The organism is Asanoa ferruginea, from assembly GCF_003387075.1.
Lineage (GTDB): Bacteria > Actinomycetota > Actinomycetes > Mycobacteriales > Micromonosporaceae > Asanoa > Asanoa ferruginea.
The window spans coordinates 782,469-837,632 of the sequence record NZ_QUMQ01000001.1 but is presented as its reverse complement, the minus strand read 5'-3'; the positions used below and the strand labels follow the sequence as shown (position 1 = coordinate 837,632).

51 protein-coding genes (2 of these 51 running past the window's edge) are annotated in these 55,164 nt (G+C 70.8%); 19 read left to right on the top strand and 32 right to left on the bottom strand.

The features are described from left to right. Positions 1–167, bottom strand: partial view of a PH domain-containing protein gene (locus DFJ67_RS04180; RefSeq protein ID WP_116066658.1) — the 5' portion only. The gene continues 325 nt to the left of window position 1, outside the view; the window shows 167 of its 492 coding nt (coding positions 1–167); its start codon is at positions 165–167; the stop codon falls past the left edge of the window. Positions 168–283: 116 nt separating this feature from the next. On the opposite strand from DFJ67_RS04180, the gene DFJ67_RS04175 reads away from it, so the two are divergent. From DFJ67_RS04175 to DFJ67_RS04165, 3 genes are read left to right on the top strand one after another with little or no spacing between them, the layout of a single operon-like run. Continuing rightward, positions 284–1,546 (top strand): sensor histidine kinase, encoded by a 1,263-nt coding sequence (locus tag DFJ67_RS04175; RefSeq protein WP_116066657.1) that lies wholly within the window; start codon positions 284–286, stop codon positions 1,544–1,546. Beyond that, complete coding sequence (locus tag DFJ67_RS04170; protein ID WP_116075601.1) at positions 1,543–2,202, top strand: response regulator transcription factor; 660 nt, start codon at positions 1,543–1,545, stop codon at positions 2,200–2,202. Before DFJ67_RS04175 ends, DFJ67_RS04170 begins: the two co-directional genes overlap by 4 nt. Positions 2,203–2,211: 9 nt before the next feature. Continuing rightward, positions 2,212–3,000 carry an inositol monophosphatase family protein gene (locus DFJ67_RS04165; RefSeq protein WP_116066656.1) on the top strand — a complete coding sequence of 263 codons (789 nt, stop codon included), beginning with the start codon at positions 2,212–2,214 and terminating at the stop codon, positions 2,998–3,000. Here the strand turns inward: DFJ67_RS04165 and DFJ67_RS04160 are convergent. Continuing rightward, positions 2,997–3,434 (bottom strand): GNAT family N-acetyltransferase, encoded by a 438-nt coding sequence (locus tag DFJ67_RS04160; protein WP_116066655.1) that lies wholly within the window; start codon positions 3,432–3,434, stop codon positions 2,997–2,999. The genes DFJ67_RS04165 and DFJ67_RS04160 overlap by 4 nt on opposite strands. Positions 3,435–3,491: 57 nt before the next feature. On the opposite strand from DFJ67_RS04160, the gene DFJ67_RS04155 reads away from it, so the two are divergent. After that, positions 3,492–4,397 (top strand): GNAT family N-acetyltransferase, encoded by a 906-nt coding sequence (locus DFJ67_RS04155; protein WP_116066654.1) that lies wholly within the window; start codon positions 3,492–3,494, stop codon positions 4,395–4,397. 103 nt (positions 4,398–4,500) lie between these two features. Next, a complete protein-coding gene (locus tag DFJ67_RS04150) occupies positions 4,501–5,598 on the top strand; it encodes a hypothetical protein (protein ID WP_116066653.1) in 1,098 nt (365 codons plus the stop codon). Here the strand turns inward: DFJ67_RS04150 and DFJ67_RS04145 are convergent. The 7 genes from DFJ67_RS04145 to DFJ67_RS04115 all read right to left on the bottom strand — a co-directional run bounded on the left by DFJ67_RS04145 (position 5,588) and on the right by DFJ67_RS04115 (position 12,581). Beyond that, positions 5,588–6,526: a DUF2332 domain-containing protein gene (locus DFJ67_RS04145; RefSeq protein WP_116066652.1), complete on the bottom strand. Its 939-nt coding sequence runs from the start codon at positions 6,524–6,526 to the stop codon at positions 5,588–5,590. The two genes, DFJ67_RS04150 and DFJ67_RS04145, sit on opposite strands and share 11 nt — an antisense overlap. Positions 6,527–6,545: 19 nt before the next feature. After that, the gene (locus DFJ67_RS04140) at positions 6,546–7,700 is read right to left on the bottom strand and encodes a family 16 glycosylhydrolase (RefSeq protein WP_116066651.1); all 1,155 of its coding nucleotides are present in this window, start codon (positions 7,698–7,700) and stop codon (positions 6,546–6,548) included. Between the two features lie 72 nt (positions 7,701–7,772). Beyond that, entirely contained in the window at positions 7,773–8,582 is an 810-nt protein-coding gene (locus tag DFJ67_RS04135; RefSeq protein WP_116066650.1) for a carbohydrate ABC transporter permease, read from the bottom strand. Next, positions 8,579–9,493, bottom strand: coding sequence for a carbohydrate ABC transporter permease (locus tag DFJ67_RS04130; protein WP_116066649.1), 915 nt, complete (start codon positions 9,491–9,493; stop codon positions 8,579–8,581). The genes DFJ67_RS04135 and DFJ67_RS04130 overlap by 4 nt, the downstream gene beginning before the upstream one ends. Before the next feature lie 2 nt (positions 9,494–9,495). Further along, the gene (gene ngcE, locus DFJ67_RS04125) at positions 9,496–10,911 is read right to left on the bottom strand and encodes an N-acetylglucosamine/diacetylchitobiose ABC transporter substrate-binding protein (RefSeq protein ID WP_116066648.1); all 1,416 of its coding nucleotides are present in this window, start codon (positions 10,909–10,911) and stop codon (positions 9,496–9,498) included. A 21-nt stretch (positions 10,912–10,932) separates the two neighbouring features. Further along, positions 10,933–11,688: a sugar isomerase domain-containing protein gene (locus tag DFJ67_RS04120; RefSeq protein ID WP_116066647.1), complete on the bottom strand. Its 756-nt coding sequence runs from the start codon at positions 11,686–11,688 to the stop codon at positions 10,933–10,935. Beyond that, positions 11,685–12,581 carry a MurR/RpiR family transcriptional regulator gene (locus tag DFJ67_RS04115; RefSeq protein WP_116066646.1) on the bottom strand — a complete coding sequence of 299 codons (897 nt, stop codon included), beginning with the start codon at positions 12,579–12,581 and terminating at the stop codon, positions 11,685–11,687. Before DFJ67_RS04115 ends, DFJ67_RS04120 begins: the two co-directional genes overlap by 4 nt. Before the next feature lie 131 nt (positions 12,582–12,712). On the opposite strand from DFJ67_RS04115, the gene DFJ67_RS04110 reads away from it, so the two are divergent. Further along, positions 12,713–13,615, top strand: a complete 903-nt coding sequence (locus DFJ67_RS04110) for a BadF/BadG/BcrA/BcrD ATPase family protein (protein ID WP_170215739.1) — start codon at positions 12,713–12,715, stop codon at positions 13,613–13,615. Positions 13,616–13,784: 169 nt separating this feature from the next. Here the strand turns inward: DFJ67_RS04110 and DFJ67_RS04105 are convergent, their stop codons facing one another. The 3 genes from DFJ67_RS04105 to DFJ67_RS04095 form a co-directional block, all read right to left on the bottom strand. Then, a complete protein-coding gene (locus DFJ67_RS04105; RefSeq protein ID WP_116066644.1) occupies positions 13,785–14,273 on the bottom strand; it encodes a hypothetical protein in 489 nt (162 codons plus the stop codon). Further along, the gene (locus tag DFJ67_RS04100; RefSeq protein WP_116066643.1) at positions 14,270–18,250 is read right to left on the bottom strand and encodes a NocE; all 3,981 of its coding nucleotides are present in this window, start codon (positions 18,248–18,250) and stop codon (positions 14,270–14,272) included. The genes DFJ67_RS04105 and DFJ67_RS04100 overlap by 4 nt, the downstream gene beginning before the upstream one ends. A gap of 80 nt (positions 18,251–18,330) precedes the next feature. After that, positions 18,331–20,784: a GcvT family protein gene (locus DFJ67_RS04095; protein WP_203783015.1), complete on the bottom strand. Its 2,454-nt coding sequence runs from the start codon at positions 20,782–20,784 to the stop codon at positions 18,331–18,333. A 61-nt stretch (positions 20,785–20,845) separates the two neighbouring features. Between DFJ67_RS04095 and DFJ67_RS04090 the strand changes: the two genes are divergently transcribed. After that, positions 20,846–21,646 carry a TrmH family RNA methyltransferase gene (locus DFJ67_RS04090; RefSeq protein ID WP_116066641.1) on the top strand — a complete coding sequence of 267 codons (801 nt, stop codon included), beginning with the start codon at positions 20,846–20,848 and terminating at the stop codon, positions 21,644–21,646. On the opposite strand, the gene DFJ67_RS04085 is transcribed toward DFJ67_RS04090, so the two are convergent. Continuing rightward, positions 21,643–22,395, bottom strand: a complete 753-nt coding sequence (locus tag DFJ67_RS04085; RefSeq protein WP_116066640.1) for a class I SAM-dependent methyltransferase — start codon at positions 22,393–22,395, stop codon at positions 21,643–21,645. The two genes, DFJ67_RS04090 and DFJ67_RS04085, sit on opposite strands and share 4 nt — an antisense overlap. A gap of 71 nt (positions 22,396–22,466) precedes the next feature. On the opposite strand from DFJ67_RS04085, the gene DFJ67_RS04080 reads away from it, so the two are divergent. Further along, positions 22,467–23,861 carry a sigma 54-interacting transcriptional regulator gene (locus tag DFJ67_RS04080; protein ID WP_239096937.1) on the top strand — a complete coding sequence of 465 codons (1,395 nt, stop codon included), beginning with the start codon at positions 22,467–22,469 and terminating at the stop codon, positions 23,859–23,861. Next, on the top strand, positions 23,858–25,810 hold the full coding sequence (locus DFJ67_RS04075) for a VWA domain-containing protein (RefSeq protein ID WP_116066638.1): 1,953 nt from the start codon (positions 23,858–23,860) through the stop codon (positions 25,808–25,810). The genes DFJ67_RS04080 and DFJ67_RS04075 overlap by 4 nt, the downstream gene beginning before the upstream one ends. 189 nt (positions 25,811–25,999) lie before the next feature. Here DFJ67_RS04075 and DFJ67_RS04065 read toward each other — a convergent pair whose 3' ends face one another. Both DFJ67_RS04065 and DFJ67_RS04060 read right to left on the bottom strand, forming a co-directional pair. Further along, positions 26,000–26,503: a hypothetical protein gene (locus tag DFJ67_RS04065; protein WP_116066636.1), complete on the bottom strand. Its 504-nt coding sequence runs from the start codon at positions 26,501–26,503 to the stop codon at positions 26,000–26,002. 15 nt (positions 26,504–26,518) lie between these two features. Next, the gene (locus DFJ67_RS04060) at positions 26,519–27,523 is read right to left on the bottom strand and encodes a GlxA family transcriptional regulator (protein ID WP_116066635.1); all 1,005 of its coding nucleotides are present in this window, start codon (positions 27,521–27,523) and stop codon (positions 26,519–26,521) included. A 53-nt stretch (positions 27,524–27,576) separates the two neighbouring features. On the opposite strand from DFJ67_RS04060, the gene DFJ67_RS04055 reads away from it, so the two are divergent. Then, positions 27,577–28,866: an MFS transporter gene (locus DFJ67_RS04055; RefSeq protein WP_239096938.1), complete on the top strand. Its 1,290-nt coding sequence runs from the start codon at positions 27,577–27,579 to the stop codon at positions 28,864–28,866. Here the strand turns inward: DFJ67_RS04055 and DFJ67_RS04050 are convergent. Beyond that, positions 28,832–29,056, bottom strand: a complete 225-nt coding sequence (locus DFJ67_RS04050; protein WP_147315410.1) for a hypothetical protein — start codon at positions 29,054–29,056, stop codon at positions 28,832–28,834. The genes DFJ67_RS04055 and DFJ67_RS04050 overlap by 35 nt on opposite strands. A gap of 209 nt (positions 29,057–29,265) precedes the next feature. Here DFJ67_RS04050 and DFJ67_RS04045 point away from each other — a divergent pair, with 209 nt between their 5' ends. Together DFJ67_RS04045 and DFJ67_RS04040 are read left to right on the top strand one after the other, a co-directional pair. Next, on the top strand, positions 29,266–30,150 hold the full coding sequence (locus tag DFJ67_RS04045) for a helix-turn-helix domain-containing protein (protein WP_116066632.1): 885 nt from the start codon (positions 29,266–29,268) through the stop codon (positions 30,148–30,150). After that, positions 30,147–30,347: a DUF397 domain-containing protein gene (locus tag DFJ67_RS04040; protein WP_116066631.1), complete on the top strand. Its 201-nt coding sequence runs from the start codon at positions 30,147–30,149 to the stop codon at positions 30,345–30,347. The genes DFJ67_RS04045 and DFJ67_RS04040 overlap by 4 nt, the downstream gene beginning before the upstream one ends. A 67-nt stretch (positions 30,348–30,414) precedes the next feature. Here DFJ67_RS04040 and DFJ67_RS04035 read toward each other — a convergent pair whose 3' ends face one another. Together DFJ67_RS04035 and DFJ67_RS04030 are read right to left on the bottom strand one after the other, a co-directional pair. Beyond that, the gene (locus DFJ67_RS04035) at positions 30,415–31,581 is read right to left on the bottom strand and encodes a hypothetical protein (protein WP_116066630.1); all 1,167 of its coding nucleotides are present in this window, start codon (positions 31,579–31,581) and stop codon (positions 30,415–30,417) included. 107 nt (positions 31,582–31,688) lie between these two features. Then, positions 31,689–32,984, bottom strand: coding sequence for an outer membrane protein assembly factor BamB family protein (locus DFJ67_RS04030; protein ID WP_116066629.1), 1,296 nt, complete (start codon positions 32,982–32,984; stop codon positions 31,689–31,691). A gap of 248 nt (positions 32,985–33,232) precedes the next feature. On the opposite strand from DFJ67_RS04030, the gene DFJ67_RS04025 reads away from it, so the two are divergent. Then, positions 33,233–33,628 carry a cupin domain-containing protein gene (locus DFJ67_RS04025; RefSeq protein ID WP_116066628.1) on the top strand — a complete coding sequence of 132 codons (396 nt, stop codon included), beginning with the start codon at positions 33,233–33,235 and terminating at the stop codon, positions 33,626–33,628. A 439-nt stretch (positions 33,629–34,067) separates the two neighbouring features. Here DFJ67_RS04025 and DFJ67_RS04020 read toward each other — a convergent pair whose 3' ends face one another. Further along, complete coding sequence (locus DFJ67_RS04020; protein ID WP_116066627.1) at positions 34,068–35,129, bottom strand: DNA polymerase ligase N-terminal domain-containing protein; 1,062 nt, start codon at positions 35,127–35,129, stop codon at positions 34,068–34,070. Positions 35,130–35,260: 131 nt separating this feature from the next. On the opposite strand from DFJ67_RS04020, the gene DFJ67_RS04015 reads away from it, so the two are divergent. Then, positions 35,261–35,995 (top strand): aldo/keto reductase, encoded by a 735-nt coding sequence (locus tag DFJ67_RS04015; protein WP_116075599.1) that lies wholly within the window; start codon positions 35,261–35,263, stop codon positions 35,993–35,995. Between the two features lie 22 nt (positions 35,996–36,017). On the opposite strand, the gene DFJ67_RS04010 is transcribed toward DFJ67_RS04015, so the two are convergent. Next, positions 36,018–37,238, bottom strand: a complete 1,221-nt coding sequence (locus DFJ67_RS04010) for an FAD-dependent monooxygenase (protein ID WP_170215738.1) — start codon at positions 37,236–37,238, stop codon at positions 36,018–36,020. Between the two features lie 128 nt (positions 37,239–37,366). On the opposite strand from DFJ67_RS04010, the gene DFJ67_RS04005 reads away from it, so the two are divergent. Then, complete coding sequence (locus DFJ67_RS04005) at positions 37,367–38,383, top strand: GntR family transcriptional regulator (RefSeq protein ID WP_116066625.1); 1,017 nt, start codon at positions 37,367–37,369, stop codon at positions 38,381–38,383. Beyond that, on the top strand, positions 38,355–38,771 hold the full coding sequence (locus DFJ67_RS04000; RefSeq protein ID WP_116066624.1) for a DUF5655 domain-containing protein: 417 nt from the start codon (positions 38,355–38,357) through the stop codon (positions 38,769–38,771). Before DFJ67_RS04005 ends, DFJ67_RS04000 begins: the two co-directional genes overlap by 29 nt. A 159-nt stretch (positions 38,772–38,930) precedes the next feature. On the opposite strand, the gene DFJ67_RS03995 is transcribed toward DFJ67_RS04000, so the two are convergent. Continuing rightward, a complete protein-coding gene (locus DFJ67_RS03995) occupies positions 38,931–40,313 on the bottom strand; it encodes a GH12 family glycosyl hydrolase domain-containing protein (protein WP_116066623.1) in 1,383 nt (460 codons plus the stop codon). A 146-nt stretch (positions 40,314–40,459) separates the two neighbouring features. On the opposite strand from DFJ67_RS03995, the gene DFJ67_RS03990 reads away from it, so the two are divergent. Continuing rightward, positions 40,460–41,569: an FAD-dependent monooxygenase gene (locus DFJ67_RS03990; protein WP_116066622.1), complete on the top strand. Its 1,110-nt coding sequence runs from the start codon at positions 40,460–40,462 to the stop codon at positions 41,567–41,569. 552 nt (positions 41,570–42,121) lie between these two features. Beyond that, positions 42,122–43,870, top strand: a complete 1,749-nt coding sequence (gene ctaD / locus DFJ67_RS03980; RefSeq protein ID WP_116075597.1) for an aa3-type cytochrome oxidase subunit I — start codon at positions 42,122–42,124, stop codon at positions 43,868–43,870. Positions 43,871–43,917: 47 nt separating this feature from the next. Here ctaD and DFJ67_RS03975 read toward each other — a convergent pair whose 3' ends face one another. Then, positions 43,918–44,439 carry a hypothetical protein gene (locus DFJ67_RS03975; protein WP_116066620.1) on the bottom strand — a complete coding sequence of 174 codons (522 nt, stop codon included), beginning with the start codon at positions 44,437–44,439 and terminating at the stop codon, positions 43,918–43,920. 91 nt (positions 44,440–44,530) lie between these two features. Here DFJ67_RS03975 and DFJ67_RS03970 point away from each other — a divergent pair, with 91 nt between their 5' ends. Beyond that, the gene (locus DFJ67_RS03970; RefSeq protein ID WP_116066619.1) at positions 44,531–45,511 is read left to right on the top strand and encodes a GlxA family transcriptional regulator; all 981 of its coding nucleotides are present in this window, start codon (positions 44,531–44,533) and stop codon (positions 45,509–45,511) included. On the opposite strand, the gene DFJ67_RS03965 is transcribed toward DFJ67_RS03970, so the two are convergent. From DFJ67_RS03965 to DFJ67_RS03920, 10 genes are all read right to left on the bottom strand, one after another. Continuing rightward, positions 45,504–46,892: a mannitol dehydrogenase family protein gene (locus DFJ67_RS03965; RefSeq protein ID WP_116066618.1), complete on the bottom strand. Its 1,389-nt coding sequence runs from the start codon at positions 46,890–46,892 to the stop codon at positions 45,504–45,506. The genes DFJ67_RS03970 and DFJ67_RS03965 overlap by 8 nt on opposite strands. Next, complete coding sequence (locus DFJ67_RS03960) at positions 46,889–47,779, bottom strand: alpha/beta hydrolase (protein ID WP_170215737.1); 891 nt, start codon at positions 47,777–47,779, stop codon at positions 46,889–46,891. The genes DFJ67_RS03965 and DFJ67_RS03960 overlap by 4 nt, the downstream gene beginning before the upstream one ends. Before the next feature lie 17 nt (positions 47,780–47,796). Next, positions 47,797–48,741 carry an alpha/beta hydrolase gene (locus tag DFJ67_RS03955; protein WP_116066616.1) on the bottom strand — a complete coding sequence of 315 codons (945 nt, stop codon included), beginning with the start codon at positions 48,739–48,741 and terminating at the stop codon, positions 47,797–47,799. A gap of 4 nt (positions 48,742–48,745) precedes the next feature. Then, positions 48,746–49,759, bottom strand: a complete 1,014-nt coding sequence (locus DFJ67_RS03950; RefSeq protein WP_116066615.1) for an ABC transporter permease — start codon at positions 49,757–49,759, stop codon at positions 48,746–48,748. Continuing rightward, complete coding sequence (locus DFJ67_RS03945; RefSeq protein WP_116066614.1) at positions 49,756–50,532, bottom strand: ATP-binding cassette domain-containing protein; 777 nt, start codon at positions 50,530–50,532, stop codon at positions 49,756–49,758. Before DFJ67_RS03945 ends, DFJ67_RS03950 begins: the two co-directional genes overlap by 4 nt. After that, the gene (locus DFJ67_RS03940) at positions 50,529–51,509 is read right to left on the bottom strand and encodes a sugar ABC transporter substrate-binding protein (RefSeq protein WP_116066613.1); all 981 of its coding nucleotides are present in this window, start codon (positions 51,507–51,509) and stop codon (positions 50,529–50,531) included. Before DFJ67_RS03940 ends, DFJ67_RS03945 begins: the two co-directional genes overlap by 4 nt. Before the next feature lie 139 nt (positions 51,510–51,648). Further along, the gene (locus DFJ67_RS03935; RefSeq protein WP_116066612.1) at positions 51,649–52,734 is read right to left on the bottom strand and encodes a hypothetical protein; all 1,086 of its coding nucleotides are present in this window, start codon (positions 52,732–52,734) and stop codon (positions 51,649–51,651) included. Positions 52,735–52,916: 182 nt separating this feature from the next. Further along, entirely contained in the window at positions 52,917–54,149 is a 1,233-nt protein-coding gene (locus DFJ67_RS03930; RefSeq protein WP_116066611.1) for an MFS transporter, read from the bottom strand. Then, positions 54,146–54,727: an isochorismatase family protein gene (locus DFJ67_RS03925; RefSeq protein ID WP_116066610.1), complete on the bottom strand. Its 582-nt coding sequence runs from the start codon at positions 54,725–54,727 to the stop codon at positions 54,146–54,148. Before DFJ67_RS03925 ends, DFJ67_RS03930 begins: the two co-directional genes overlap by 4 nt. A 9-nt stretch (positions 54,728–54,736) precedes the next feature. Then, a protein-coding gene (locus tag DFJ67_RS03920; RefSeq protein ID WP_116066609.1) for a nicotinate phosphoribosyltransferase crosses the window boundary here: on the bottom strand, positions 54,737–55,164 show its final stretch. It continues 859 nt past the right edge of the window; the window shows 428 of its 1,287 coding nt (coding positions 860–1,287); the start codon falls outside the window, past its right edge — the gene reads right to left on this strand; the stop codon is at positions 54,737–54,739.

The following is a 55,164-nucleotide window of genomic DNA, read 5'->3' as shown; positions in this document are numbered from 1 at the left end:
GCGCCCAGGAGCGGGCCCAGCCAGGGCCGCCACGACCCGGCGATGGCGTAGGCGACCAGGCCCGCTCCGATCGGAACGGCCGCGCCGATCATCGCGCGCAGGGTCCACCAGCGCACCGCCCGGCTCGCGACCCGGTGCTGTGGCGGGTGCAGTCCCAGATCCCCCATCGACCCAGCGTGGCGGGACCGCGCAAGCCTCGCATCTGCCGGGCGGCCACCGGGGTTGGCCGGGTGGCCAGAAATCCTGGTCGGCCGGCGGGCGGTGAGCGTCGTACCCTCGCGGCATGACCGCGCCACCCGCCAACCCGCACCGTGCGCCGCGGTGGCTGCTGCCCGCGGAGCTGGCCGGGCTGTCGATCGACGAGCCGCGCCGGCGGCGCACCGTGCGCGACTGGATCGCCGACACGGTGCTGTTCCTGGCCGCGGCCCTGGTGGTGGTGGTCGAGTCCGGCGGTGGGCAATACTACGGCGCCTCCATTCCACAGTGGATGCATGCCGTCGACCCGTTCCTGGCGGTCGCCTCCTGTCTTGTGCTGTGGTGGCGGCGGCGTTTCCCGTTGGTCGTCGCCGGCATCGTGCTGGTGGCCTACCTCTTCAGTGACGGCGCGATCGGCGCCGCCCTGATCGCCGTGCTCACCGTCGCCATCCACCGCGGCTGGCTGGCCGCATTTCTGGTGGTCGTGGCATTCCTGACGCCGTCGCTGGTGTTCATCGCCGAGAACCCGCCGCCAGAACTGCCCTGGCAGGCGATGGCCGTGATCATCGTGCTGATGTTCCTGGTCCCGCTGGGCTGGGGGATGGCGGTGCGGTTCCGCCGGCAGGTGGTGGCCAGCCTGCGCCGTGACGCGGAGTGGGCGGCGCGCGACCATGAACGGCGGCTCGACGCCGCCCGCCGGGCCGAGCGCGAGCGGATCGCCCGGGAGATGCACGACACCCTCGCCCACCGGATCTCGCTGATCTCGGTGCACGCCGGCGCGCTGGCCTACCGGTCGGCCCAGGCCGAGGCGGGCGCCGGGCGTCCGCTGGACGCGGGTGACGTCGGCGCCGCGATCGACGTGATCCACGGCAACGCCCGGCGGGCCCTGGTCGAGCTCGGCGACGTGCTCGAGGTGCTGCGCACCGATGCCGGCGACGGGGAGCCGGGCGCGCCGCAGCCGGGGATCGGCGACCTCGCCCGGCTGGTGGCCGACGCCGAGGCGGTCGGGCAGCGGGTCGCCGTCACCATCGAGTGCGTGCCGACCGAGACGCTGCGGGCCGCCGTGCAGCGCACCGTCTACCGCACCGTCCAGGAAGGACTGACCAACGCCCGCAAGCACGCGCCCGGCGCGAAGGTCGAGGTGACGGTGACCGGCGCGCCCGGCGCCGGCGTGGTGGCCTCGGTGTGCAACCCGCTGCCGGCCGGCACGCCGCCGGTCAGCACGATCCCGGGCGCCGGCGTGGGGCTGGCCGGGCTCGCCGAACGGGTCGCGCTCGACGGCGGCACGCTGGAGCACGGGCCGGCCGGGGGCTGCTTCCGGCTGGTCACCCGGCTACCGTGGCCGGCATGACCCGGCCGGTGCGCGTTCTGCTCGTCGACGACGACCCGCTGGTGCGGGCCGGCCTGCGGCTGATGCTCGGCGGCGCGCCCGACATCGAGATCGTCGGCGAGGCGGTCGACGGCGCGGCGGTGCCCGACCAGGTCCGCGACACGAGCCCCGACGTCGTGCTGATGGACGTGCGGATGCCGGTGGTCGACGGCATCGCCGCGACCCGCGCGCTCGGCGCCGGCACCGCGGTCATCGTGCTCACCACCTTCGACGCCGACGCCACGGTGGTCGAGGCGTTGCGCGCCGGCGCGGCCGGCTTCCTGCTCAAGCACACCCCGCCCGAGCAGATCGTCGAGGCGGTCCGGCGGGCCGCCGCCGGCGAGCCGGTGCTCTCGCCCAGCGTCACCCGGACGCTGATCGAGCACGTGGCCGCGGGCGGCGACCGCGCCGGGAACTCCCGCCGCGACCGGGCCCGGGAGCGGCTGGCGGCGCTCTCCGAACGCGAGCGCGAGGTGGCCGCCGCCGTCGCCGCCGGTCTGTCCAATGGGGATATCGCGGAGCGGCTGTTCATGTCCGTCGGCACGGTCAAGGCACACATCTCCAGCGCGCTGGCCAAGCTCGACCTCACCAATCGGATCCAGCTCGCCCTGCTGGCCCACGACGCCAGCGACGGCTAGGGGGAGCTCGTGGAAAGCGATCTTGCGCTCGCTCGAGGTGCTGCCCTGACCGGTGCGGCGGTGGGTCTGCGGTATTTCGCGACCGTCGCGCGGCTTCCCCGGGAACGGAAATCGGACGGCAGCGTCGTGACGGAAGCCGACCGCGCCGTCGAAGCCGCCATCCGAAAGGTCCTGGCCGACGCGCGGCCCGACGACGTGGTCCTGGGTGAGGAGGCGGGGCAGACCGGTCGGGGCAGCCGTCGCTGGATCGTCGACCCGATCGACGGCACCGCGCTCTTCGTCGCCGGCGACAACCGGTGGTTGGTGCTCGTCGCGCTGGAAGAGGCTGGCGAGGTCATCGTCGGGGTGGCCGCGGTTCCCGCTCAGGGAGAGCTCTGGTGGGCCCAGCGGGGCGGCGGCGCGTTCCAGGCCGGCTTCTCCGGGCTGACACCGACCGACCAGCGACGGATCACCGTTGCCGGTGGGAGGCCGGACATCCTGCGCGGGAGTCGGCTCGGCGTCATACCCACCGACGATGCACTCGTTCAGGCCGAACGCGAGATGCTCGCGCCGCTGAGCGCCGTCGCGTCGGTCGTGCCGTGGGACACCCATGCCGCCCTGCTCGTCGCGTGTGGGCAGTTGGACCTCGCAGTCCAGGTCCGCGGACAGATCTGGGACTACGCGGCGACGTCGGTCATCGTCGAGGAGGCCGGTGGGCGCTTCAGCGGGCTTGACGGACACACACGGCCCAGCCCTGGGCCGGCGCTGTTCGCGCGCAGCGGCCCCATGCACGCCGCGGCACTGCGGCTGCTCACCTAGCGCGGCCGGCGGGCGACCACCTCGTCGTCTTCCAGTTCGCCGGTCTCGACGAAGCCCAGGCTGGCATAGAGGGCGCGGGCCGCGGTGTTGTCGGGCTGGTAGGAGAGCGCGAAGCTGGGCGCGTCGAGTTCGGTGAGGGCCGCGCTGACGGCCGCCCGGCCGAAGCCCTTGCCCTGCTGGGTGGCGTCGATGGTGATGCCGCCGAGCCAGGCCGCGCCGTCTTCCGGGTCGACCGCCCACATCAGGAAGCCGACCACGGTGCCGTCGGCGTCGGTGACCGCGAGCGGCCGCCAGCCGACCGGGCTGTAGTGGCAGAGCGCCAGGTAGTAGGCGGGTTCGGCGACCCAGGCGCGCTGCACCTCGGTGACGGTCAAGGCGGCGACCGCACGCCAGTTGTCGGCGTCGACCGGGCGCAGGGTAACGGAGGCGTCCATGGTGGTGATCGTGCCACCTGGCGGAAACCTGGTTGCGGGGGCTGTTAGACAGTTCCCATGACGACGGTACGACCGGGCACCTTCGACGACGCGGCATCCCTCCTCGCCATCCGCGCGCAGGTCTTTCCCTGGCAGGTCAACACCGTTGCCGGGCTGCGGCACGGCTGGGAGCTGTCGACCCGCAACGCCAAGGGCGCGCGGTTCGCGGTCGACGACGAGCGGGGCATGGTCGGCTTCGCCCGCGCCGACCTCAACATCTGGACCTCGGAGGAAGGCGCGGCGAGCGCGACCGCGATCGTCCGCCCCGACGCCCGCGGCAAGGGCATCGGCACGGCGCTGCTGGCCGCCGCCGAAGAGCACCTGCGCTCGGTCGGCGCCCGCAAGGTCGTGGTCTACGCGCTCGACGACCCCGACACCCTGCGGTTCGCCGAGAAGCACGGCTACACGCTCACCCACAGTGCGCGCTACCAGCGGCTGCTGCTCGCCGACCTGCCGCCCGTGTTGTCCCTGCCGGCCGGGGTGACCATCGCGACGGCCGCGGAGATCGGCCCCGAGGCGTTGTTCGCCGTCGACGCCGAGGCGATGGCCGACGAGCCGTCCGACACGCCGTTCGACAAGGTTGAATACGACGACTGGCGCGAAGACGTCTGGGAAGATCCCAACATCGACAAAGACCTGAGCACGGTCGTGCTGGTCGATGGCGAGCCGGCGACGATGACCTATCTCTATGCCGACCGCGAGTCGGGCCGCTTCATGTCGACCGGCACCGGCACCCGCCGCGCCTTCCGCGGCCGAGGCCTGGCGAAGATCGCCAAATCGGTCGCATTCCACGCGGCGCGGGACGCCGGGTTCACCGCGGGATACACCGGCAACGACGAGACCAACAAGCCCATGCTCGCGATCAACGAGTGGCTGGGCTACCAGCCCATCGGCGCCGAGCGCTCCTGCGTCAAGGTGCTGTGAGCGACCGAGGGTAACCCGGGCCGGGCCGTTCGGGTCCGGATCCGGGGTTCGGCCGGGTCGGGCCTGGTGATCTTCCTACGGTGGGTTGTGGGGGGAATCGGCCATGCTCACAACTGCCCTGTCCCTCGCGCTCCTGGCACCCGCGCTGCCCTTCGCGGCGGCACCGGTCGCGGCGCAGCAGCCCGACTCGAGCCAGGTTGACGTGGCGGTGACCAGCACGGGAAAGCAGGACGCGGTTTACCGCGTCGCCGTTACTAACCGCACCGAAGCACCGACCGAGTTGACGGTCCGGCAGAGCGTGCCGGACGGCGCCAGCGTGGTCTCCACGAGCCCGGCACCCGGGCTGGGCGGTTCGCCCGGCCCGGGGTCGCCGAGCGAGTTGGTCTGGCCGGTTCGGCTCGGGCCGTTCGAGAGCACGACGGTGACCGCGACGTTCAAACCGTCGGGCACGGCATCGCTGTCCGGCGCGGCCTGCGCCTACGCCGGTTGGAACGGGCAACCGGTTGACTGCTCGGCGACGGTCTGGACACCGGAACGCGCCGCCGTGGTCGCACCTGTCGCGGCCGTGCCGTGGTGGCGACAGTGGTGGGTGCCGGCGGTCACCGTGCTGCTGGCTGTCGCGGTCGTCGTGGTCGCCCGCTACGGCTGGCCGCGCGCGGCTGCCCGGCTGGCCGCGCTGACCGACCGCGGTCGTGCCGGCGTCGCCGTCGTCACCGCGCTCGTCCTGCTGACCGGGCTCGGCGTGCTGGCGGTCGCGCTGGCCGTGCCACGGCTGGCGGCCGCGGGCGCGGCGACCCACCGGATGCCGGCCAGCGGCTGGCACGGGCCGACGGCCAGCGGTGGGATCGGCGTTCCCTTGCGGGACAGCACGTTCGAGTTCACGACCTACCGGTTCGTCTGCGCACCGAGCGGTGGTGGGCAGCGCTGCACGGCCGTCGTCGGCATCACCAACTTCGGGCCGGTGCCCGAACACTGGCACGGCAGCCTGCAACGGCTCAGCAGCACGGGCGCCGACCGCCTCGGCACCGACGCGATCGCGACGCGGGTGGCCAATGGTGGTCGCGACATCTTCGACGCACCGGTGGTGCCCGGGCACCGGTTGGTCGCCCAACTCGTGTGGTCGATCCCGGCCACCGCCGTGCCCACCACGGTCGAACTCAGGAGCGGCGCTTTCGCGCAGGGGGTACGCGTCAGCCCGTGAACCAGGTGATCGCCTGGCCGTGAGAACGGGTGTAGGCCAGCGGCTTGCCGTCGAGGGAAAGCACGTTGTGCAGCCCGCTGTCGGGCGGTTCCGGCAGCGGGCCGGTGGCCAGCACGTCGGCCGCCTCGTTGGCCAACCAGTGCCCGGGAAGCGACTGGACCAGGTCGACGAAGGCCTCCCGGCGCGGCGATGGCACCTGGTAGAGCACCGACGTGTGGAAGACCACCAGCGTCGCACCGGCCGGTGCCTGGGCGGCCAGTGCCGGCAGGTCGTCGACCAGGTCGCCTTGGATCAGCAGCGGCGGCTCGGCGGCGGCGATGGCCGCGGCGGCCCGCAGCCGCTCCCGGCGGTGCGCGTGCTCGGGCCAGATCAGCGCCTCCAGCCACGCGACATCGGCGGCCTCGGTGACGTCGAGCGGGTTGAGGTCCAGACCCGCCCGCCAGACCACCGACGGGCGGGCCGTGGGTGGTGCGACGCCCACCGCCGAACATTCCAACAACGGCTCACCGGTGCCGAGGAACTGATCGCCGTAGCGGTAGGCGTAGCGGTCCGGGTAGAGGCACAGCCCGGCCGAGGCGCCCACCTCCAGCAGCGCCAGCGGTTGTGGCAGGGCGGCCAGCACCGGCAGCAGCACCGCGCACCGGCCGGCCTCGTTGGTCTGGGTCGCCCGGTCGCGCATCGCGGCCTCGATCGTCGGCCAGTTGGCCAGCACGAAGGCGCGGAACTCGGCCGGATCGTCGACCGGGCCGTCCAGCCAGCGAACCACGCCGAAGAGCAGGTTGGGCTGGCGTTTGGCTTCCGGCAACAGGTCGAGCAGCGCGATCAGTTCGGCATCTTCGGAAACCGCGTAGGACAGCCGCTCGTAGGCGGGTGAGACGCCGTGCGCCTCACCCGCCGCGAACGTCGCGTACACCGTGGCAGTCGACATGACCGCCATGATTCCCTATCTAGCAGGGGCCCAGGTCACGCCATTGCGCGGTCCAGCCGGGCTCCGAGCCCTGCGTCCACCAGTTGGCCTGCCAGAGGTGCGCCCGGCCGGAACGGTCCGGGTGCCGCACCCGCTGGCCCTCGAGGTAGACCGTGCCCCAGTTCCAGGCCGGTGCGCCGGAGCAGTTGGCCGGCGGGTTGGTCGGGTTCTGGGTGGGCGGCTGGGTGGGATTCTGCGTGGGCGGCTGGGTCGGCGGGTTGGTCGGGTTCGTCGGGCAGTTCGACCCGCCGACCGTGTCGGTGTGCGTGGTTCCGGCCGACCGCAGCCCGGACACCCGCGACGTGACCTGCGCCGGCGTCAGCGCCTCGCTGCCGGCGTAGTAGAGCCAGTCGACCTGCTGGTTGTAGACGCTGCGGCCACCGGCGTGCGCGGCCAGGTCGATGAACCAGAGGTTGAAGTTGATCGACATCGGCGTCTCTGGGTAGTACTTGTCGCCGTGGTCGGCCACCTGCACCCCGTCGACGAAATACTTGACGTGCCCGCCCGACACCGTGAACTGGAGGTCGTGCCAGCCGTTGAAGCTCTGCCGCTGCTCGGCGTGGATGTTGTCGGCGACCCACGGCTCGTTCTGGTAGGTCTCCCAGGTGGTCTGGTAGAAGATCGGACCCTGCTCGCCCCACCCGCCGTTGGGCAGATACTCGAAGTCGATCTCGCCGTAGTTCGGGTCGAGCGGCCGGTCCAGCGGCGTGATGGTGAAGAACGTCTCCACCAGGTGGTCGCCGTCGGTGCCGGAGACGGGTGCGTCGGCGAAGCGCACGCGCGCGGCATACGTACCCTCGAAGAACTTTCGTTGGTGGAGCATTTCGGCGTGTGAGGTGCCGCCGGCGGTGCCGTCGGTGGCCGCGGACAGTTGCAGCACCTTCTGGCCGTCGACGGTCGGGAAGGACACATTGGACGCTGGCCAGGCCGCGCCGGGCACGCCGGGGCCGCCGGCGTTGGTGCGGACGGTCCAGTTGCGCGCGGCGATGGCCGGGTCACTCGACGACGAATAGGCGAAGTCGTCGAACAGCGCGCCGCAGGGTGCGGCGGCGGCGGGGCCGGCGCCACTGACCGCGGCGACGCCGGCGGCCGCGACGATCAGGGCGGCGACCGCCAGTTGCGGGATGCGGGACATGAGCTTCCTCCTCAAAGGACAGAAGCGAACAAGGGGGTACGCGCGCCGATGCGCGTGGTGGAACCGGGGCGTTTACCTGACCGCCCCCGCGGTCAGGCCGGATCTGATTTGCCGTTGGAAGATGACGTAGGCGGCGAGCACCGGCAGCATCGCGATGGTGAGGCCGGCGAACAGGCCGCTCCAGTCGCTGCGGTAACCCTGGCTCACCGACAGCGCGGCGAGCCCCTGAGCCAGCACGTAGCGATCGGGGTCGGGGTTGAGCACGAGCGGCAGCAGGTATTGGTTCCACAGGCCGAGGAAGTTGAAGATGGCGACCGTGACCAGGCCGGGGCGGGCCAGCGGGAGCATCACCCGGAAGAACACGCCCCAGTGCGAGCAGCCGTCGAGGAACGCGGCCTCGGCCAGGGCCGTCGGCAGCGTGCGGAAGAACGCGTGCAGGAAGAAGATGGTGAAGGGCAGTGCGTACGCCGTGTAGACCAGGATCAACCCCGGGTAGGTGCCGAGCAGGCCGAGTTGCTTGACCACGAAGAACAGCGGCACGAGCGCGAGGAACACCGGGAACAGCAGGCCGGCGACGAACACGAAGTAAATGAGCCGGTTGCCGCGGAACGGGTAACGCGCCAGGGCGTAGGCGGTGGTCGCGCCGAGCGCCATGGTGAGCAGCAGCGCACCGCCGACCACCAGCGCACTGTTGCCGAAGTAGCGGCCGATCTGGGCCTGGTTCCAGGCCCGCGACCAGTTGTCGAAGTGCGGTGTCGCCGGCAGCGTCCAGGGCGAGGTCAGGATCTCCCGGTCGGTCTTGAGCGAACTGACCACCGCCCAGAGCAGCGGGAGCGTGACGACCAGCGCCCAGGCGACGAGGAACGCGTGTGCCCGTCTCATGCCAGCTCCACCCGTTCCTTGCGACCGGCCCGCATCGCGATCACGGCGAGCGTCAGGGTGAGGAAGAACAGCGCCACGCCCATCGCGGCGGCGTAGCCGAACCGGCTGAACGTGAACGCGTTGCGGTAGAGGCCGAGCCCGATCACCTCGGTGGCGTTGTCGGGCCCGCCCGGACCGACCGTCATCACCTGCACGACCGCGAAGCCGTCGAGGGCGAGCACACCGAGGTAGACGAACGCGACCTGGACGGTGTCGCGCAGCAGCGGCAGCACGATCCGCCACAGGGTGACCAGCCGGCCGGCCCCGTCGAGCGTCGCGGCCTCGATGAGCTCCGTCGGTATGGAGCCCATCGCGGCCGCGAACAGCACCATGTAGAAGCCGACCGACGACCAGATCAGCACCGCCATCACCGCCCAGAGCGCCAGGTGCGGGTCGCCCAGCCAGGTGCGGGCCAGGCTGTCCAGCCCGACGCCGCGGAGCAGGCCGTTGAGCAGGCCGTCGTTGGGGTGGTAAACGAACTGCCAGAGCAGCGCGATGATGGGCAGCGAGAGCAACTGCGGGAAGAAGTAGGCGGTCTGGTAGGACGTGGCGCCGCGGATCGCCGAACCGCGACGCCCGCCGAACATGACCAGGACCGCGAGGAGCAGGCCGAGCCCGATGGTGACCGCCGGCACGACGACGAGCATCACCCCGTTGTTGCGCAGCGCCGCCAGGAACAGCGGGTCGTGTGCGAGGCGGGTGAAGTTGTCGAGACCGACGAAGTTGACCTGGCCGGAGACGCCGGTCCAGTCGGTCAGCGACAGGTAGAACGCCTGCGCGTAGGGGGAGAGCACGAACACCGCGTAGAGCGCCAGCGCGGGAAGGATCGCGCCGGCCAGGAAGCGGTGCCGGCCGTGCCGGGTCGGTGTCATCGCTACCGCTGGTATTTCTTGGTCGCGCTGTCGGCCGCCACGGCGTCGGCCGCCTTCTGCACCCGGGTCGACCACTGCGCCGGTGTGATCCGCCGGGTCGCGAGTTCGCCGGTGGCGTCGTCGACGGCTTTGGCCAGCGGCGCATACCAGGTGCGGAACCGGTAGGTGAAGGTGTTGGCGCCGGCCGCGTCGACCGCCGTCTTCACCGAGCCGAGGCCGCTGCTCAGGGTCAGCCCCTCCAGCGCGCCGGCCACGCTCGGCATCGTGCTGTTGAGCTCGGCGAACCGCTTGGCGGCGGTGGTGGAGAACAGGATCCGCAGGAAGTCGAGGCCGCCGCGGGCGTTCTTGGCCTTGGCCGGCACGATGAACGACTCGCTGCTGGCCGCCTGCAACGCGGTCTGCGGCAGCTTGTCGCCACTCGTCAGCGCCGGGGTCGGTGCCATCACCATGTCGAAGCCGGCCGGCGTGACGCCCTTCTGCTCGGCCTCCAGCCACGATCCACAAGGGATGATCGCGACCTGGCTCTGCGACCAGGCGGCCTGCGCCTCGGTGTGCGACAGCGCCTCGCTGCCGGACAGGATGTAGCCCTTGCCGGCCAGCTCGGCGATCGCGGTGGCGGCGTCGACCAGCGGCGCCTGCTTCCACGCGCCGGGTTCGAGGTTGTCGACGCCCTTGACCAGGTCGGGACCGCCGGCCTTGGCGGCCATGGCGAGCAGCGGGTCGTTGAGGTATTCCGGATATTTGCCCTGGTAGGTCCACGGCGCGACGCCGGCCTTCTTGATCTGCTCGCACAGCGCCAGCATCGCGTCCCAGGTGGTCGGGAAGGTCCAGCCGTGCTTGTCGAACAAAGGCTTGGAATACCAGAGACCCCACACGGTGTACGTGAAGTTGAGCGCCTGCACCTTGCCGTCGAAGGTGCCGTCGTCGACCACGCCGGGCAGCAGCGTGTCGCGGACCTTCTTCGCCGGGTCGTCGAGCGCCGGCGCGTCGAGCAGCTCGGCCAGGTCGGTCAGCTTGCCGGCGCCGACGAGGGTGGCCAGGTCGAGCCGGCCGGCGCCGGTGTTGTCGACCACGTCGGGTGGGGTGTCGGCGACGAACCGGGGCTGCAACGCCTCGCCGACCTTCTGGATGCCCTTGTGGTCGACGGTGGCGCCGGGGTGCCGCTGCTTGTAGAGCGCCTCGGCGTTGATCGCGTAGTCGTCGCCGTAGCCGCCCTTGAAGATGACCACCTCGAGTGGGGTCTTGTCGGGCACGCCGAGCGGGTTGTCGGTGGTCTTCGCGCCCGAGGCCGCCTCGGTCGTCTCGTCGCCGCCGCCGGTGACACAGCCGCCCAGGATCGGCAGGGCCGCGCCGGCCACCGCCGCACCGAGCACCGTTCGCCGGCTGGGGTAACGTCTGAGCTGGGAAGAGAGGTTCATGGTTGGGTCTCGCCTTCTCGGTTAGGCGGTACGCCGGATGCGCCCGGCGTACCGCGCTTCAAGCTCTCGGTTGTGGTCGTCGCCGCCTGGCACGTTGTAGGAGATATAGATCGGTGGCGTCTCGCCGCTCTCGACGATCCGGGCGACCACCTCGCACACCAGTTGCTGTGCGAGCACCGCACCGGTGACCGACGAGATCGCGCCGACCGCGGCGCCTTCCTGACCGAGGGGCAGGGCCGCGTCGCCGTAGGGCGCGCCGTTGTCGAGCACCACGTCGGCCAGGTCGGCCAGGCGTTTGCCGGACGGGTGTTTGGTGGGCACAGCGAGGCTGTGTGCCAGCGACGTGACGGCGATCAGGCCGTGCCCGTTTTCCTTGACGAGCCGGGCCAACTCGACCACGACGCCGTTGACGCCGGAGTTCGACGCGATCACGAACACGTCGTCGGGCTTGACCGGTGCGAGCTCGTAGAGCCGATGGGCCACCGACGGGTCGCGTTCCAGGAACGGGTCGTCGAGCACCGCCCGGTCGGCGCCGCCGAACAGCACCAGGTCGCGCAGCGCGATGCGGTTGCTCGGCACCAGACCGCCGGCCCGGCCGGCGATCTCCATGGCGAGCGCCTCGGAGTGGCCGGCGCCGAACGCCTGCACCACGCCACCGGCGCGCAGCGCCGCGGTGATCAGGTCGGCGGCGCGGCGTACACCGTCGCTCTGGGTCCTGGCGACCTGATCGATCGCGGCCGTGACGGCCGCGAGATAGCTGTCCGCGCCGATCGTCATGATCCCTCCGGGGTTCTCGTGCGTTTGCTGGGCAGGCGGTGCGCGTCGACCGCGCGGGCGGTCACCTCGAACGCCTCGGTGGTGCGCTCGTAGGTGCGTTGGGCCACGGCGACGTAGATCAGGTCGAGCACGAGGAGCTGGCTGTGCAGCGCGGAGAGCGCGGCCAGCCGGAACGTGGTCTCCTGCACGGCGGTGGTCATCACCACGTCGGCGACCTCGGCCAGCGGCGAGCGCGGGAACGAGGTGATCGCGACGGTGAGCGCGCCGTGGTCGGCCGCCTCGCTGAGCACCTCGATCACCTCGCGGGTCCGGCCACTGTGGGATATCCCGATGGCGACGTCGCCTTCGTTGAGGAGCGCGGCGTTGGTCAGCGCGGTGTGCGGGTCGGAGCGGTGCCAGCAGGGCACCCGGATCCGCTCGAGCCGGAACGCCATCTCCCGGGCCGCGTTGCCGGAACTGCCCAGGCCGAACAGCTCGACCCGCTGTGCGGTCGCGACCGCGGCCGACACCCGCTCGACCGCGGCCAGATCGACCCGGCCGGCGGTGTCCTGGATGGCCCGGGCGTCGGCGCTGGCGACCACGTCGAGCACCCGCTCCAGCGGCGCGTCGGGGGTGATGTCATGGTCGATGTCGGTGTCCCAGCGGGCCTGTGCGGCGCGGCCGGTCTCGGTGGCCACGGCCACCCGCAACTCGGCATAGCCGCGGTAGCCGAAGAACCGGCAGAACCGGGTGATGGTCGCGGTCGACGTGCCGGCGCGCTCGGCGAGGTCGACGATCGTCGTGCGCGCGGTCTCCTCGGGCTCGCCGAGGATCTGCTCGGCGACCCGTTGGAGTGCGTCAGGGAGCGTCGGCAGTTCCGTGCGCACCCGGCCCAGCAGCCCGGTCTCGGCCATGCGGGCATTCCTTTCGGTCATGTTCGGTGGTGAACAAAATTATTGCCGCGTCCGCCACCGCGTCAAGATGTTTGACATAGATGGCCGCAAACTCTTGCTTTGCCGGGTGACCGCGAAGGAGCATGTGTGTCGTGACGGACGCGTTGGTGATCGGCGGTGACTGCGGCGGCACCAGCACCCGGGTCGTGGTGACCACACTCGACGGTGCGGTGGTCGGGCGGGGCAACGGCGGTCCCGGCAACCCGGTGGCGCGCCCGCCGGAAGAGGCCGCGGCCGCGCTGGTCGGCGCCGTCGGCGAGGCGCTCGGAGACCTCGACCCGCGCCGGGTGGCCGGGGTGGTGGTCGGCGTGGCCGGCTACAGCCGACTCGACACGCCTTCGGGTGCGGCGGTCTATGCGGCGGCCTGGCGGACCACGGGCGTGCCGGCGCCGCTGCGCACGGTCGGCGACGCGGTGGTGGCCTACGCCGCGGGCGGTCATGACACACCGTCGGGCTCGGTGCTGATCGCGGGCACGGGCGCCATCGCGTGCGAGATCGTCGACTGGACGGTCGGGCGGCGGGTCGACGGTCTTGGCTGGCTGCTGGGCGACGAGGGGTCGGGCTTCTGGTTCGGTCTCGAGGCGGCCAGGCACACCGCGCGGGCGCTGCACGCCGGCACCGGCGACGACCTGACGTCGGCGGTGCACGCCGCCGTTGGCGGGGTGGGGCCGGGCGGGTTCGTGAGCGCGTTCTACGCGCTGGCCCGCGACAAGATGGCCGCGCTCGCGCCGCTCCTCTTCGACGCCGCCCGGGCCGGCGATCCCGCGGCGGCTGCGATCGTCGCCGACGGCGCCGATCGACTGGCCGGCACGCTGCTCACCCTCGGCCCGGGTGATGGGCCGGTGGTCCTGGCCGGCGGCCTGCTCACCGGCGTCCCCGAGTTGCGCGCGGCGGTCCAGGCCCGGCTGCGGGCCGCGATCGGCCGCGAGGGCGAGCTGTCGGGCGACGCCGCGCTGGCTGCCGCCCGGCTGGCGGCGCTCACCCTTCGGGCCTGATCGTCTGGTGCGGGTCCGTGTTGGCGGCGGCCCGGTTCGCGGCGCGCAGTCTTCGGGCCTGGTCGTTTGCTGCGGGCCCGTGCCGGCGGCGGCCCGGCTCGCGGCGCTCAGCCTTCGCGCCTGATCGTCTGGTGCGGGCCCGTGTTGGCGGCGGCCCGGTTCGCGGCGTTCAGCCGTCGAGGCTGATCGTCTCTCGTGGGCCGCCCGGCTGGGCCGGGTCGTTGAACGGTTGGCATGGCACGTCGTTGATCGTGACCGGGCCCGGCCGGGTTCCGGTGATCCGCACGCAGAGCCGCACCAGTGCGTGCGTGTGTGGGCCGATCAAGCCGGCGTCGCCGCTGTCGTCGAAGCCGGCGTCGATCTCGACCTGTCCGGGCCCGGGCGTGCGGCTGGCGAAGACGTAGCCGTTGGCGTCGGTGCCGCGTACCCGGTCGATCGTGTCGGCGAGTAACTCCTCGTCGTCGGCGGGCTGGTAGTCCGCGCCGCCGAGCAGGGCGACCACGTTGTCGTTGGCCGCCTGCGCGCGCGTGCGGGCCCGCTGCGAGGCCTGGTCGAGCGCCGCCTCCTGGGCCGAGCCGCAGCCGGACAGGGCGGCCACGACGCACAGCGCCGCGAGGAAGCGACTCGCGGCGCTGTGCTGCTGGACGTGTCGGCTCATAGCCCCATCTGGGATTGCGCGGTGTTGGTGAACACCTGACCGTAGGTCGCCGCTCCGGGCGTCTTCGGGTGGAACGACTGCTGCGAGACGCCGCGGGTGTTCCAGTCGACGGGCATCCAGTCGGGCAACGGCCCGTTCTCACCCTTGGTCAATTGGGTGACGATGCCGTGGATGTTTTCCGGGTCGCCGCAAATGCCCTTGCCCGCGAACGCGCTGATCGGGTTGGCGAACCAGATCTGCATGTTGTGCGGGGCCGCCTTCATCTCGTTGACCACCGAGTCCATCATGCCGGCCAGTTCGTCGGCCATCCCGTTGAGCCACGGCGCCTCCGAGGTGCCGATGCCGGGGATGCAGCTGCCCAGATGCTCGAGCAGCTTGGGATAGCCCATCAGCATGATTTTGGCGTTTTTCGCCTTCTTGTGTATCTCCTCGATGACCGTCTTGATGGAGTCCTTGACCTTGCCCTGGATCAGCTCGTGCTCGGCGTCGGCCATGTTCTTCGTGTCGCCGTCGAGCGTCGAGTCCTGGCAGAGTTGCAGCAACGTTCCGTAGACGCACTGCTCGAACACGGGGCTGAAGCGGGCGTCGTTGCCGCCGATCGAGAAGACCACCAGCGTCGTGTTGTCATCCAGGAATCCCTGGTCGAGCTGTGGCATCTCGCCCCAGTTGTCGGTCCCGAACTGATTGAACGCGTTCGTCGGTTTCGCTTGCACCGTGTAGTAGGGCAGCATCCACTCCGTCTCCGCCCAGGCGCACGCGCCGAAGTAGAAGTCGAGTGAATGGTCGAACTCGTCGGCCCGCTGTCCGATGGTCTTCGAGTTGTCGGAGAGCTTGCCCTGCCGGGGCCACGCGTTCCGCGACCGGTGGCAGACGTTGCGCGTCTTGGTCACGTCGCCGTCCGGCGTGAACTCCATGACCTTGTAGTCGGACTCGCGGTAGTAGTCGGCGCCGTCGGTGCTCGACGCGCCCTCACCCGAGGTGTAGGAGTCACCGAGAGCCACCACCTGGTGCCGTGGCTTGCCCGGCAGTTTCTGGAACGCGATCGCGTCCCAGGCGATGTCCTCGTCGCCCGTGCCGTCCAATGTCTCGTTGGACAGTTCAACGAACGGAATGCCCTCGAACTTGAACGAACCGAGCGAGACCCAACGATGCTCCCGGGTACGTTGCGGCAGGTAGCGCTCGATCGCCGTACCCCCGCCGCCAAGGTTGATCTGGTATTTCGCCTGCCGGGTGTGCGCACCCTGGTCGGGCATGTGCACCAGCACCCGGGCCCAGGTGTTGCCGAGGCTCTGGTTGAGCGTCCACCTGCCGGTGACCTTCATCTTCTGATTGCTGTACGGGCTCCTGGTGTGTGCGAAGTAGAAGTGCCCGGCGAACCCGCCGCCGATCTGGTGGAAGTCGACCTTCGACGGGAACAGGTTGCCGTCGTTGCCGAACGCCCAGGTCAACGAGCCCGAGTTGGTGAAACCGCGCGGGCAGTTGGGCCGCACCGACGGCACGTTGTCGCCGACATCGTCGATGACCAGCGTGTTGACCGGCAGCCCGAGGTTGGGCGAGCAGCGCGGCGCGTACGACGTGGCGTCGTCCTGATAGGCGTAGCCCGGGTCGAACCGGAGCACTTCGTTGCCGCCCTGGTCCGGGTTCTTCCACACCGCCGGCTGGTTCCACCAGCAGCGCAGGTCATACTGGCCGGCCAGGTTCTGGTGCGCGCACGGGCCGGCCGGCTCGGTGGCCAGGTCCGGTGCGGTCGGCTTGATCTTCTGGCCCGGGAAGCACTGGTTGCTGGCCGTGCAGAACAGGTCGACCGGCGGCTTGACGGCGGCGCGGTTCGGCACCGTGGTCCACCAGGCCGCGCGGTAGGCCGAGACGTAGGTGTCCGGCGCCTCCAACAGGTCCGGCGGGTGCCCCGCGAAGCCCAGCACCTTCTCCGGGTAGGGCCAGCGCTGCGGTTGCCGGGCGTCGTCGTAGCCGGCCTCCAGGAACGCGGAGCGGTTCGCCGGGTATCGCGGGTTGACCGGGTTGTTGGCCCAACCCACGCCCCACGGCTGGCCACCGCCGGTGTCCGGGTAGAAGCCGCTGTTGTAGGCCCAGATGGCGAAGAACCAGTTCTCCGGCTTGGCCGGGTCGCCGTTGCCGATGACCAGGCCGGCGCCGCGGGTCTGGTTCCATTTGTCCTGCAGGATCCGCACGCCGGCCGCGACGTTGGCGGCGAAGTCGAGTGCGACCGCCCGCTGGCTGTCGTAGGGCAGCGCCACCTCGCCGGGCTTCGTGAAGCCCTGCGCGCGCATGCCGTCGGTGACCTGCCCGACGCCGTAGCCGCAGTCGGCCTTGTCCCAGTGGATGTCCCAGTCGTTGGCGGTGTCGGTGTCGTAGATCTCGCGCCCGTAGAAGTTGCCGATCAGCGGGTTGGCGGTCACCCCGGGCACGGCCACGTTGGAGGCCTGCCAGAGGTTGGACTCCTGGGCCAGGATGCCCAGGAAGACCTGCGCCGGCACCCGGCCACCGCCGGCCAGTGGGATCTGCGGGAACAGTTGCAGCGGCGAGTAGGCCGGCATGTCGAGGTTCTTCCAGTTGGCCGGGCGGGCCGCGTAGGGCGTGTTGGTGATCGCCTGGTCGACCGCCCACTCGACCTGCCGCGGCTTGGGCTGTAGGACCTGGTTGCGCGGGTCGTTGCGCTGCACCGAACAGTAGGCGTCGGTGTCGATCGGGTTGTTCGGCGAGCCCGGTGACCAGGTCGGCCGGCCGAGGGCCAGGGCCGGGCTCAGCGCGTTGCCGGCGGCCATCGGGTCGGGAGCCGACGCGCGGGACTGGACGCCGGAGGGCTGGCCGGCGGCGGCCGGCAGCACGCCGAATGCCACGTTCTCACCCGTGCCGAGCACCTTCGCCTCGATCCGCACGGGGCGTGGTGCGGCCGGGTCTTCCGGACCCGACAGCTTGGTGACTCCGTTGATGGCGAGCCGGCCCAGCGACGACACTTCGGCGCGCGGATCCGCGGCGATCCGCGTCACCTCGGCGGGCAGCGTGGAGACGCTGCTCGGCGTGCCGGTCAGGAACACCCGGCCCCGCACGCCGGCGGCCACGCCGACCCGGCTCAGCCCGCCCGTGGCCAGCGTGCGTGCCTTGCCGTCGGCGCCGAGCCGCCGCACCCGCGCGTTGTCCCGGTCGCGATCGAGGTAGACGACCCCGCCACCGGCGTCGGCTTTCACGTCGAAGGCGGTGCCGCGGGTCTCGGCGAGTGTGCTGAGGCGGCCGTCCGGCGCCACCTTGACCAGCCGGCCGCTGCCCGCGGCGACGATGCCGGTGCCGGTCGGCACGGCCGAGGTCACCTCCGTCGCCACCTCGATCGACCGGCCCAGGGTGGTCGCGCCGGCGTCGAGTTCGGTCAGCCGCGAGCGGTTGCGCGACGTGCGCTCGTCGTGCTCACCGCCGAGTTGGGTGACGACCGCCTGCTCACCGGCGCCACAGCCCGGGTTGAAGTAGGCCAGCGTCGACGTGATGGGCAGCTTCTTGACCCGGCCGCTGGCCAGGTCGACGACCGCGGTGAAGCCGCCCCGGTCGAAGAGGTCGACGCGGTTGGTGAAGGTCCGCGGCGCGTAGACCACGACGAGGCGGTTGCCGGAGGCGGTCAGGCAGGCGTTGCCGACCCATTGGTCGCTGTCGAAACCCTGTTCGACCAGGGTCGTGACGGTGCGCCACTGGTAGCCGGTGCTGGCCTTGGCGACCAGCACGTGGAAGCCGGCGGCATCACCGGTGGTGGTCCAGGCCAGGTCGGCGGAGGTACGCCAGTCGGGCGGCAGCACCCTCGCCCGGTCGGCGGGTGCCACCGCGCCGGGTGGTGGCGGGGCTGGTTCGGCGGTCGGGCTCGGGCCGGGGTCAGGTGGTGGCTTGGGCGCGGCCGAGGCGGACATCGGGACGAGGATGGCGAGCGCGGTCAGGGCGGCGAGCGGGATGGCGCGCAGCCACGATCGACGACACATCCGCGACCTCCTTCAGGTGGAGGGCGTCGTTGCGGGACGTGCCGGACGATCTCAGCCGGATCTATCCGTGACCTATCGCGCTACATCCTGATGCGGGCGTTCTGCGGGTCGTACATCGGGCGCAGCGAGCAGCGGGCCGAGACGATCCGGTCGGCCACCTCGACCGTCCACTCACCACTGTCGAGCCACTTCTGGTCCAGCGCTTCGCCGGCGGGGCGCTCGAGCATCGCCAGGCCCACCGCACCGCCCAGGGTGAAGCCGTAGGAGGCGGCGCGGACGTAGCCGACCGGGACGCCGTCGCGGCGGACCACCTCGCCGTGGAACAGCAACGGGTCGGGGTCGGTCAACAGCACCTGCACCAGCCGGCGGTGCAGCGGCCCGGCGGCCTTGCGGGCCAGCACCGCGTCGCGGCCGACGAAGCCGCCCGGCTTGTCGAGCGCGACCGCGAAGCCGAGGCCGGCCTCCAGCACCGAGTCGGTGTTGTCGATGTCGTGCCCGTAGTCGCGGTAGCCCTTCTCCATCCGCAGGCTGGACAGCGCCTTGAGCCCGGCATGCCGCAGGCCGAACCCGGCGCCGGCCGCGGTCAGCCGGTCGTAGACGTGCACCGCCTGCTCGGCCGGGATGTAGAGCTCGTAGCCGAGTTCGCCGAGGTAGGTGATCCGGACGCAGAGCACCCGGGCGAAGCCCAGGTCGATCTCGCGCGCGGTGCGGAACGGGAACGCCTCGTCGGACAGGTCGGCGCTGGTCACCGACTGGAGCAGCGCGCGCGACCGCGGACCCTGGATGTTGAGCTGGGCGTAGCCGCCGGTGACGTCGGTGACGAACGCGTGCCGGCCGGCGAAGCCACGCTCCATCATGGACAGTGCATGCCGGTGGACGGTGTCGGAGGCGACCACCCAGAACGCGTCGTCGGCGAGCTTGGTGACGGTCAGGTCGGCTTCGAGGGTGCCGCCCTCGTTGAGCCACTGGGTGTAGGTGATCCGTTCGGGCTCACCGTTGACCGCGCCGGCCGACAGGTGGTCGAGCGCGGCACCCGCCTCGTCGCCCCGCACGAGGTATTTGGACATGAACGACATGTCCGTCAGGATCACGCCCTCGCGGGCGGCGTGGTGCTCGGCTTCCCAGTAGGGGAACCAGTTCTGCCGGCCCCAGGAGAGTTTCTCCACGCGTGGCTCGGTGCCCTGCGGTGCGTACCAGTCGGCGCCTTCCCAACCGCTCACGTCGCGGAAGTAGGCCCGTTCGGCGACGAGGCGCGAATGGACCGGCGAGAGCTTCGCGCCGCGCGCGGTCTTCATCGAGAGGCCGGGGAAGTGGGTGGCATAGACCTTGCCCAACGATTCGACCGTACGCGTCGCGCGATAGTCCGGTGTGGACTGATAGCGCTCCAGCCGGTCGATGTTCATCGCGGTCACGTCGACGTCGGGCCTGCCGTCGACGATCCACTGCGCCATCGCGCGGCCGATCCCGCCGCCGGTCAGGATGCCGATCGAGTTGAGCCCGGCCGCGACGAAATAGTTGCGCAGTTCCGGCGCCTCGCCGACGACCGGCGAGAGGTCGGGCGTGAACGACTCCGGGCCGCAGAAGAACGTGCGCACGCCCACCTCGCCGGTGATCGGCACGCGGGCCATCGCCTTCTCCAGGTAGGGCGCCATCCGGTCCCAGTCGGGAGGGATCGTGCCGAACGAGAAGGCCTCCGGGACCCGGTCGACGTGCCAGGGTGCGCACTCCGCCTCGAAGAGGCCGACCATCAGGCCGGCGCCCTCCTCGCGGTAGTAGCCGTAGGAGGACGGGTCCTCGAGCACCGGCAGGTCGCCGGAGACGCCGTCGATCGGCTCGGTGATCAGGTAGTAGTGCTCGGCGGCCTGGAGCGGCACGCTCACCCCGGCCTGCTCGCCGAGTTGCCGGGCCCACATGCCGGCGCAGTTGACGACGTACTCGGCTTCGATGTCGCCCTGCGGCGTGCGTACACCGGTGACGGTTTTGCCCTTGCGCAGAATGCCGGTGACCGGAACGCCCTCGATGACCGTCGCGCCGCGCAGCCGGGCGCCCTTGGCCAGCGCCATCGTGACGTCGACGGGGTTGGCCCGCCCGTCGTCGGCGACGTAGAAGCCGGCCAGCAGGTCGTCGGTGCGGGCGAGCGGGAACAGTTCCTTGATCTCGCCGGGGCCGATCTCCTGGACGTCGATGCCGCAGTAGCGGTTGAACGCCGACACCCGGCGATATTCCTCGAGCCGGTCGGCGTCGGCGGCGACCTCGATGAAGCCGACCTGCTTGAGCCCGGTCGCCTGGCCGGTCTCCGCCTCCAGCCGGGCGTAGAGGTCGCGGGTGTATTTGCGCATCTCGGTCGAGGTCTCGGAGAGCGAGCCGAAGGTGACCATGAGACCGGCGGCGTGCCAGGTGGTGCCCGAGGTCAGCTTGTCGCGTTCGAGGAGCACGATGTCGGTCCAGCCGAGGGCGGCCAGATGGTAGGCGACGGACGTGCCGATCACCCCGCCGCCGATCACCACGACGCGCGCACGCTGCGGAATAGCCACACCACACTCCTTCAATTGCCGACGATGGTAGACACACCCCCGTGCGGAATGAGGTGGCACGGTGAAGATCACGACGCGGAACGCGACGTTTCAGCAGTGGCAGGCGCTGTTGACCAACCGGAGCAAGCGGCACCGGGCGGGGGAGTTCCTGGTGCAGGGGGTACGCCCGATCAGCCTCGCGGTCGAACACGGCTGGGAGATCCACCAGTTGATCTTCCCGGCCGGGCGACGGCTGTCTTCCTGGGCGGCCGGGCTGCTGGACAAGGTCGCCGAGCCCGTCGAGATGGACCCGGAGCTGCACGCCGAGCTGGGTGAGAAGGAAGACGCCGAGCTGGTGGCCGTGGTCGGGCTGCCGCCGGACCGGCTCGACCGGCTCGGCCACCATGTCCCGGACCGGGCCGGTGCGCCGCTCTACGTGCTCTTCGACCGGCCCTCCTCGCCCGGCAACGTGGGCACCTTGATCCGGTCGGCCGACGCGTTCGGTGCCGAGGGCTTGATCGTCAGCGGGCACGCCGCCGACCCCTATGACCCGCGGTCGGTGCGGGCCAGCACCGGGTCGATCTTCGCGCTGCCGGTCGTGCGGGTGGGCGCGGCCAGCGAGGTGCTGGACTGGGCCGCGCCGTTGCGGCTGGTCGGCACCGACGAGCGGTCGACCACCGATGTCGCCGACGCCGACCTGCGTGGTCCGACGCTGCTCCTGGTCGGCAACGAGACCCAGGGGCTGAGCAGCGCCTGGCGGCAGGCCGCCGACGAGATGGTGCGCATCCCGATCGGCGGCGCGGCATCGTCGCTCAACGCGGCCGCCGCGGCCACGATCGTGCTCTACGAGGCCGCCCGGCAGCGCACCCGCCGCGAGCCCTAGCGGACCCCGACCACCGCGGCGTCGGTGCCGCCGCGCCAGGCCAGGCCCACCTCGGTGAAGCCGGCGTCGCGCAGCGCGGCCTGGTGCCAGGTGGCCGGCGGGACCCAGTCGTTGTGCTCGGCGCTGGGGAAGATCTTCTTGCGCTCTTCCCAGGCGGGCGCCAGCGTCTCGTCCCGGCTGACCAGCTCCCACCAGGCCGGCCAGGAGAACGCGGCGCCGGCGGCGTAGCGCGCGTTGCGGCGCTCGCGGGCCCGGTCGCGCAGGGTCTTGCTCAGGCCCGGCAGCCCCTCGTCGGGCATGTGGTCGGCGTTGATCAGCACGCCGCCGGGCCGGAGCAGCCGGCCGACCTCCCCGTAGAGGGCCGCGAGTCGGTCTCCGTCGAGCCAGTGCAGGGCGGTGGCGGCGAGCACCGCGTCGTAGTCGTCGTGCGGCAGGTCGGCCGACCAGGACGGCGCGCGCAGGTCGGTGCTGACGATCGCGGTGCGGTCGTCGAGGCTGGCCCGGGCGATGGTCAGCAGCACCGGGTCGACGTCGACGAGCGTGGTGGTGCCGCGGGGGAAGCGGCGCAGCGTGCGCAGCGAGATCGAGCCGGTGCCGCCGGCCAGGTCGAGCACCCGGGGCGCCGGGCCGGCGACGGCCTCGACGATGTCGAGCATCGCGGTGAACCGCGCTTCGCGGTCGGGCAGGAACGCCTCCTGCTGGCGGTCCCAACTTTCCTGCCACGCGGCCGCGTCAAGGTAAGGACTCATGCAAGTCACAGTAGTTACAGGAGTACATGCTGTCCACCCGCTGTTCCCGAGAGCGAGATAGCGTCGGTCGGGTGACAGAAAACCTGCCTCGCACCGTCGGGGAGCTGCGGGCCGCCGGCTACACCTATCGCACCGTCAAGGAGGAGCTCCGGGCCAACCTGCTGGACCGGATGCGCACCGGTGTGCCCCGATTCCCGGGCATCGTCGGCTATGACCAGACCGTCCTGCCCGAGGTCGAGCGGGCCATCCTGGCCGGTCACGACATGGTGCTGCTCGGCGAGCGCGGCCAGGGCAAGACCCGGCTCATCCGGTCGCTGGTCGGCCTGCTCGACGAGTGGACCCCGGTGATCCCCGGCTCCGAGATCAACGAACACCCGCTCAACCCCGTCACCCCGTCGTCCCGCCGGACCGTCGAGGAGAACGGCGACGACCAGCCGGTCGCCTGGCTGCACCGGTCGATGCGCTACGGCGAGAAGCTGGCCACCCCGGACACCAGCGTCGGCGACCTGGTCGGCGACGTCGACCCGATCCGGGTCGCGCAGGGCCGCACCCTCGGCGACCCCGAGACCATCCACTTCGGCCTCGTACCGCGGACCAACCGCGGCATCTTCGCCGTCAACGAGCTGCCCGACCTCGCCGAGCGGATCCAGGTCAGCCTGCTCAACGTGCTCGAGGAGCGCGACATCCAGATCCGCGGCTACCAGCTCCGGCTGCCGCTCGACGTGTTGCTCGTGGCCAGCGCCAACCCGGAGGACTACACCAACCGCGGGCGGATCATCACGCCGCTCAAGGACCGGTTCGGCGCCGAGATCCGCACCCACTACCCGCTCGAGCTCGAGCTGGAGCTCGACCTGGTCCGCCAGGAAGCTGACCTGGTTGCCTCGGTGCCGGATCACGTGCTCGAGGTGCTGGCCCGGTTCGCCCGTGGGGTCCGCGAGTCGCCGTCGGTCGACGCCCGCTCCGGTGTCTCCGCCCGGTTCCCGATCGCCGCTGCCGAGACCGTCGCCGCCGCCGCGCTGCGCCGTTCCGGCCTGCTCGGTGAGGACGTGGCGGTGGCCCGGATCGGCGACGCCGAGTCGGTGACCAGCACGCTGCGCGGCAAGGTCGAGTTCGAGAGCGGCGAAGAGGGGCGCGAGGTCGAGATCCTGGCCCACCTGCTGCGTACGGCGACCGCCGAGACCTTCCGCGCCCGGCTGGCCGGCCTCGACCTGTCCAGCTTCGTCAACCTGGTCGCCGAGGGCGACATCATCGAGACCGGCGAGCTGGTCCCGGCCGACGAGATCCTCCGCCAGGTGGGCACCCTGCCCGGTCTGGCCAAGGTGCTCGACCGGCTGGGCCTGGGCGACGCGCCGACCCGGGGCGAGGCGGCCGCCGGCGTCGAGTTCGTGCTGGAGGGCCTGCACCTGACCCGGCGCATGTCGAAGGCCAGCGGCGACGGCCGCACGATGTATGGCAGCCGGGGATGAAAAGCAACCGCTACGGCGCGTGGGCGGGCGGGCCGGACCCGCTCGCCCCGCCATACGACGTGCGCGGCGCCGTCGACGACGTCGGTGCCGAAGTGCTCGACGGCGGCTCGTTGCGCGACGCGCTGCGCAACCTGTTGCGGCGCGGCCCCGGCGACCGCGGCGGGCTCGACGACCTCCAGGCGCGGGCCCGCCGGATGCGCCGCGACGCGATGCGCCGCGGCCAGCTCGACGGCGCGGTGACCCGGGCGCAGCAGCTCCTCGACCAGGCCCTGGCGGCCGAGCGCGAGGAACTGGCCGGCCGCGACGACGACGCGGCCCGGTTCAACGAGGCGATGCTCGACAACCTGCCCCGGTCGACCGCGCGGGCGGTCGAGGAGCTGTCCGACTATCAGTGGGCCAGCGAGGAGGGCCGGCAGCGCTACCAGGAGATCCTCGACGGGCTCCGGCGTGACGTGGTCGAGCAGCGGTTCCGTGGCATGCGCGAGTCGCTCCAGGACCCGGCCGCACAGCAGGCCGTCGCCGAGATGATGCGCGACCTCAACGCGCTGCTCGCCCAGCACGCCCGGGGCGAGGACACCACCGACCAGTTCGCCGAGTTCATGCGCCGGCACGGCGACTATTTCCCGGAGCAGCCCCAGACCGTCGACGAGCTGGTCGACGCGCTGGCTCGCCGGGCAGCGGCCGGTGAGCGGCTGATGCGGTCGCTGTCGCCACAGCAGCGTGACGAGTTGGCGTCGCTGATGCAGCAAGCGCTCGGCAACGGCGACCTGGCCCGCGAGATGGGCGCGCTGACCGACAACCTACGCGCGCTCCGGCCCGACCTGGGCTGGGACCGCCGGGAGCGGATGCGGGGCGAGGAACCGCTCGGGTACGGCGAAGCCACCGGCGCGCTGGAGGAGATCGGCGACCTCGACGACCTGATCGACCAGCTCGGCCAGGAGCACCCCGGCGCGACCCTCGACGACGTCGACGTGGAGGCGGTCGAGCGGGCCCTCGGCCGGTCCGCCGCCGACGACGTACGCCGGCTCCAGGAACTCGAACGCGAGATGCGCCGGCAGGGCTGGGTGACCCGCACCGCCGAGGGCCTGACCCTCTCGCCGAAGGCGCTGCGGCGGCTCGGCGGCACCGCGCTGCGCCGGGTGTTCGCCGACCTCACCGCCGGCCGGCGGGGGACGCACGACCTGCGCGACGCCGGTGCGGCCGGCGAGGTGACCGGCGCTTCCCGCCCCTGGGAGTACGGCGACGAGCAGCCGCTCGACGTCGTCCGCACGCTGACCCGGGCCGTGGCCCGCGGTGGCGCCGGCGTGCCGGTCGAGCTGTCGGTCGACGACTTCGAGGTGGTGGAGACCGAGCGGCGCGCTTCGGCGGCCGTGGCGGTCTGCGTCGACCTGTCCTACTCGATGGTCGCCGAGGGCCGGTGGGGCCCGATGAAGCAGACCGCGCTGGCGCTCTCGCACCTCGTGGCCACCCGGTTCCCGCAGGACGCGTTGCAGATCATCGGCTTCGGCCGGTCGGCGGCGCCGCTGTCGCAGGCCGAACTCGCGGCGGTCGAGCCCGACTACGAGCAGGGCACCAACCTGCACGACGCGCTCCGCCAGGCCGGCCGCCACCTGCGCAAGCACCCCGGCGCCGAGCCGGTCGTGCTGGTGGTCACCGACGGCGAGCCGACCGCACACGTCGACGACGACGGCTATCCGGTGTTCATGTGGCCGCCGACCCGGGAGACGATCCAGGCGACGGTGCAGGAGGTCGACCGGCTGACCCGCTACGGCGCCACGATCAACCTGTTCATGCTCGGCGAGGACGAGGGGTTGAAGCGGTTCGTCGACGCGGTGGCCCGGCGCAGCGGCGGGCGGGTCTTCACCCCGTCTTCCGGCGACCTCGGTGCCTACGTGGTGTCCGACTACATCCGCGCCCGGCGAGGGCGACGCGGGGCCAGGGCCGCATAGCGCATGGTCAGCAAATCCACGAGGATCATGCCGCTGAGCTGAGCTTTACGCTCATTCAGGCCGCGTGCGAGCGGGGCCTGCGAGACATGGGCCGACAGGATGAGTAAACGGTAGGACGTCCGGCTCCTGACCATGCGGCGCCGCTCGCTCCAGGGATCCCAGTCCTGTTGTCGGCCAACCGACATCCGGTCAGCCGCCGGCGGTGGTTGCCGGTGGGGTCGCGGGTGCGGTGCCGGCCGGCGGCGTCGTCGCGGGCGGTGCGTCGTCGGGGGCGAAGACGCCGGTCGCGAACAGGATGCCGAGCAGGATCCCGATGACGCCGATGGCCAGGGCGCCGAGGATCAGTGGGTCGCGGCCGGGTGGCGGCGGGTTCTGGCCCCCGCCGCTGCGGCCGCCTCCGCCGCGGCCGCCTCCGCTCCGGCCACCACCGGCTCCGCCGCCGCGCCGGTCGCCGTAGACCGGGCCGGCGCCGCCGTAGCCCGGGCCGCCGCTGGTAGGTGCTCCGTAGGTCGGCGCGCCGCTGGTCGGGGCGCCATAGCTCGGCCCGCCGCTGGTCGGGCCACCGTAGACGGCGCCGCCGCTGGTCGGCCCGGGGTAGCCGGGACCCCCGCTGGTCGGTTCGCCGTAGGGGCTACCCCCGCCGGTGGGACCGCCGCCGTAAACCTGCCCACCCGGTCGCTCGTGCGGTTGCATGGCAGGCATAGTCGCCTATCCCGGCACCCGATCGCCAGTGGGAGGGCGGAACGTGCGACGGTACGTGGTCGGCGACACACCGATCGCGGCGTGCAACTGTTGCCGCAACGCGGCCGCTGTGCCGAAGCCGGCCTGCCGGGCGACCTGGTCGACGCCGAGCCCGGTGGTCTCCAGCAGCCGCCGCGCATGGTCGGTGCGCTGCTGCAACAGCCAGCGGGCCGGGCTCACCCCGGTCTCCTCGCGGAACCGCCGGGTGAACGTGCGCACGCTCATCCGGGCGTGCCCGGCCATCGTGATCAGCGTCAACGGCTCGCCGAGGCGTTCCAGCGACCAGGACCGGGTGGCCGCCGTCGACGCCGCGCCGTCACCGATGGGCAGCGGGCGCTCGATGAACTGGGCCTGGCCGCCGTCGCGCCAGGGCGGCACGACACAGCGCCGGGCGGCGTGGTTGGCCACCTCGGCGCCGTGGTCGCGGCGGATCACGTGCAGGCACAGGTCGATCCCCGCCGCGACGCCGGCCGAGGTGAGGATGTCGCCGTCGTCGACGAACAACACACCCGGATCCAGGTGTACGGAGGGATGGAAGCGCCGGAACTCGTCGGCGTGCGCCCAGTGGGTGGTGGCCCGGCGGCCGTCCAGCAGGCCGGCGGCGGCCAGCACGAACGAACCCGTGCAGATCGACATCACCCGGGCACCCCGGGCATGCGCGTTTCGCAGCGCGGTGGTGACCTCGGGGTCGACGGTCCCGTCGGTCATCGGCGGGCCGGCGTGGATCCCGGGCACGATGACCGTGTCAGCGGTCTCGGTCAGCGACAGGTCGTGGTCGGGGTGCGCGGCGAAGCCGGCGGTGACCCGGACCGGCCGGCCGCCCGGCGTGCACATGTCGACCCGGTAGAGCCGCTTCCCGGTGGCGTCCCGGGCGGTGCCGAAGACCTGTGCGGAGGTGCCGAGGTCGAGGCCGACCACGTGGTCGAGGGCGAGGACGGCGATGCGATGGGCCATGGCCGGATTATTGCGCATGATGGCTGTCGGGCCACTCGTGGCCGTACCCCCTTTGCTTCATGCTTCTTTTCGTGCGCCGTCTCATTCACCCTGCCTGGCTCGTGGCCGCCGTCGCGTTCGTCGCGCTGATCGGTGCGGCCGGGTTCCGCGCCACCCCGAGCGTCCTCATCCACCCGCTGCACGAGGAGTTCGGCTGGCCGCTGGCCACGATCTCCGCCGCCGTCTCGATCAACCTGTTGCTCTTCGGCGTGACCGCGCCGTTCGCGGCGGCGCTGATGGACCGGTTCGGCATCCGGCAGGTGGTCGCGACCGCGCTGTTGCTGGTCTCGCTCGGCAGCGGGCTGACCGTCTTCATGCGCAACAGCGCCGAGTTGATCCTCTGCTGGGGCGTGCTGGTCGGGGTCGGCACGGGCTCGATGGCGCTGGCGTTCGTCGCGACGATCACCGGCCGCTGGTTCGTCAAGCGCCGCGGCCTGGTCACCGGCGTGCTCACCGCCGCCGGCGCGACCGGTCAACTGGTCTTCCTCCCGCTGCTCGCCTACCTGGTCGAGGGCAGCAGTTGGCGCACCGCGTCGCTGGTGGTCGCCGGGGCGGCGCTGGCCGTCGTACCCCTGGTGCTGTGGTTTCTGCGCGACCACCCGAGCGACCTTGGCCTGCCGCCCTATGGCGGAACCGAGGTCGTGCCGGCGCCGGCGCCCGCCGGCGGTGCGGCCCGGCGGGCGCTCGGCGCGCTGCGCGACGCGTCCCGGACCCGCGCGTTCTGGTTGCTCGCCGGCGGCTTCGCGATCTGCGGCGCGACCACCAACGGGCTGGTCGGCACCCACTTCATCCCGGCCGCGCACGACCACGGCATGGCCGAGACCACGGCCGCGTCACTGCTCGCGCTGATCGGCCTGTTCGACATCGCCGGCACGATCGCGTCGGGTTGGCTCACCGACCGGTTCGACAGCCGCCTGCTGCTCGGCGGCTACTACGCGCTGCGCGGCGGCTCGCTGTTGCTGCTGCCGGCGCTGTTCGGCGACTCCGTGCGGCCGTCGATGGTGGTGTTCATCCTGTTCTACGGCCTCGACTGGGTGGCGACCGTGCCGCCGACCGTGGCGTTGTGCCGCGAGTATTTCGGCGACCGCGGCGCGGTGGTCTTCGGCTGGGTGTTCGCCTCGCACCAGATCGGAGCCGCGGTGGCGGCGTCGGCGGCGGGGCTGGTCCGGGACCAACTCGGCAACTACAACCTGGCCTGGTATGTCGCCGGGCTGCTGGCCATCGGCGCCGCGGGCCTGTCGCTGCTGCTGCTGCGCCGCCGCGGTGCGGTGTTCGTCGCCACGCCGGCTATGGCCGGACTACCCGGATCCGCTCCACGGTGACCAGCGCCTGGAGCCGGCCGAGCGGTGTGCCGTCGCGGGCCAGTTGCTGGCCTTCGAGCCAGACCTCACCTTCATAGAAGCCGGACAGGTCGTCGCGCACCTTTTCCACGCGGAGGAACAAGGTGTGCGGCGCACCGGTGAACTTCCAACTGCCCGGCGGGCACTCGATCACATTCCCAGCGTCGATCATGATTGCCCCCTTCCGTCTGCTCGCCTGTGGTCTGCTGGCTTCGCCGGTTTCGCTGGGGGATTTCGGCGCTTCCGTCTGCCCATGCGTTGAATGTTGGTCTCGGGCCTTCCCAAACGCAATGTTGCGGAGCAGAATTCCGCCCACGCGCGACGAAGACGCAACGATCTGCGGGTGTCCACTACAGAATCGCTGTTCGGGGAGGAACGAACATGCCGACCGAAGACCACGGTTCGACCGTTCCGCGGCGGCAACTCGGCCGATATCTGAGAAGGGCTCGCGAAGAAGCGCAGGTCACGGTCAAAGCGGCGGCCGACGCGCTGGAATGGTCGACGCCGCGGATCTGGCGGATCGAAAACGGAACAGTAGGCATGCGCGCCCTCGACGTCAAGGCGATGTGCGAACTCTACGAAGCGTCGCCAGAACTGACCGAGGCACTGATGGCGCTGGCCCGGGAGACGAAAGCGAAGGGCTGGTGGCAGTCCTATGGAGACGCGCTACCGAGCTGGTTCGAGTTGTACGTCGGCCTCGAAGCGGCGGCCAGCCGGATCCGCTATCTACAGTCCGATGTGGTGCCCGGTCTGTTGCAGACAAAGGCGTACACCCGAGAAGTGATCGCGTTGGACGACCCGGATCTGGCGGCCGAGGAGCAGGAACGGCGGCTCGCCGTGCGGATGGAGCGGCAGAACCTGCTCAGGCGCAAGCTGCCGCCGGCGCCGACGCTGGAGGTCATCCTCAGCGAGGCGGTGCTCCGCCGTCCCCTTGAAGATCGCGAGGCGATGGTCGGTCAGGTGCGTTTTCTGGCTGAAGCCAACGACCTGCCGAATGTGACGGTCCGTATATTGCCGCTCAAGTTTGGCCTCCATCGCTGGGTCGCCGCGGGCAGCTTCACCATCCTTGACTTCCCCAAGGAGCGCGGCCGCGAGCCAGAACCGTCCACGGTGTACACCGACGGCCCAACCGGTGCTCTCTACCTCGATAAACCCCGCGAGGTTCACTCTTACGAGGCGATCTGGATTGGTGCTTCCGACCGTGCCTTGAACGAGGCAGAATCTAGTCGCGAAATCCGGGCGCTAGCGGAGGAGTACGTACGATGAGTGACGAAGCGGTCACCTGGACGAAGTCCACATACAGCGGAAACAACGGCGGCTGTGTCGAGTGGGCAAAGCTCGACAACGAGATCGGCGTCCGCGACTCAAAGGACAAGACCGGGCCCATCCTGACCTTCACCCGCGGAGCCTGGCAGTCCTTCGTCGACGCCACCAACCGCGGCGAATTCGCGCCTGGCGCGTAACGCTCGGCGTCCAACGCGGCGAGACCCGTTCGCGGGTCTCGCCGCTGTTTCGCGTTCGTGGCGTTGGCTAGTTGAGCTTCCAGAGGTCGCTGTCGGTGGCGACCAGGAGGCGGACGCCGACGTCGCGGCAGATGGCGTGCCAGGCGTGGTCGTCGACGTGTTCCACCAAGAGGTAGGCCTGCGGGTCTTCGCCGTCCGTGTCTTCTTTCTTGCTGAAGCGGTGGCGGTAGTCGAGGATTTCGCCCAGGCCCAGCCGGAGGCGGTCGGCCTCGGTCGGGCCGAGCAGGCTCTTCGCCTCGACGATGTGCAGCCGCCCGTCCGGGGTGCGCCAGGCCAGGTCGGCGCGGGGCTCGGTGGGCTGGAACGGCTTGATGTCGATGTCGTTGAGCTTGGTCATCAGCAGCACCAGTAGGCGGTCGTGCTCGTCGCGGGCCGACTCGTGCGCCTCCGCGTTGACGGCCTGCCACTCGGGGAACGCGGGGACGGCCTCCTGGGTCCAGCGGTGGCGGGGCTCGGCCTGGTGCCGGGGCTGGTCGAGCGGATCCGGCAATGACAATGCCTCGGCGGCGGCCCAGGACTCCTCGGCCAGGTCCGGGTCGTAGCTCTTGTGCCACGCGAACTGGCCGCTCGCGACGAGGCGGGCGTTCATCAGCCGGATCGCCTCACCGACCGCGGGCTGGTCCAGGAACCACAGCAGGCCGTCGATGTCGGGGCAGTGGTAGACGGTGGCGTCCTCGGCGAACGTACGCAGGCCGTCGGAGCGGCGGGCGATGCCGAACTTGATCAGGTCGTCGGCGCGCAGCGAGCCGTCGTCAAGGGCGCGGCGGATGGGGGAGTCGGCCATCCGGAAGACGGTGGTGATCCGGCCGTCATCGAAATAGCTGACCTCCGCCGCCCAGCACATGCCGACGGTCAGTCGAAACCAGCGCTCGGCGCCGTTCGCGTAGGGGGTCAGCAGCCAGTGCTGGCCGGCGGTCTCGGCGGCGGCCGGCACGGTGGTGCGCACCACGATGCCGGCGATGCCGAGCGCCACCTCACGAAGGCTCTTCGCGTCGGCGTCGTTGATCGCCCGGATCAGCCCCGGCAGCCGCGGCCCCGCCGAGGGCAGCGCGCCGAAAGGCTGCGGTTCGGCGTCGGCGCGGACCACCCAGTCGGCCAGCGCCTCGCGCGTCATGTAGGACCAGAAGCCAGAGGTACGGTTCGCGAATTCGGCCGCCAGCGACTGGCTGTTCATGACACTCCAGGAGGGAAAAGACACAGGAATGCGATAATTGCACGCAGACATCCAGTGTCTCCACATTGTCCTTCCTTCGAGGGACGCTGTGCTCGCTCCGCTTTCGGCTAGCGCGGCCAGACGGCGAAGTCGAAGGCGTTGGCGCATAGCACATGCCGCGGGCTGCTCACGCACGTCGGCGGCACGATCCAACCGTCGGCTCGGCCGATGATCCGGGTGTGTGCGGAGCGGGCGTCGAAGAGGCCGAGCAGTTGTTGCCGGGGGCCGTCGTACCGCCAGACCAGCAACTCCGCCCCGTTGATCACGCCGAGCGCCTGCCACGGGGCCGGATCCGCCCGGACCTGCCCGGTGCGCGGGTCGAGGACCGTGGTGCCCGGGCCGTCGAAGCCGTTGAACGTCTCGGCGACGAACATGTGCTCCTCGTCGACCGGCACCGAGAGATAGCGCTTGGTCGACCGCCACACCTGCTGCCCGGAGAGCCGGTCGAGCGCGACCGTGCCACGGTCGTTGATGTGGCAGATGAGGCGGCCGCAGTCACCGAACGCGGAATACACCCCCACCACGGGAAGCGGTACCCGCCAGAGCGGATGTCCGTCGCCGGTGTCGTACGCGGAGATCATGTTGTGCTGGTCGACGACGAGCGCCGTGCCGTCGACGACGGTCGCGCTCTCCGCTGGCCCGGTGGTCTGTTGCACGGTGTCGACCACGACGCGGCCGCTGGTCAGGTCGCGTACCCGAAGATGGCCGGGCCACACCTCGACCTGGCTGCTGCGCGGCGGCCCGGAGTTGTTGGCGACCGTCACGGTCGGGTCGAGCGCGACCGTCCAGCGCGGACTGCCGTCGTGCACCGACAGGCCACGTAGCGGGACCTGGTCGCCTTCGGCGGGGCCGTTGACCACCACGATGTCGCCCGCGACGGTCACGAAGCGGGTCTGCCGGTGCCAGACGACCGCGCCGGTGCGGGCATCGAGAACCTCGACGGACGGCCGCTGACCGACGTCGACGGTGGCGACCGCCAGCCGGTCCCCGTCGAGGGCGATTAACGATGAGAGCCCGACGACCCGCACCGACCAGAGTTGGTTGCCCTCACCGAGCGCGTAGGCGCGGACCATGTTTCCGCCGACGACATAGGCGCGGGAGTCGTCGAGCGCCAGCGCCTCGGCGGTGCCGACCCGCAGAAACATCGGCGCGAGCGAAGACGGCCGGGCGACGCCGGCGAAGTAGACGCCCGCCGCGGCCGCGACGACCAGCGCCGTGGCGATCAGGCGGGTGCGCCTGCTCCACGGACGCGGCTCGGGTGGCTCCCAGTCGCTGTCGCGCTCGATCTCGATGACATGGCCGAGCCGGCCGCCCGGGCCGGTGCTCCCCGCCGGCCAGACGCCGACCTCGTTACCCCTGGTCATCGCATCAACGCCACCTGCGATGCAGTCTCGCGCGGGGAATGACAAGGGTCCATGAGCCGAACGGCGGACGTTAAAACTCCCGCACCGCGGCGCCGATGCGCGCCGCGGTTGCGGGAGTGTGACCGTCTCCCATCGGTGCAGCCCGTAGGCGGTACATCGATGCGGACCTGGTTAAAGACTCGACTGCCCGGTGGATGGTTCTGCCAAACCTCGTTCGCACCAGTATTCGGCCGGGTATGGAAGAGGACATGGAGCACTTCACGATCGCCGCCGTGGCCGACCGCAGTCCCGATTTCCGCCGGGTACTCGCGACCGGCAAATACACCCAACTCGTCGTCATGACCATCCCGCCCAACGGGGAGATCGGCGAGGAGGTCCACGAGAACACCGACCAGCTCCTGACATTTGTCAGCGGCGTGGGCGAGGCCCGGGTCGGTGGGGAGAAGAAGCCGGTCAACCCCGGTGACCTGGTCTTTGTCCACGCGGGCACCAAGCACAACTTCGTCAACACCGGCCCCAACCCACTGGTGCTCTACACGGTGTACGGGCCGCCCGAGCACGCGACAGACGCCGTCCACGCGACGAAGGAGGAGGCCGACCGCCTCGAGGAGGCCGGCGAGGACGAACCGCCGGCCGCTGCCTAGCCGTCGATCCGGGCGCCGGGTTGGCCGTCGGCTTGGACGGCCGGTTTGGCGTCGGGTTGCTGTCGAGTTGGGCGCCGGCTTCGGCGTTGGGCTGGTTCTCGGTTTGGGGCGCCGGCTTCGGCGTCGGGTTGGCTGTCGGTTTGCGTGTCGGCCTAGCCGACGGGGTTTGGGCGTCGGTTGGGTGTCGACCTAGCCGACGGCCTGTGGTGTCGGCCGAGCCGAGGGCCTGTGGTGTCGGCCGAGCCGACGGCTTTGGTCGTCGGCCGAGCCGAGGGCCTGTGGTGTCGGCCGAGCCGACGGCTTCGGTCGTCGGCCCAGCCGTCGGTTCAGGTCTCGGCCAGGCCGACGGTCTGACCGTCGGTCAAGTCTTGGCGGTTCAGGTGACGGCCCAGCCGGCGGGTTTGGCCGTCGGCTGGCTGTCGACCTAGCCGCCTGGCGGTTAGGCGTCGATGCGGAGCCAGTCCTTGGTGCGGCGACCGGGCGTGTAGACGGAGTCGAGCCGTTTCGCGATCACGCCCGGCAGGCCCTGCTCGGTCGCGGCATCGAGGGCGAACTGGCCGCCGCCGTGGAATGACGGCGGCGTCTGCCAGGCCGGGCCCGAAAGGGCCAGGCCGTCGAGCAGTTCGCGCCGCTGGGTGTAAGGAAGGTCGACCGTGCGGCGGCCTTCGAGCCAGAGCAGGTCGTAGGCCAGGTAGCTGACCACCAGCCCCGGCGGCAGCCGGCGCCCGGCGACGCTGGTCGGCGCCTGGCGGACCCGCCCCTGCCGGTCGAAGGCGACGATCTCCCCGTCGAGAACGGCTTCGGTGGGCGCGAGAGCCGGCCCGAGGTCGCGGACCGCCGGGTAGCTGCTGGTGATGTCCTGGTCGGACATCGACATCAGACGGACCCGGCCACCGGAAATGTAGGCGACCGCACGGGTGCCTTCCCAACGCATCTCGAAGGCCCACTCGTCGTCGGGCTCGGGCAGCGCGTCGACGGGCGTCGGTCGCGACGGGCGAATCAGGTCAGGTAGCGGCTCCCATCCGTCGGCCGGCGGCGACATGCGCCGGACCATCCACTCTTCGCGCTTGCCCGGCTCGGGCCGCGCGGTGCGGAACAGCACGTAACGACCCTCGACCCGGTCGCCGTGGAGGGTGACCATGACCTCGTCGGCACGCCACTTCTCCGTCTCGTAGGTCCCGGTGTCGAACACGCTCATCCGACCCCCGCCGTATTCACCCGCCGGGATGTCGCCGTGGAAGGTCAGATACTCCATCGGGTGGTCTTCGGTGTGGACGGCCAGGTGGTTGCGCACCTGGTCGCGCGGCAGACCGCGGGGCACGGCCCAGGAGACCAACACACCGTCGCGCTCCAGCCGCAGGTCCCAGTGCAACGCCCGGGCGTGGTGCTGCTGGATCACGAAGCGGTTGTCGGCGCCCGGCGCGGGCGCGTCCTGCGGCACCGGTTCGGGGGTGCGTGCCGCATCACGCTTACGGCGGTATTCGTCCAGCCGGTCGGCCATGAGGATATTGTCCGGGATGGGCGCCCGCCGTGCATCGGCGCAATCGGGCATGCTGACGTGATGAAGGGGTACGCGAGGTCATGACCTCATCGACCGCACAACCAACGGTGCAGCTCCCGGGCAACGTGAGGATGCCGCTGCTCGGCTTCGGAACCTGGCAGGCCCACGGCGAGAGCGCCCACCGCTCCGTCGTGGCGGCGCTGGAGGCCGGGTATCGCCTGATCGATACAGCCACCGCGTATGGCAACGAGGACCTGGTCGGTCGGGCGATCGCCGACAGCGGCGTGCCGCGCGAGGACATTTTCATCACCACCAAACTTCCTGCCGAGCGAGTCGGCCGCGAGCAACGAACGATCGACGAAAGCCTGCGCATGCTCGGCGTAGACCACCTCGACCTCTGGCTGATCCACTGGCCACCGTCGCGCGGCGGCCTGGTCGACATCTGGCGCAAAATGATCGAAATCCGCGACGCGGGCCTCACCCGCACGATCGGGGTCAGCAACTATTCGCTCGATCAGATCGACGAACTGATCGCCGCGACCGGTGAAGCCCCGGCGGTCAACCAGATCAAGTGGGGCCCGCGCCTGTATGACGAGGAACTGGTCGAGGGCCACCGCGAGCGTGGCGTGGCCCTTGAGGGCTATAGCCCCTTCAAGACCACCCGGCTCGGCGACCCGGTGCTGGCCGACATCGCCGACGTCCACAGCGTCTCGCCGGCCCAGGTCGTCGTGCGCTGGCACATCCAACATGGAATCGTCGTGATTCCTAAGTCGGTCACCCCCGCCCGGATCCGCTCCAACGCTGACGTCTTCGGCTTCGAACTCACCGACGACGAGATGTCGGTCATCGACGCCATGGGCCGCTGATCGCGGGCGGCCCCGTCCGTGCCTAAGGCGTCGTCACGGCGTCGCTCGCCAACGGGTAGTCCTTCAGCGTGATGGCGTTGGCCGCCGCCTGGAGGTTGCCGGTCATCGCGCTCTTGCCAGGGAGCTTCGTCATGGTGCGGACCACCTGGTTGCGCAGCCAGATCCCGGCCCGTGAAGCGGGTGCGAAGCCGTGGTCGCTGCCCGGCGGGCGCTTGAGGTTGCGGGTCACGTAGTCGCGCATCCCTGCTTCGTAGCCGCGGAACGCCGAGGTCGGGTCGGCTGTGGTGGCGAGCTCGCCGGCGAGCACGTATGCGCCGACCAGCGCCATGCTCGTGCCCATGCCCAGCGAGCCGGCGAAGGCCGCGTCGCCGAGCAACGTCGCACGGCCGCGCGACCAGCCGTCGAGCTGGGTGGCGCCGGTGCGGGCGAAATAGAAATCGTCGGTGCGCCACATCTGGTCGAGCAGCCTCGGTATCTCCCAGCCGGCGCCGGCGAACACCTCCGCCAGCGCCGCCTTCTGCGTCGCCGTGACGCGCCGGTCGAGGCCGAGGGTCGGCGACGACCACGAGAACATCGCGCGCACCTCGCCGTCGCGGCCGACGGGGTAGAGCAGCAGGACCCGGCCGCCGACCCCGTTGCCGGCGGGCAGGTTGTACATGACCTCCCAGCCGTCGAGGTCGAGTGAGCTTCGGGCGGCGAAATATGACCCGTACATCCCCAGGTCGCGCACGTATTGGCGGTCGGCGCCGAACGCGAGAGCGCGCACGCCGGAACGCAGGCCGTCGGCGCCGATGACCGCGTCGAAGGTGCGCGAGCGCGCGCGGTGGAACGTGGCGGTGATGCCGTCGGCGCCCTCGTGCAGCGCGGTGATGTGGTCGTCGAACAGGTATTCGGCCTCGGGCGCCGCCTCGTGCAGGATGCGCACCAGGTCGTTGCGGAGGATCTCGATCTCGGCCACCACCCCGCCGGAGTCGCCGAAGTCGTCGCCGCCCATACGCGCGATCGGGGCGCCGCGCCGGTCGACGTAGACGATGCCGTGGGTTCCGGTGTGTCTGGCACGGATCGCGTCGAGAAGGCCCATCCGCTCGACGACCGTGCGGGCCGCGCCGCGGATGTCGATGGCCTGGCCACCGTTGCGGAGGGCGGGCGCTCGCTCGACGACGGTGGCGGAGATGCCGTGCCGGTGCAGCCAGTGGGCCAGGGCGAGCCCGCCGATGCCGGCTCCAGAGATCAGGACGTTCATGGTGTGTGTGCCTCCAGGGTGCGGTGGGACGCGTACAACGTACATCAGAGACGCGTACGTTGTATAGCGCACTAGCTTTGCTCGTGTTACGCTCGTCCCGCACTAGTGCAAAGGAGGTGTTGACAGCGATGGCCCAGGAAGCGCCCTACCGGCGGATCGCGGCGGAGATCCGAGAGCGGATCGCGCGCGGCGACCTTGGTCCCGGCGATCGCATCCCGTCGACTCGGGAGATCACCCGCGACTGGGGCGTGGCGATGGCGACCGCGACCAAAGTGATCAACACGCTGCGCGAGGCCGGGCTCGTGGAGACCCGGTCGGGCGCGGGGAGCGTGGTCATCGAGCGGAGCGGCCCCGGTGTCGACACGGTGGTTGAGCACGGCATCTCCGCGCGTGCGGGCGGCTTCCACGGCTCGGCGACCCCACGGCTGCGCAGATCCGGAGACACCGAGCTCACTCGCGAGCGGATAGTCCGGTCGGCGATCGCGATCGCCGACGCCGAAGGCCTGTCGATGCTCACGATGCGCCGGGTCGCGGCCGACCTCGGCGTCGCCACGATGTCCCTCTACCGGCACGTGCCCGGCAAAGACGAGCTCATCCTGGCGATGCTCGACGCGGTGTTCGGCGACGACCCGTTGCCAGCCGAGCCGCCCCCGCAGTGGCGGGTCCGGCTCGAGACAGCCGCTCGCCACATGTGGCGCTCCTTCGCCACGCACCCGTGGGCCGCCGAATCGCTGTCGTTGACCCGTCCACAGTTCCTGCCCAATCTGCTGTCCTATTCGGAGTGGAGTCTCGACTCACTGCGGGCGCTCGGGTTCAACGCCGACGAGATGATGCACATCCACCTGTCTCTGTTCGGGCATGTGCGAGCGACCGCGCTCAGCCTCGACGCGGAGTTGCAGGCCCGCGAAGACACCGGCGTCACCAACGACGAGTGGGCCGATTCCCACGGCGGCGAGATCGAGGCCGTCCTGAACTCGCGGCCGGAGCGCCTCGCGGGCCTGCGATATGTGGCCGAGCAGGGCTTCGACTACGACATCGAGGCGGTGTTCGAGTCCGGCCTGCGCCTGATGCTCGACGGCGTCGCGGTCGCCTTGGCCCGCCGGGAGGTGAGCGGCGATGACCAGGTGGACGTGTCCGTCCTGTGAACGCGAGTTCGGCCGGGCCAACCAGTCGCACGTCTGCGTGCCCGCCGGCACGGTCGACGAGACGTTCGCGCCCCACCGGCCCGAATGGCGCCTGATCTTCGACGCGATCCTCGCCCACGTTGAAGACCTCGGCCCCGTCCACACCGACGCGGTCTCGGTGGGCATCTTCCTCAAGGCCGATCGCACACTGGCCGAGATCCGCCCGCGAGCGCGGGCCGTCGACCTCTGGTTCACGCTGCCGCGCGCGATCGACGACCCGCGCGTGCGCCGGAGCCTTCGCGCGTCGGCCGACCGCGTAGCCAATGTCGTGGCGCTGACGAGTGCATCCCAGGTTGATGAGCAAGTCCGCGCCTGGCTGACGGAGGCCTACCATGCCGCCTCCGCCTAACTCGGCGCACGGTTCGCCGTGGCACGCGGCCGTTTCTGGGGCCTGACCGGTCGCGGCCTGTCAGCCAGGTCGCCGCCGGGCACGTGGTTTGTGCTGGTCGCGGGTGGCGATCACCGCGGTGACGATCACCGCGGTGGCCACCCGCGACCGGTCAGTCGGTCAACCGACCGTGCAGGTCGAGCCGTTGAGAGCGAATGCGGAAGGCGAGGTGTAGCCGCCACCATGAGTGCCCTGATAGCCGAAGCTGGTGCTGGCGCCGGCGGCCAGCGTTCCGTTCCACGCGAGGTTGCGCGCGGTGACCGCCGTGCCGGCGGTCGTCACGGTGGCGTTCCAGCTATTGGTGATGGCCTGTCCGCCGGGGAGGTTGTAGGTCAACGTCCAGCCGTTGATGCCGCTCGTGCCGGTGTTCGTGACCGTCACATCCGCGGTGAAGCCGTTGTTCCAGGCATTCGACACATATCGCACCTGGCAGCCGGCCCCGCCGCCACCGCCGGAGCCGGCGGTGGTCACGGTCCGGCCCTGGGATGCCGCCGAGACGTTGCCGGCGGCGTCGCGAGCCCGCACCGAGAAGGTGTAGGCCGTGCTGGCGGACAAGCCGGTCGCGGTGAACGACGTGCCGGCGGTGTTGCCGACGAGGGTGGCCGTGCCGCTGCCCTGCTGGCGGTAGACGTCATACCCGCTCACCCCGACGTTGTCGGTCGAGGCGGCCCAGGAGAGCGCGACGCTCGACGCGGTGACCGCGCCGGCGGTCGGTTGGCCGGGCACCGATGGCGCCTGCGTGTCCGAGCCGGTGCCGCCGCTGTTCACCGCGGCCGAGAACGCGGTTACGCCGAGCCCGACGCCGCCGCTCCAGGGTTCGAAGCCGGCTTGGATGCTGGTCAGATACCAGGAGTTGGTGATCGCTCCGCGGGTTCGCACGTCGGCGATGAAGTCCAGCACGCTGAAGTTCCAGGAGCTGATCGCCGAGGGCGCGACATACGAGATGACGTTGTTGGACCCGTTGCTGCCCTGCCAGACCTGCCAGGTCCGGCCGCCCACGGTAGTGGTGCCAACCACACCGCCGATCGGCTGGATCGAGCCCTGGCGGTTGAACCAGATCATGATTTCCATCTGGTTCACCCCGTCGGTGCGTGGTGTGGGGTCGAGCCAGATGTCATACGCCGCGTCGTAAGTGCCGCCCGTGTAGGTGTAGCTGATCGACGAGGTGGCGCTGCTGATGCGGCTGACCTGGATCGGCAGGTTCGTGCCGGGCGAACAGTTGGTGTAGTGGCAGCCCAGGAAGACCGACGGGTAGGACAACGGCGCCCCGTTGGTGGCCGCCGAACCCTGCTGCGTGGTGATGCTGAAGCCGGCGTCGGTGACGTTGATGCACTGCTGGGCGCTCGAGCCCCAGCGGTTGTTCTGCACGACGTATCGGCCCTGGATGGTGGTCGAGCCGAACGGCTCACAGATCAGCGTGTCGGCGTGGGCCGGCGACGCAACGACGAGCGTGCCGGACACGACCAGGACGGCGGTCGCGACGGCGCGGGCAAGTCGGCGCATGCTGCTCCTTCCGATGGTGAGGGAGGAGATGGGAGCGCTTCCATCGACACTAGGCTACGTTTGTGGCGCTGGATAGAGGCACCGACACCGAGTAATGTTCTGGCTTCAGTGCGTGGCCCCTCGACCACCTCGGAGGCTCCGTCCACATGCTCCCGTCAACGCTGCGCGTCCTCGTCGTCGGGGCCGGCATCGCCGGACTTGCCGTTGCCAGGGCGCTCCGCCTGGCCGGTTACCGCCCCGAGGTCATTGAGAAGCTGCCCGCGAGCATGCTGCCCGGCGCCGGCATCTTCCTGCCCGGCAACGCCGCGCGGGCGTTGCGTGAGCTGGGGCTCGACGAGTCGGTCCGGGCGCTGGGTGACGTGGTCGAGCGGCAGCGTTTCCTCGACGAACGCGGCAGCGAGCTGTGTGAGGTCGACCTCGGCAAGCTCTGGTCCGGCGTCGGCGAGTGTCGAGCATTGCCCAGAGCCGACCTGCAAAAAGCGCTGCTCGCCTCGCTCGACGGGGAGATCCGCTACGAGACCGCGCTGGCCCGCCTCGACCTGCAAACCGACGGCACTGCCGAGGCTACGTTCGGTGACGGCTCGATGGCGACCTACGACCTGGTGGTCGGTGCCGACGGCCGCAAGTCGGCGGTCCGCGCCCTGGCGGCGCTCGGCGGCCCGGCCCGGCCGGTCGGCCAGGTGGTCTACCGAAGCGTGGTCAGCGGCGGCCCGCCGATCGTCGACTGGCTCGCCATGCTCGGCCTGCGCTCCGCGTTCATCGTCATGCCGATGGGCGACGGACGCCTTTACCTCTACGCCGACGAGCCGGGCACCAGTGCGCCACCCGACCCGCTGGCCCGGCTACGCGAGGTCTTCGGCGGCTTCGGCGCACCCGCTCCCGACGTGCTCGACGCGGTGGTCAAGGTGCAGGTCGCCCTGACCGACGAGGTCGAGATCGGCTGTTGGTCGCGCGGCCCGGCCGTGCTCGTCGGCGATGCCGCCCACGCCACGTCACCGACCCTGTCCGAGGGCGCCGCGATGGCGCTGGAGGACGCGGTGGTGCTGGCCGACGCGCTGACCGCGGTGGGCTCGGTGCCGGAGGCGCTCCGCCGCTACGAGAGCCGCCGCCGCCCGCGCACCAAGTGGGTTCTCGACCGCACCCGTGACCGCGACCGCACCCGCGACGTCACGCCGGCTCTGCGCGATCCGCTCCTCCGCGGCCGCGGCGACCGCATCTTCCGCGAGCATTACCGGCTCCTCGTCGACCCGGCCTGACCGCCCGCCGCTACCGGCGCAGCTACGGCCGACCATGCGGCGCCGCGAACCTGCACGGCCTGGCGTTGGCGGCTAGCGGTGCGACCCCGTTCGGCCTGGCCCGGCGGCGCGACTGCGTGAGTGTGTGTTTGGCCTGGCCGCACGCCGCACGCCGCACGCCGCACGCCGCACGCCGCGCGCCGCGCGCCGCACGCCGCACGCCGCGCGCCGCACGCCGCGCGCCGCGCGACCGCGCGACCGCAGCCGGGCGCCCGAACCATGCCCAAGCGAGACCGCGTTTCGCCTCGTCATGACCGTGCGGCGGCCTCGTCCAGGCCGTGCGCCGACGGCGCGAAAAACGCCGCCCCACGTACCCGAGGGATCTGGTTTGTGATCTTCTGCCCCCGCTGCGTGATCAGCGATTCAAGGCCGTCTCCCACCCGGTCCTAACCGAGCGCCGACCCCTACCGACCGGCGCGGGGTCTCCGAGAGGTTTTCACCACCCAGCGCGGGATCCCTGAGATGCGAGGACTATTCTGCCTCCGACACAGACAGACGATGCGGAGGCCTGTGGTGACCACCGTTGCACCGAAGCCGATCGTGACCCGGCCCTGGCCGGTCCGCCAGCCGGTTAAGGGCTCGGCCTTGGCGCGCATCCTGCGCACGACCGACGCGAAGCAAATCGGGATCATGTATATGGTCACGAGCTTCGTGTTCTTCCTTATCGGTGGGTTGATGGCGCTGCTGATGCGCGCCGAGCTCGCCCGCCCCGGGATGCAGTTCCTGTCGCCGGAGCAATACAACCAGCTGTTCACCATGCACGGCACGATCATGCTGCTGTTCTTCGCGACGCCGATCGTGTTCGCCTTCGCGAACTTTGTCGTGCCGTTGCAGATCGGCGCGCCGGATGTGTCGTTCCCGCGGCTCAACAGCTTCGCCTACTGGCTCTACCTGTTCGGCGGCACGATCGCCCTCGCCGGGTTCATCACCCCGGGCGGCGCCGCTGACTTCGGGTGGTTCGCCTACTCGCCGCTGAGCGACGTGACGAACACGCCGGGTGTCGGCGCCAACATGTGGATCGTCGGCCTGGCGATCTCGGGTCTTGGCACGATCCTCGGTGGCGTCAACATGATCACGACGATCCTGACGCTGCGTGCCCCGGGCATGACGATGTTCCGGATGCCGATCTTCACCTGGAACATCCTGGTCACCAGCCTGCTGGTCATCATGGTCTTCCCGCTGCTGGCGGCGGCGCTGTTCGCCCTCGCGGCCGACCGCATCCTCGGTGCACACGTCTACGACGCGGCTACCGGCGGACCGATGCTCTGGCAGCATTTGTTCTGGTTCTTCGGCCATCCAGAGGTCTATATCGTCGCGTTGCCGTTCTTCGGCATCATCAGCGAGGTCATCCCGGTCTTCTCCCGCAAGCCGGTCTTCGGCTACAAGGGTCTGGTCGGCGCGACCATCGCGATCGCGGCGCTGTCGATGAGCGTCTGGGCCCACCACATGTTCGCCACCGGCCAGGTGCTGCTGCCGTTCTTCAGCTTCCTGAGCTTCCTGATCGCGGTGCCCACCGGCATGAAGTTCTTCAACTGGATCGGCACCATGTGGCGCGGCCAGTTGAGCTTCGAGACGCCGATGCTGTTCGCGATCGGCTTCCTGGTGACGTTCCTCTTCGGTGGCCTCACCGGCGTCCTGCTCGCCAGCCCGCCGATCGACCTGCACGTCTCCGACACCTACTTCGTGGTGGCGCACTTCCACTACGTGCTGTTCGGCACGATCGTGTTCGCGGTCTACTCGGGCATCTACTTCTGGTTCCCGAAGATGTTCGGCCGGATGCTCGACGAGCGCCTCGGCAAGGTGCACTTCTGGCTGACGTTCATCGGCTTCCACACCACGTTCCTGGTGCAGCACTGGCTGGGCGCGGAGGGCATGCCGCGGCGTTACGCCGACTACCGGCCGAGCGACGGCTTCACCACGCTCAACGAGATCTCCACGATCGGCGCCTTCATCCTGGGCATCTCGACGCTGCCGTTCCTCTACAACATCTGGAAGTCCTACAAGGCCGGCCCGATGGCCCTGGCCGACGACCCGTGGGGCTACGGCAACTCGCTGGAGTGGGCGACCTCCTCGCCGCCGCCGCTGCGCAACTTCGACAAGATGCCGCGGATCCGCTCCGAGCGGCCGGCGTTCGACCTGAAGTTCCCGCACCTCGCCGCCGGCCAGTCGGTCGCCGGCCCGCCGGAAGGCGGCGCCAAGCCGCTGAGCAGCGAGTCCGACGGCGGGGCCAGCTACGAGGAAGCAAACGAAAGCAGCAAGTAACGCAAGGCAATCAGGGGCGGCGCGTGATCGCGTCGCCCCTGATTGCTTTAGAAGATCAGCACGATCGCGACCACACCGAGGATCACGTCAACGACGAAGCACCACTCGGCGTACGAGCGCGGCACCACCCGGTCGACCCGATGGTGATAGGCGTCCCACCCGGCGTGCGCGAGCAGCCCGATCGCGACCAGCACCCCGCCGACGGCGCGCGAGCCGGCCTCGATCGCGATCACCGCGAGCACCGCGAACAGCACGGCGCCCACCACCTGGATGCCGAAGCCCGGCGCCCGTCGCACGGTGCCGATGACCACAAAAACCAGGGACGCGACCAGCAGCGCGTACGCCGGATTCAGGTCCAGGAATCGCAACGGCCCGACGGCGAACGCGCCGACGAGCACCGCCGGCCAGGTGATGCCGGGCCGGTTGAACGAAGCCGGCATGAGATAGGCGAGCGGGCAGAGGACCAGCAGGAATGCCAGGTCGCGCACGTCGTTCAGGTCGTACAAGCTGATCAGCACCAGCGGGATCGCCAGTAGCGTCGGCCAGCGTCGGGCAACCCAAGAAGTCATACGACGACGATGCCCGCGAAGGCCGCCCGGCCGGAACGCGCGGCCATGGACAGGTCCGAATCCCTGGGATCGACGGCCTAAGGTCGGGGATATGAACCCGCGCCAGGTCGTCATGGTCGGCTACGAGGGCGCCGAGTTGCTCGACATCGCCTGCGTGACGTCGACGTTCGGGCTGGCCAACGCGATCGGCCAACTCAGCCCCGGCTATCGCGTGGCGCTGGCGACGCCCGGCGGCGGCCCGATCAGATGCGACAGCGGCCTGGTCGTGCACGCCGAACACGCCCTGGAGCGGCTGACCGGCCCACTCGACACGCTCATCGTCTCCGGCGGCTTCGGCCACGAGAAGGCGGCGGACAACACGGTGGTCGTCGCACACGTGCGCCGCCTGGCCAAGGAGAGCCGCCGGGTCGCGTCGGTCTGCACGGGCGCGAGCGTGCTCGCCGCCACCGGCCTGCTCGACGGCCGCCGCGCGACCACGCACTGGCGTTTCGCGCCGCGCCTGGCCCGCCGATACCGCGACGTCTGCGTCGACTCCGAGCCGATCTTCATCCGCGACGGCCGCCTGGCCACTGCCGCGGGCGTCACCAGCGCCCTCGACCTGACGCTGGCGTTCGTCGAGGAGGACCACGGCCCCGAACTGGCCCGGCAGGTCGCCCGGGACCTGGTCACCTACCTGCAAAGACCGGGAAACCAGGCACAGATGAGTGTGTACGTCGCTCCGCCCGCCCCCGACAACGACACCGTCCGCCGGGCCGTCGACCACGTCCTCAGCCACCTGGCCGACGACCTGTCCACGGCCCGCCTGGCCGACGCGGTCGGCGTCAGCCCCCGCCACCTCACCCGGCTGTTCCTGCGTGAGCTGGGCGACCCGCCGGCCCGCTACGTCCGCTGCGCCAGAGTCGACGCCGCCGCGCGGCTACTCGACTCGACCGACCTGCCCATGCCCGAGGTGGCCACCCGATCCGGGTTCGGTTCGGCCGAGGCCCTCCGGCAGGCGTTCGTCGCCCGCTTCCGCATGCCGCCGGCCAAGTTCCGGGCCGTGTCCCGGCGCCCGGAACGCGCGCCTAGCTGACCAGCAGGCCCTTCATCGCCAACCGTGGCCCGCCGCTTCCCAGCGCTTCGCGGGCCGCGACATAGCTGGAGACCAGCCGGGGGTTGTTGGCGAGGTCGCCGAAGACCGGTGCGAACTCCAGCAACGCCCCAGGCCGCGTCCGCTCCTGTGCCACCAGCGGCACCAGCTCGTGCGCCTGGCGGTCGGTGAACGTGCCGCCCTCGAGGTATCTGCTCCACGCCGCGAGGACCAGCACGCAGCAGTCGATCGGGCCGCCGGCCGCGAGTTGGTGGCGCAGCACCGGGATCAGGAACTTCGGCAGCCGGTCGGAGGCGTCGACCGTCAAGCGCTCCAGGGTGTCCCGCACCGCCTCGCTCGCGAAGCGTTCGATCAACTGGTCGCAGTACGCCGACACGTCCACCCCCGGCACCGGACGCAGGGTCGGGATGGCCTCGTTCGCCATGTAGCGCCGCAGGAAAGTGACGAACAGTGGATCGCGGCACACGTAGTGGACCCAGGTCTGACCGTCGAGCAGGCCGAGGCAGCTCATCGCCTGATGCGAAGCGTTGAGCAGCCGCAGTTTCATCAGCTCGTAGGGCTCGACGTCCGGCACGAGCTGGACGCCCACCGACGCCAGGTCCGGCCGGCCCGCCGGGAAACGGTCCTCGACGACCCACTGGGTGAAGCTCTCCGACCGCACGGCCCACCGGTCCTCGATGCCGTGTTCGGCGCGCAACGCCTCGCGTGTGTCGGCAGTCGGCACCGGGGTGATCCGATCGACCATGGAGGACGGGAAGCTCACCGTGGCGTCGATCCAGTCGGCAAGCTCTGGGTCCCGGGACAGCGCGGACGCGACGACCGCCTGCTTGGCGACCTGACCGTTCGCCTCGATGTTGTCGCAGGAGAGCACCGTGAACGGCGCGACACCGTCAGCACGGCGGCGCCGCAGGGCCTCGGTCAGGTAGCCGAAGGCGCCAGCGAGATCGTCGGTGCCGTAGCCACCTTCGGTGATGGTCAGCGAGACGATCCGGGTCGACGGCGCGGTGAGGACCGCCAGGACCGCGTCCGGGTCGTCGGGAGCGAACAGGTATCGGATCAGCGTGCCGATCACCCGGGACTGCTGGGTTCCGTCGGGGGCGCTGGTCGTCAGCACATAGAGACCGTCCTGGGCGTGGGCCGCGTCGCGGGCGGCGGCGTCCGGCGGCAGCAGGCCTACACCGCAGACACCCCAGCCGGTTTCGCCGGTGGCGGCGATCGCGTCGAGGTAGGCCTGCTGGTGGGAGCGGTGGAAGCCGCCGACTCCGAAGTGGACGATGCCGATCTCCAGCGCCGAGCGGTCGTAGGCGGGGGTCGCCACGCGCGGGTCCAGCCGGCCGACGGTGGCCGCGGTCAGTGCGGTCATCGCAGCACCGCCCGGTCGCGCAGTTCCGCGAACGCCGTCGCCGCCGAGGACAGGGCGCGGGCGGCGGCCGGTACGCGGTCGGTCATGTCCGCCCAACCGTGCGGCAACGTCGGCGAAGGCAGGTAGACCGTCGGCACGCCGGCCTCGACGAGGCGCGCCGCGTACCCCTGGCCCTCGTCGTGTAATGGGTCGAAGTGGGCCGTCGCGATCACCGCCGCCGGCAGGGCGGCCAGGTCGCCGTGGGAAACCGGACCCGGCATCGCGTAAGCGCGCCAGTAGTAGGCCATCGCCGCGCTGGTCAGGTGGTATCCCTCCGCGAAGGTCCGGTAGGACGCCGTGTCCTGGCGGGGATCCAGGGCCGGGTAGAGCAGCAACTGGCCGCCGACCAGCGCGGAGAACTCGTTGGCCAACGCGGCGGCGAGATTTCCGCCCGCGCTGTCGCCGGCCACGCCCAACCACCGCGGGCGACGATCCGCCGCCCAGCGGACGACCGTCGCGCAGTCGGTCAGCGCCGCGGGGAACGGGTGCTCCGGAGCGAGCCGGTAGTCGACGGAGACGACCGTCGCGTCGACGATGTCGCAGATGGCCCGCGCGATCGCGTCGCCGGTGTCGAGCCCGCCGACGACCCAGCCGCCGCCGTGTAGGTAGACGACGACGTCCGGTCGGTCGGCGCCCGGCGGTGTGTAGACCCGCACCGGGACCGATTCGATCGTGCGGTCTTCGGCGCGCACGCCGGTCGCCGGTGCGGCCGGTTCCCGCAGCCACGCGATCGTCGCGGCGAACTCCTTGCGTAGCTGGTCCGGCTCGGAGTCGTGACCGACGGTCAAATTTCGCGAAAGGTGCTCGATGACCAGCGCGGCGGCGGGGTCGAGGCTCGGTTGACGCACGAAGGCTCCAGGCACGGTCACGGGGCGAGGGCTCGCTGCAGAGCGCGCACCTGGATGTCCAGGCACTCCAAACCCAGTCGAGTGGCATCGAACGAATCGAAGGAATGGAAGCCGCGACCAAAATGATGGAGGTCTACGGGTACGCCGGAACTGGCCAGCCGGCTCGCGAAAGCGAGGCCCTCGTCGCGCAGCGGGTCGTATTGGGCGGTGATCATCAGCGTCGGTGGGAAGCCGCTCACGTCGGGAGCATGCGCCGGAGACGCGAGCGGGGACGGCTCCGCACCGCCCAGGTAGTGGGCCCACAACCGGTGGGCGGTGTCGGAGATGAGCACCGGGGTGTCGGTGAACTCGTTGACCGACCCGGTGGCGAGCCGGGCGTCGAGCACCGGGAAGAGCAGCATCACGAAGAGCGGGGAGATGGTGGCGTGCTCCGCCGTCCACAGCGCCATCGCCGCTGCGAGGCAACCGCCGGCGCTGAGCCCGCCGAGGGCGACTCGCGACGGATCGCAGCCGAGCGACGGTGCGTGCCGGACGATCCATTCGAGCGCGTCCTGGCAGTCTTCGATCGCGGCGGGGAAGGGGTGCTCGGGCGCGAGCCGGTAGTCGACGGCGACGACGGCGACCTGAGCTTCCCGGGCGTAATGGATGCAGCGGTTGTCCTCGCTGTGCAGCCCGCCGGTGACGAAGCTGCCGCCGTGGATGAACAGCAGCACCGGCAGCACCGACCGGTCCGGGCGCACGGGCCGGTAGAGCCGCATCCGCAGCCGGGTGCCGTCGCGGCGTTCGCCGTCCAGCTCGAGGATCTCGACGTCGTCGGCCCGGCGGGTGGCCTGCGTCGCGAGTGTCTGTTCGAGCTCGCGGGCGGCCGCGAGGTCGACGAGCGTGATCCGCGGCGACAGCACCTGCATCGCGGCGAGTTCGGGATCCATGTAGCGGGCCTGGACGGTCCAGTTCGTGGTCATCGCGTCAGCTCCGCCGGTAGAGGCGCTTGCGGCGCAGGTGATCGATCGCGACAGCGCCGATGAGGATCGCGCCGACGATGATGTTGTTGTAGTCCGGCGGCACCTGGGCGACGATCAGCGCATTGTCCACCGTGGACAACAGCAGGGCGCCGCACGCAACGCCGGTGATGCTGCCGAGGCCGCCGAAGAGACTGACACCGCCGATGAGTACGGCCGTCACGACGTTGAGCGTCGTCGTCGCACCGCCGGCCTGCACCTGCCCGGCACCGACCCGCGCGGTGTAGATGATCCCGGCCAGCGCGCCGGTGGTCCCGGCGATCGCATAGAGCGCGAGGTCGAGCCGCACGACGCGCAGGCCGTTCTGGATCGCGGCCTGGCGGTTGCCGCCGAGGGCCCTGATGTTCACCCCGAACCGGGTGCGCTCCAGCAGGAACCAGCAGATGACCCCGACGACGACGGCGTAGAGCACCACGCTGGGAATCCCCAGGACGTCGCCCTGTCCCAATTTCGTGAACGAGTCCGGCAGCGGCAACACGTCGTCGCCCTGCGACACCTCCGCGTTGAGTCCTAACAGGACGAAGAAGGTGCCGAGGGTCGCGATGATCGGCGGAACGTGCAGGTAGGTGATGATGAGGTGGTTGACGACCCCGAGCAGGGCACCGACCGCGAGACCGAACAGCACGGCCAGCGGCCACGGCACGTCGCGGACCAGCAGCAGGCTGGTGGTCAGGGCACCGAGCGTGAACACGCCGCCGACCGAGAAGTCGAGCCCGCCGCCGATGGTGAGCAGCGAGGCGCCGCAGGCCATTACGAAGTAGATGACCGAGCTGCGCAGCAGTTCGAGCACGTTGTCGCTGCTCAGGAACGCGTGGTTGCGAGTGAAGGCGACGAGGCCGATGACCACGATGACGAGGACGAGCGTGAACTCCTGCCGCAGGAGCACTCGCGACAGCAGGCCGCGGTGCACTTCCGGGGTCTGCGGGCCGGCGGCGACCGAGGATGGCTGGGTGACGGTCATGCCGCATCCTTCTGGACTGGGGTGGGACGCTCGTCGGCCGGGAACGCACCGGTGATGAGCCCGACGATTTCGGCGCGGGTGGTCTCTGCCGTTTTGCGGGTGCCGACGCTCACGCCCAGCCGCAGCACGGTGATCCGGTCGGCATGGGCGAAGACGAACTCGAGGTCGTGGCTGATGCAGACCACGGCCTTGCCGGCGGTACGCAGTTCCTCCATGATCGTCCCCACCCGCGCGGACTCCTGGACGCCGAGGGCCGCGGTCGGCTCGTCGAGCAGGATGAGCGGTTTGTCCATCCGGACGGCGCGCGCGATGGCGATGATCTGCCGCTGTCCGCCGGAGAGCAGCCCGACCGGCGTGTGCACGTCGCCGACGCGGACCTTCAGGTCGCTGAGCACCTTCGCGGCGTCGCGGGCCATCCGCTGCCGGTCCAGGACGATGCCCCAACGGCGGGGCAGGCTGCCGAGCGACAGGTTCTGGGCGATGTCGAGGCACTCGACCAGGGCGAGATCCTGGTAGACCACGGCGACACCGAGGTCCTGCACCGTCGTGGCGTTGTGCCGCAGGTCGACCGCCCGCCCGTTGACGGAGATCTCGCCCGCGTCGGCCTGGTGTATCCCCGTGACGATCTTGAGCATCGTCGACTTGCCGGCGCCGTTGTCGCCGACGATCGCGTGGATCTCACCGGGCCAGGCCGCGAAGTCGACATGCTCCAGGGCCTGGACCGATCCGAAGGTCTTCGAGATCCCGCGCAGTCGCAGGGCCGGGTCGCTCATCCCCAGCCCTGTCCGAGCAGCGTGGTGAGGTCTTCCTTGGTGCCGATGGTCTCCTTGGCGTCGATGTGCGCCGCGACCGTCTTGCCCTCGGCCTTGTCCGCCACCGCGTTCAGGACGGTTTTGCCTTCCTCGCACAGGCCCTGCAACCAGGCTCCGTAGGCGATGCCGTCCGCCACGGCCTCCTTGCCGCCGTTGTCGGCGCCCGACGCCACGAGGGCGACCCTGCCGACCAGGCTCCGCGCCTTGATCGCGGCCACCACACCGGGCGTCACCGAGCCCATGTGGCTCGCGATGACGTTGATCTCGGGATGCGCGGTCAGCAGCGCGTTGGCCTGGTCGAGCGCCTTCGCCGCGTCGTCGTTGGTGTAGACGGTCCCGACGACCTTGACGTTCGACGTGGCTTTGGCTGCCGCCGCGACTCCGTCCGCCCACTGCTTGGCCTGGCCGGTGTCGCTCTGCGCCATGAGGCCGAGGTTCTGCTGCCCGGGCCGCTTGGCGATCGCGTCGACATACATCTTGCCGAGGTCGGTGTAGTTGGGTCCGACCACGACGTCGCCGCCCTCGCCGTACAACGTGCCGGTAATGATTCCGGCTTTTTGTGCTTGTTGCAGGACCGGCGTGAATGCATCGCTGGCCGGGAAGGTGATGATGGCGCCCTTCTTGTTGGCGGTCGCCTGCTGGATCTGCTGGATCATCTTCGTGGCGTCGAGCGCGCCGCCGGTCGGGCCGCTCTCGGTGAAGTCGATCCCGCGGGCGCCGGCCGCTTCCTTCATGCAGTCGCCGATGGTGCGCCACGCCGGGTATTGCGGCAGCGGGTTGACGAACTCCGCCGATGTCAGCGGAGCACTCGTGGTCGCGGCCGTCGACGAGTCCGCGGGCGCCGCTTTTCCTTCATTGGGGTTCGCGGCACATGCCGTCAGGGCCGCCAGCGTCAACGCGCACGTCGCAAGGGGAAGAGCCCGGTTTCGTCTGGACATCGAAGATCCTCTCAGCCGCGCGTACGGCTAGGGATGGGGGTGTGAAGAAGTTGATCCGAGTCTCGCGATCGTGGGCGCGTAACAACATCGGAACCTGGCTGAAATCGCCGGCCTCAATTCCGCCAGATGGCGGAATGGCTCAACGGCAGTGCAGGCGCCAGAAGATCAGGGCCGTCCGGGCCCGGTAGCGCCCGACGGCGGTGGCGAGGCTGATGCCGAGCTGTCCGCTGAGCGCCTGCGCCCGGTAGTTGACGCTGCTGTGGTGCATGTGCGCGGCGGCGGCCGCCTCGCGCAGCGAACTCGACGCGCAGATGACGTCGAGGAGGTCGAGGTCTTCCTTGCCGCGTCGGCCGGCCGCGATCGACGCTACCGCCTGCACGTCGGCGAGTTTCCGGATCCCGTCGTGGTCGAGCCCGTCGAGGGCGAGCAGGCACCCGAGCTCAGCGGTGTCGATCAGCGCGGGCCAGGTCGACGACATGGCGGCGAACCGCAGGCCGCGGTGGGCGGCCCGCCACGAGGCGTCGGCCCGCTCCACCGGCACGACGGGCCCGATGCACCCGGTGGTGTCGGCCGGCAAGGTGATCGACGCGGGCAGCGCCGACCCGATGACCGCGGCGCTGGACCCGCTGAGGGCGGCGAGCACGACGAACCCGCTGAAGGCCGCCCGCAGCTCCGGCATCCGATCGGAGAGGTCGGCGCTGGCCACGGCGACGACCCTGACCTGCTGGCCGGCGCGAAACCCGAGCAGCCGGGCCGCGCGGCTGGCGTCGAGTTCGGAGATGCCGCCGCCGAGCAGGTATTGCACGATGGCCGGGTCGGCGGGCCCCGAGACGGGGCTGCGCTCAGGCGGCCGCCGCCTGGCGTGGGCGGCCGCGACCGCCAACGCCATCCGTTCCATGATGAGGTCGTCCCAGTCGCGTTCGGCGTCGCCTTCTGGGCGGGCGAGCCAGACCTGACCGATGACTTCATTGCCGTGTACCACGGGCCGGGAGATGGTCTTCGCGCCGACATCCTGGGCCGCCCGCCCGGCCGGTGTCATCGCGCAGGCGACATCGTGCAGGTCGTCTTCCGCGCCGGCGGTCGCCTCGGCCATCACTGCGGTGGCCCGGGTGACCGCCTCGATGTCGGCGTCGTGGCGGGTGAGCTGGTCGAAGAACTCGATGATGCGGAGGGCGCGCTCGGCCGCGGAGTCGATCGTCGACACCCATCTCAGCAGCCCTTGCACGCCGGAACTGTAGCCCCGCGATCTGTGCGCAGGAACCGCCGGATGGCGGACGGGGAGATCCGCTCAGCCCCGCATTTCACCCGTTGACACGCAGGTGGGCGGTCCAAGGCGAGGGCAGGGAGGTGCCTTGTATTTCCGGTATTTCCGGGCATCACGACCGTCCGGCCACGGTGCTCGCGGCGTCAGTCAGACACCGCCAGCGAGGGCTCGGTGGTGCGTTGCGAGGGCGTGGCAGGCACAGCAGGTGGCCGCCGCCGGATCAGGTAGATCGGCAGCACGGCCAGGGCGACCAGCAACCCGGCGGCACCGGTGGCCACGAACCCCCACCGCGGCGAGCTCATGTCGATGACCCACCCAGCCAGCGGCGCACCCAGTGCGAGCCCGACCGTGATGGCCGACCCGTGCAGACCCATAGCCTCGCCCCGCACCGACGGCGGAGCCAGATGGCTGACCGCGTCGGCCGCGGCCGCCAGCGCCGGCGCGCACAGCGCACCCGCCGGGATCAACGCCAGCGCGACCAGGAACCACTGCGGCCCGGCCAAGGCCACCAACAACGTCCCGAAGGCGAGCACGGCCAACAGCATCAGCGGCGACGGGACCCGCCGCAGCGAGCCGTAGACGAAACCGCCGATCAGCGAGTAGACGCCCCATAGGGCAAGCACCAGACCGGTCCAGCTCACTTGACCCGCCTCGCGGAGCACTGCCACCACCGTCACGTCGGTGCCGCCCAGCACCAGCGTCGTGGCCACCGCGATGGCCAGGATCGCCACCATGCGGGCCGAGAGCCACGACCGCCGCGACGGTGTCGGGCCGGTGAGAGCCGACTCCTCTGAAGCGGCCCGCACCGGTGGGTTGAAGATGAACAGGGCCGTGCCCGACAGCACCACGCCGGCGCCGACGGCGAACATCGTCGCGTGGGGGGAGACCGACGTGGCCAGCAGCACGGCCAGCGCCGGACCGACCATGAAGGACAACTCGACCGACATCGAGTCGAGGGCGTAGGCCGGGCGGCGGTGTTCCGCAGGCACCAGCGCGGCCAGGGACTGGCGGACGACCGAGAAGACCGGCAGCATCAGCACGCCGCTGACCAGGGCGAGCACCAGCAGCACCGGGTAGGGGAGTGAGCCGGCCACCGACCAGAAGACGCCCTCGGCGATCGTGCAGATCGCGAGCACCGGGCGCAGGCCGCGGCGGTCGACGAGGCGGCCCAGCAGCGGCGCGCCGATCGCGGCGCCGACCGTCGAGGCGGTGCCGACCAGGCCGGCGGCGAAGTAGCCGCGGTGTAGCTCGAAGACCACGTGCAGGGTCAGTGTCACCCCGGCCGCGACAGATGGGACGCGGGCCAGGATGGCGACGATGAGCAGCGGGCGGACCCCGGGCAGCCGGAGGACCGCCCGGTAGGGCGCCAGCCTCATGCGGAACGGACGATGGGCTTGCCGACGAGCGTGATGCCCGCCTCGCGCAACCGCTCGACGGCTTCTTCGGTGGTGTCGGGCAGGACGCCCGCCGTGAGGTCGAGCAGGACGGTGGTCTTGAAGCCCTGGCGGGCCGCGTCGAGGCTGGTCGCCTGGACGCAGTGGTCGGTGGTCAGGCCGACCACCTCGACTTCGTCGATGTCGTGGTCGCGCAGCCAGGTGGCCAGGCCGACGCCGTCTTCGGTGCGGCCCTCGAAGCCGCTGTAGGCCGCGGCGTGCTGGCCCTTGTGGAAGATCGCCTCGATCGCGCCGGTCTCGAGGTTGGGGTGGAAGTCGGAACCGGGCGTGCCGACCACGGTGTGTGCCGGCCACGTGGTGACGAAGTCGGGGTGCTCGCTGAAGTGGCCGCCCGGGTCGATGTGGAAGTCTTTGGTCGCCACGACGTGTGCCCAGCGGTCGCCCCGGCCGGCCAGCGCCGCCGTGATCCCGGAAGCCACATCGGCGCCGCCGGCGACGGGCAGCGAGCCGCCCTCGGCGAAGTCAATCTGCGTGTCGACGATGATCAAGGCGCGACTCATGTTCAAACCCTAACGCGCGGGTACGACAGTGACCGGCACTGCGGGATCGCCCGCCGACAGCTTGAGCCCCTCCCAGGGGATCGAGATCAATCCCTGCCGCAGGTGTTCCCGGGACTCGGTCAGCGACGGCAGGTCGACCGGCTCGCCGGCGGCCACGAACGGGCGTTGCAGGAGCCGGTCGCCGGTGCGGGGCTCGGGCGTTCCCTGCGAGACCACGATCTCCTCGGTCGCCGTGCCGGTCGGCTTGTGCCGGCGCACCGCGATCTTGCGGCCGCCCACGGTGGCCTTGTGTTCCGAGCGCTTCACCACCGGCCGGCCGTCGACCTCGACCAGCTTGTAGACCAGCCCCGCGGTCGGCGCGCCGGAACCGGTGACGACCGAGGTGCCGGCGCCGTAGATGTCGACCGGCTCGGCGGCCAGCGCCGCGATCGAGTATT

Bases quoted from the DNA above. Each gene is read 5' to 3' on its own strand.
- DFJ67_RS04175 (WP_116066657.1), top strand. From the start codon at position 284: ATGACCGCGCCACCCGCCAACCCGCACCGTGCGCCGCGGTGGCTGCTG.
- DFJ67_RS04170 (WP_116075601.1), top strand. From the start codon at position 1,543: ATGACCCGGCCGGTGCGCGTTCTGCTCGTCGACGACGACCCGCTGGTG.
- DFJ67_RS04160 (WP_116066655.1), bottom strand. From the start codon at position 3,434: ATGGACGCCTCCGTTACCCTGCGCCCGGTCGACGCCGACAACTGGCGT.
- DFJ67_RS04155 (WP_116066654.1), top strand. From the start codon at position 3,492: ATGACGACGGTACGACCGGGCACCTTCGACGACGCGGCATCCCTCCTC.
- DFJ67_RS04150 (WP_116066653.1), top strand. From the start codon at position 4,501: ATGCTCACAACTGCCCTGTCCCTCGCGCTCCTGGCACCCGCGCTGCCC.
- DFJ67_RS04145 (WP_116066652.1), bottom strand. From the start codon at position 6,526: ATGTCGACTGCCACGGTGTACGCGACGTTCGCGGCGGGTGAGGCGCAC.
- DFJ67_RS04140 (WP_116066651.1), bottom strand. From the start codon at position 7,700: ATGTCCCGCATCCCGCAACTGGCGGTCGCCGCCCTGATCGTCGCGGCC.
- DFJ67_RS04135 (WP_116066650.1), bottom strand. From the start codon at position 8,582: ATGAGACGGGCACACGCGTTCCTCGTCGCCTGGGCGCTGGTCGTCACG.
- DFJ67_RS04130 (WP_116066649.1), bottom strand. From the start codon at position 9,493: ATGACACCGACCCGGCACGGCCGGCACCGCTTCCTGGCCGGCGCGATC.
- ngcE (WP_116066648.1), bottom strand. From the start codon at position 10,911: ATGAACCTCTCTTCCCAGCTCAGACGTTACCCCAGCCGGCGAACGGTG.
- DFJ67_RS04120 (WP_116066647.1), bottom strand. From the start codon at position 11,688: ATGACGATCGGCGCGGACAGCTATCTCGCGGCCGTCACGGCCGCGATC.
- DFJ67_RS04115 (WP_116066646.1), bottom strand. From the start codon at position 12,581: ATGGCCGAGACCGGGCTGCTGGGCCGGGTGCGCACGGAACTGCCGACG.
- DFJ67_RS04105 (WP_116066644.1), bottom strand. From the start codon at position 14,273: ATGAGCCGACACGTCCAGCAGCACAGCGCCGCGAGTCGCTTCCTCGCG.
- DFJ67_RS04100 (WP_116066643.1), bottom strand. From the start codon at position 18,250: ATGTGTCGTCGATCGTGGCTGCGCGCCATCCCGCTCGCCGCCCTGACC.
- DFJ67_RS04085 (WP_116066640.1), bottom strand. From the start codon at position 22,395: ATGAGTCCTTACCTTGACGCGGCCGCGTGGCAGGAAAGTTGGGACCGC.
- DFJ67_RS04075 (WP_116066638.1), top strand. From the start codon at position 23,858: ATGAAAAGCAACCGCTACGGCGCGTGGGCGGGCGGGCCGGACCCGCTC.
- DFJ67_RS04065 (WP_116066636.1), bottom strand. From the start codon at position 26,503: ATGCAACCGCACGAGCGACCGGGTGGGCAGGTTTACGGCGGCGGTCCC.
- DFJ67_RS04060 (WP_116066635.1), bottom strand. From the start codon at position 27,523: ATGCGCAATAATCCGGCCATGGCCCATCGCATCGCCGTCCTCGCCCTC.
- DFJ67_RS04050 (WP_147315410.1), bottom strand. From the start codon at position 29,056: ATGATCGACGCTGGGAATGTGATCGAGTGCCCGCCGGGCAGTTGGAAG.
- DFJ67_RS04045 (WP_116066632.1), top strand. From the start codon at position 29,266: ATGCCGACCGAAGACCACGGTTCGACCGTTCCGCGGCGGCAACTCGGC.
- DFJ67_RS04040 (WP_116066631.1), top strand. From the start codon at position 30,147: ATGAGTGACGAAGCGGTCACCTGGACGAAGTCCACATACAGCGGAAAC.
- DFJ67_RS04035 (WP_116066630.1), bottom strand. From the start codon at position 31,581: ATGAACAGCCAGTCGCTGGCGGCCGAATTCGCGAACCGTACCTCTGGC.
- DFJ67_RS04030 (WP_116066629.1), bottom strand. From the start codon at position 32,984: ATGACCAGGGGTAACGAGGTCGGCGTCTGGCCGGCGGGGAGCACCGGC.
- DFJ67_RS04025 (WP_116066628.1), top strand. From the start codon at position 33,233: ATGGAGCACTTCACGATCGCCGCCGTGGCCGACCGCAGTCCCGATTTC.
- DFJ67_RS04020 (WP_116066627.1), bottom strand. From the start codon at position 35,129: ATGGCCGACCGGCTGGACGAATACCGCCGTAAGCGTGATGCGGCACGC.
- DFJ67_RS04015 (WP_116075599.1), top strand. From the start codon at position 35,261: ATGCCGCTGCTCGGCTTCGGAACCTGGCAGGCCCACGGCGAGAGCGCC.
- DFJ67_RS04010 (WP_170215738.1), bottom strand. From the start codon at position 37,238: ATGAACGTCCTGATCTCTGGAGCCGGCATCGGCGGGCTCGCCCTGGCC.
- DFJ67_RS04005 (WP_116066625.1), top strand. From the start codon at position 37,367: ATGGCCCAGGAAGCGCCCTACCGGCGGATCGCGGCGGAGATCCGAGAG.
- DFJ67_RS04000 (WP_116066624.1), top strand. From the start codon at position 38,355: ATGACCAGGTGGACGTGTCCGTCCTGTGAACGCGAGTTCGGCCGGGCC.
- DFJ67_RS03995 (WP_116066623.1), bottom strand. From the start codon at position 40,313: ATGCGCCGACTTGCCCGCGCCGTCGCGACCGCCGTCCTGGTCGTGTCC.
- DFJ67_RS03990 (WP_116066622.1), top strand. From the start codon at position 40,460: ATGCTCCCGTCAACGCTGCGCGTCCTCGTCGTCGGGGCCGGCATCGCC.
- DFJ67_RS03975 (WP_116066620.1), bottom strand. From the start codon at position 44,439: ATGACTTCTTGGGTTGCCCGACGCTGGCCGACGCTACTGGCGATCCCG.
- DFJ67_RS03970 (WP_116066619.1), top strand. From the start codon at position 44,531: ATGAACCCGCGCCAGGTCGTCATGGTCGGCTACGAGGGCGCCGAGTTG.
- DFJ67_RS03965 (WP_116066618.1), bottom strand. From the start codon at position 46,892: ATGACCGCACTGACCGCGGCCACCGTCGGCCGGCTGGACCCGCGCGTG.
- DFJ67_RS03955 (WP_116066616.1), bottom strand. From the start codon at position 48,741: ATGACCACGAACTGGACCGTCCAGGCCCGCTACATGGATCCCGAACTC.
- DFJ67_RS03950 (WP_116066615.1), bottom strand. From the start codon at position 49,759: ATGACCGTCACCCAGCCATCCTCGGTCGCCGCCGGCCCGCAGACCCCG.
- DFJ67_RS03945 (WP_116066614.1), bottom strand. From the start codon at position 50,532: ATGAGCGACCCGGCCCTGCGACTGCGCGGGATCTCGAAGACCTTCGGA.
- DFJ67_RS03940 (WP_116066613.1), bottom strand. From the start codon at position 51,509: ATGTCCAGACGAAACCGGGCTCTTCCCCTTGCGACGTGCGCGTTGACG.
- DFJ67_RS03930 (WP_116066611.1), bottom strand. From the start codon at position 54,149: ATGAGGCTGGCGCCCTACCGGGCGGTCCTCCGGCTGCCCGGGGTCCGC.
- DFJ67_RS03925 (WP_116066610.1), bottom strand. From the start codon at position 54,727: ATGAGTCGCGCCTTGATCATCGTCGACACGCAGATTGACTTCGCCGAG.